At 46.6% G+C, this 57,671-nt stretch carries 49 protein-coding genes (1 of these 49 running past the window's edge); 32 read left to right on the top strand and 17 right to left on the bottom strand.

Features of this window, described 5'->3' with window-relative positions; genetic code table 11:
* From pepT to CA600_RS00230, 4 genes are all read right to left on the bottom strand, one after another.
* Window positions 1-922, bottom strand: the 5' portion of a protein-coding gene (pepT, locus tag CA600_RS00245) for a peptidase T (protein WP_094868357.1). It extends 311 nt beyond the left edge of the window; only the first 922 of its 1,233 coding nucleotides appear in the window; it begins with the start codon at window positions 920-922; its stop codon lies beyond the left edge, outside the window.
* A 95-nt stretch (window positions 923-1,017) separates the two neighbouring features.
* Complete coding sequence (locus CA600_RS00240) at window positions 1,018-1,671, bottom strand: sortase (protein WP_094868356.1); 654 nt, start codon at window positions 1,669-1,671, stop codon at window positions 1,018-1,020.
* A gap of 31 nt (window positions 1,672-1,702) precedes the next feature.
* Complete coding sequence (locus tag CA600_RS30770; RefSeq protein ID WP_143812078.1) at window positions 1,703-2,788, bottom strand: hypothetical protein; 1,086 nt, start codon at window positions 2,786-2,788, stop codon at window positions 1,703-1,705.
* Window positions 2,789-3,261: 473 nt separating this feature from the next.
* Window positions 3,262-4,275: an LLM class flavin-dependent oxidoreductase gene (locus tag CA600_RS00230; RefSeq protein ID WP_094868355.1), complete on the bottom strand. Its 1,014-nt coding sequence runs from the start codon at window positions 4,273-4,275 to the stop codon at window positions 3,262-3,264.
* 255 nt (window positions 4,276-4,530) lie between these two features.
* Here CA600_RS00230 and CA600_RS00225 point away from each other — a divergent pair, with 255 nt between their 5' ends.
* From CA600_RS00225 to pgmB, 5 genes are all read left to right on the top strand, one after another.
* On the top strand, window positions 4,531-5,535 hold the full coding sequence (locus CA600_RS00225; RefSeq protein WP_094868354.1) for a LacI family DNA-binding transcriptional regulator: 1,005 nt from the start codon (window positions 4,531-4,533) through the stop codon (window positions 5,533-5,535).
* A 332-nt stretch (window positions 5,536-5,867) separates the two neighbouring features.
* Window positions 5,868-7,292 carry an ABC transporter substrate-binding protein gene (locus CA600_RS00220; RefSeq protein ID WP_094868491.1) on the top strand — a complete coding sequence of 475 codons (1,425 nt, stop codon included), beginning with the start codon at window positions 5,868-5,870 and terminating at the stop codon, window positions 7,290-7,292.
* Between the two features lie 106 nt (window positions 7,293-7,398).
* A complete protein-coding gene (locus CA600_RS00215; RefSeq protein WP_094868353.1) occupies window positions 7,399-8,517 on the top strand; it encodes a carbohydrate ABC transporter permease in 1,119 nt (372 codons plus the stop codon).
* Window positions 8,517-9,608 (top strand): carbohydrate ABC transporter permease, encoded by a 1,092-nt coding sequence (locus CA600_RS00210; RefSeq protein WP_094868352.1) that lies wholly within the window; start codon window positions 8,517-8,519, stop codon window positions 9,606-9,608. The genes CA600_RS00215 and CA600_RS00210 overlap by 1 nt, the downstream gene beginning before the upstream one ends.
* Before the next feature lie 35 nt (window positions 9,609-9,643).
* A complete protein-coding gene (gene pgmB, locus CA600_RS00205) occupies window positions 9,644-12,649 on the top strand; it encodes a beta-phosphoglucomutase (RefSeq protein ID WP_094868351.1) in 3,006 nt (1,001 codons plus the stop codon).
* 60 nt (window positions 12,650-12,709) lie between these two features.
* On the opposite strand, the gene CA600_RS00200 is transcribed toward pgmB, so the two are convergent.
* The 3 genes from CA600_RS00200 to CA600_RS00190 are packed head-to-tail and all read right to left on the bottom strand — an operon-like array spanning window position 12,710 to window position 16,007.
* Window positions 12,710-14,101: an aldehyde dehydrogenase gene (locus tag CA600_RS00200; RefSeq protein WP_094868350.1), complete on the bottom strand. Its 1,392-nt coding sequence runs from the start codon at window positions 14,099-14,101 to the stop codon at window positions 12,710-12,712.
* 32 nt (window positions 14,102-14,133) lie between these two features.
* Window positions 14,134-15,108: an aldo/keto reductase gene (locus tag CA600_RS00195; protein WP_094868349.1), complete on the bottom strand. Its 975-nt coding sequence runs from the start codon at window positions 15,106-15,108 to the stop codon at window positions 14,134-14,136.
* Window positions 15,109-15,110: 2 nt separating this feature from the next.
* Complete coding sequence (locus tag CA600_RS00190; RefSeq protein WP_143812077.1) at window positions 15,111-16,007, bottom strand: LysR family transcriptional regulator; 897 nt, start codon at window positions 16,005-16,007, stop codon at window positions 15,111-15,113.
* 96 nt (window positions 16,008-16,103) lie between these two features.
* Here CA600_RS00190 and CA600_RS00185 point away from each other — a divergent pair, with 96 nt between their 5' ends.
* Window positions 16,104-16,991, top strand: a complete 888-nt coding sequence (locus CA600_RS00185; RefSeq protein ID WP_094868347.1) for a DMT family transporter — start codon at window positions 16,104-16,106, stop codon at window positions 16,989-16,991.
* A gap of 86 nt (window positions 16,992-17,077) precedes the next feature.
* On the opposite strand, the gene CA600_RS00180 is transcribed toward CA600_RS00185, so the two are convergent.
* Window positions 17,078-18,175 (bottom strand): FUSC family protein, encoded by a 1,098-nt coding sequence (locus tag CA600_RS00180; protein ID WP_179281467.1) that lies wholly within the window; start codon window positions 18,173-18,175, stop codon window positions 17,078-17,080.
* Between the two features lie 307 nt (window positions 18,176-18,482).
* Here CA600_RS00180 and CA600_RS00175 point away from each other — a divergent pair, with 307 nt between their 5' ends.
* The 7 genes from CA600_RS00175 (at window position 18,483) to CA600_RS00145 (ending at window position 25,825) form a co-directional block, all read left to right on the top strand.
* Window positions 18,483-19,592 carry an ABC transporter ATP-binding protein gene (locus CA600_RS00175; protein ID WP_094868490.1) on the top strand — a complete coding sequence of 370 codons (1,110 nt, stop codon included), beginning with the start codon at window positions 18,483-18,485 and terminating at the stop codon, window positions 19,590-19,592.
* On the top strand, window positions 19,582-20,394 hold the full coding sequence (locus tag CA600_RS00170; RefSeq protein ID WP_042192705.1) for an ABC transporter permease: 813 nt from the start codon (window positions 19,582-19,584) through the stop codon (window positions 20,392-20,394). The genes CA600_RS00175 and CA600_RS00170 overlap by 11 nt, the downstream gene beginning before the upstream one ends.
* On the top strand, window positions 20,384-21,217 hold the full coding sequence (locus CA600_RS00165) for an ABC transporter permease (protein ID WP_094868345.1): 834 nt from the start codon (window positions 20,384-20,386) through the stop codon (window positions 21,215-21,217). Before CA600_RS00170 ends, CA600_RS00165 begins: the two co-directional genes overlap by 11 nt.
* A complete protein-coding gene (locus CA600_RS00160) occupies window positions 21,214-22,287 on the top strand; it encodes an ABC transporter substrate-binding protein (RefSeq protein ID WP_094868344.1) in 1,074 nt (357 codons plus the stop codon). Before CA600_RS00165 ends, CA600_RS00160 begins: the two co-directional genes overlap by 4 nt.
* 297 nt (window positions 22,288-22,584) lie before the next feature.
* Entirely contained in the window at window positions 22,585-23,259 is a 675-nt protein-coding gene (locus CA600_RS00155) for a response regulator transcription factor (protein WP_094868343.1), read from the top strand.
* Window positions 23,256-24,623: a sensor histidine kinase gene (locus tag CA600_RS00150; RefSeq protein WP_094868342.1), complete on the top strand. Its 1,368-nt coding sequence runs from the start codon at window positions 23,256-23,258 to the stop codon at window positions 24,621-24,623. Before CA600_RS00155 ends, CA600_RS00150 begins: the two co-directional genes overlap by 4 nt.
* A 221-nt stretch (window positions 24,624-24,844) precedes the next feature.
* Window positions 24,845-25,825, top strand: coding sequence for an alpha/beta hydrolase (locus CA600_RS00145; protein ID WP_042192697.1), 981 nt, complete (start codon window positions 24,845-24,847; stop codon window positions 25,823-25,825).
* A 68-nt stretch (window positions 25,826-25,893) separates the two neighbouring features.
* Here the strand turns inward: CA600_RS00145 and CA600_RS00140 are convergent, their stop codons facing one another.
* From CA600_RS00140 to CA600_RS00130, 3 genes are all read right to left on the bottom strand, one after another.
* On the bottom strand, window positions 25,894-26,715 hold the full coding sequence (locus tag CA600_RS00140) for a class I SAM-dependent methyltransferase (RefSeq protein WP_094868341.1): 822 nt from the start codon (window positions 26,713-26,715) through the stop codon (window positions 25,894-25,896).
* 195 nt (window positions 26,716-26,910) lie between these two features.
* Entirely contained in the window at window positions 26,911-27,762 is an 852-nt protein-coding gene (locus tag CA600_RS00135; protein WP_094868340.1) for a 1,4-dihydroxy-6-naphthoate synthase, read from the bottom strand.
* Window positions 27,762-28,424 carry a futalosine hydrolase gene (locus CA600_RS00130; RefSeq protein WP_094868339.1) on the bottom strand — a complete coding sequence of 221 codons (663 nt, stop codon included), beginning with the start codon at window positions 28,422-28,424 and terminating at the stop codon, window positions 27,762-27,764. Before CA600_RS00130 ends, CA600_RS00135 begins: the two co-directional genes overlap by 1 nt.
* 290 nt (window positions 28,425-28,714) lie before the next feature.
* Between CA600_RS00130 and CA600_RS00125 the strand changes: the two genes are divergently transcribed.
* The 7 genes from CA600_RS00125 to mprF all read left to right on the top strand — a co-directional run bounded on the left by CA600_RS00125 (window position 28,715) and on the right by mprF (window position 36,188).
* Window positions 28,715-29,185 (top strand): MarR family winged helix-turn-helix transcriptional regulator, encoded by a 471-nt coding sequence (locus CA600_RS00125; RefSeq protein ID WP_280787328.1) that lies wholly within the window; start codon window positions 28,715-28,717, stop codon window positions 29,183-29,185.
* A 140-nt stretch (window positions 29,186-29,325) separates the two neighbouring features.
* Window positions 29,326-29,727, top strand: a complete 402-nt coding sequence (locus tag CA600_RS00120; RefSeq protein WP_094868338.1) for a DoxX family protein — start codon at window positions 29,326-29,328, stop codon at window positions 29,725-29,727.
* A gap of 17 nt (window positions 29,728-29,744) precedes the next feature.
* Window positions 29,745-30,695, top strand: coding sequence for a ring-cleaving dioxygenase (locus CA600_RS00115; protein WP_094868337.1), 951 nt, complete (start codon window positions 29,745-29,747; stop codon window positions 30,693-30,695).
* Window positions 30,692-31,312, top strand: a complete 621-nt coding sequence (locus CA600_RS00110; RefSeq protein WP_094868336.1) for an alpha/beta hydrolase — start codon at window positions 30,692-30,694, stop codon at window positions 31,310-31,312. The genes CA600_RS00115 and CA600_RS00110 overlap by 4 nt, the downstream gene beginning before the upstream one ends.
* A 163-nt stretch (window positions 31,313-31,475) precedes the next feature.
* Entirely contained in the window at window positions 31,476-32,699 is a 1,224-nt protein-coding gene (locus CA600_RS00105) for a multidrug effflux MFS transporter (protein WP_094868488.1), read from the top strand.
* A gap of 110 nt (window positions 32,700-32,809) precedes the next feature.
* Window positions 32,810-33,160: a FlxA-like family protein gene (locus CA600_RS00100; RefSeq protein ID WP_094868335.1), complete on the top strand. Its 351-nt coding sequence runs from the start codon at window positions 32,810-32,812 to the stop codon at window positions 33,158-33,160.
* 367 nt (window positions 33,161-33,527) lie between these two features.
* Window positions 33,528-36,188 (top strand): bifunctional lysylphosphatidylglycerol flippase/synthetase MprF, encoded by a 2,661-nt coding sequence (gene mprF, locus CA600_RS00095; RefSeq protein ID WP_094868334.1) that lies wholly within the window; start codon window positions 33,528-33,530, stop codon window positions 36,186-36,188.
* Between the two features lie 57 nt (window positions 36,189-36,245).
* On the opposite strand, the gene CA600_RS00090 is transcribed toward mprF, so the two are convergent.
* Entirely contained in the window at window positions 36,246-37,718 is a 1,473-nt protein-coding gene (locus tag CA600_RS00090; RefSeq protein ID WP_094868333.1) for an alpha-amylase, read from the bottom strand.
* A gap of 138 nt (window positions 37,719-37,856) precedes the next feature.
* Window positions 37,857-39,449, bottom strand: coding sequence for a histidine kinase N-terminal 7TM domain-containing diguanylate cyclase (locus tag CA600_RS00085; protein WP_094868332.1), 1,593 nt, complete (start codon window positions 39,447-39,449; stop codon window positions 37,857-37,859).
* Between the two features lie 282 nt (window positions 39,450-39,731).
* Here CA600_RS00085 and CA600_RS00080 point away from each other — a divergent pair, with 282 nt between their 5' ends.
* From CA600_RS00080 to CA600_RS00055, 6 genes are all read left to right on the top strand, one after another.
* A complete protein-coding gene (locus tag CA600_RS00080; protein WP_094868331.1) occupies window positions 39,732-40,514 on the top strand; it encodes an ABC transporter ATP-binding protein in 783 nt (260 codons plus the stop codon).
* Between the two features lie 2 nt (window positions 40,515-40,516).
* Window positions 40,517-41,329, top strand: coding sequence for an ABC transporter permease (locus CA600_RS00075; RefSeq protein ID WP_094868330.1), 813 nt, complete (start codon window positions 40,517-40,519; stop codon window positions 41,327-41,329).
* The gene (locus CA600_RS00070; RefSeq protein WP_094868329.1) at window positions 41,329-42,186 is read left to right on the top strand and encodes an ABC transporter permease; all 858 of its coding nucleotides are present in this window, start codon (window positions 41,329-41,331) and stop codon (window positions 42,184-42,186) included. Before CA600_RS00075 ends, CA600_RS00070 begins: the two co-directional genes overlap by 1 nt.
* Window positions 42,187-42,426: 240 nt before the next feature.
* Window positions 42,427-43,527 carry an ABC transporter substrate-binding protein gene (locus tag CA600_RS00065; protein ID WP_094868328.1) on the top strand — a complete coding sequence of 367 codons (1,101 nt, stop codon included), beginning with the start codon at window positions 42,427-42,429 and terminating at the stop codon, window positions 43,525-43,527.
* Window positions 43,528-43,631: 104 nt separating this feature from the next.
* Window positions 43,632-45,095 carry a CoA-acylating methylmalonate-semialdehyde dehydrogenase gene (locus tag CA600_RS00060; RefSeq protein WP_094868327.1) on the top strand — a complete coding sequence of 488 codons (1,464 nt, stop codon included), beginning with the start codon at window positions 43,632-43,634 and terminating at the stop codon, window positions 45,093-45,095.
* Window positions 45,096-45,127: 32 nt separating this feature from the next.
* Window positions 45,128-46,495 carry an aspartate aminotransferase family protein gene (locus tag CA600_RS00055; protein WP_094868326.1) on the top strand — a complete coding sequence of 456 codons (1,368 nt, stop codon included), beginning with the start codon at window positions 45,128-45,130 and terminating at the stop codon, window positions 46,493-46,495.
* Here CA600_RS00055 and CA600_RS00050 read toward each other — a convergent pair.
* A complete protein-coding gene (locus CA600_RS00050) occupies window positions 46,461-48,149 on the bottom strand; it encodes a PucR family transcriptional regulator (RefSeq protein WP_094868325.1) in 1,689 nt (562 codons plus the stop codon). The two genes, CA600_RS00055 and CA600_RS00050, sit on opposite strands and share 35 nt — an antisense overlap.
* Window positions 48,150-48,466: 317 nt before the next feature.
* Between CA600_RS00050 and CA600_RS00045 the strand changes: the two genes are divergently transcribed.
* The 4 genes from CA600_RS00045 to CA600_RS00030 are packed head-to-tail and all read left to right on the top strand — an operon-like array spanning window position 48,467 to window position 52,874.
* The gene (locus CA600_RS00045) at window positions 48,467-49,858 is read left to right on the top strand and encodes an NAD(P)-dependent oxidoreductase (RefSeq protein ID WP_094868324.1); all 1,392 of its coding nucleotides are present in this window, start codon (window positions 48,467-48,469) and stop codon (window positions 49,856-49,858) included.
* A gap of 45 nt (window positions 49,859-49,903) precedes the next feature.
* Entirely contained in the window at window positions 49,904-51,193 is a 1,290-nt protein-coding gene (gene preA / locus CA600_RS00040) for an NAD-dependent dihydropyrimidine dehydrogenase subunit PreA (protein WP_094868323.1), read from the top strand.
* 2 nt (window positions 51,194-51,195) lie between these two features.
* A complete protein-coding gene (gene hydA / locus CA600_RS00035) occupies window positions 51,196-52,623 on the top strand; it encodes a dihydropyrimidinase (protein ID WP_094868322.1) in 1,428 nt (475 codons plus the stop codon).
* Window positions 52,623-52,874: a hypothetical protein gene (locus CA600_RS00030; RefSeq protein WP_094868321.1), complete on the top strand. Its 252-nt coding sequence runs from the start codon at window positions 52,623-52,625 to the stop codon at window positions 52,872-52,874. Before hydA ends, CA600_RS00030 begins: the two co-directional genes overlap by 1 nt.
* Before the next feature lie 335 nt (window positions 52,875-53,209).
* On the opposite strand, the gene CA600_RS00025 is transcribed toward CA600_RS00030, so the two are convergent.
* Window positions 53,210-53,722, bottom strand: coding sequence for a GNAT family N-acetyltransferase (locus CA600_RS00025; RefSeq protein ID WP_094868320.1), 513 nt, complete (start codon window positions 53,720-53,722; stop codon window positions 53,210-53,212).
* A 149-nt stretch (window positions 53,723-53,871) separates the two neighbouring features.
* Here CA600_RS00025 and CA600_RS00020 point away from each other — a divergent pair, with 149 nt between their 5' ends.
* Entirely contained in the window at window positions 53,872-54,489 is a 618-nt protein-coding gene (locus CA600_RS00020) for a TVP38/TMEM64 family protein (RefSeq protein ID WP_094868319.1), read from the top strand.
* Between the two features lie 44 nt (window positions 54,490-54,533).
* A complete protein-coding gene (locus CA600_RS00015) occupies window positions 54,534-55,448 on the top strand; it encodes an aldo/keto reductase (RefSeq protein WP_094868318.1) in 915 nt (304 codons plus the stop codon).
* Between the two features lie 8 nt (window positions 55,449-55,456).
* Here CA600_RS00015 and CA600_RS00010 read toward each other — a convergent pair whose 3' ends face one another.
* Both CA600_RS00010 and CA600_RS00005 read right to left on the bottom strand, forming a co-directional pair.
* A complete protein-coding gene (locus CA600_RS00010) occupies window positions 55,457-56,968 on the bottom strand; it encodes an aminotransferase class V-fold PLP-dependent enzyme (RefSeq protein WP_094868317.1) in 1,512 nt (503 codons plus the stop codon).
* Window positions 56,969-57,093: 125 nt separating this feature from the next.
* Window positions 57,094-57,570: a DsrE/DsrF/DrsH-like family protein gene (locus CA600_RS00005; protein ID WP_094868316.1), complete on the bottom strand. Its 477-nt coding sequence runs from the start codon at window positions 57,568-57,570 to the stop codon at window positions 57,094-57,096.
* Between the last annotated feature and the right edge of the window lie 101 nt (window positions 57,571-57,671).

Raw genomic sequence — 57,671 nt, 5'->3', positions numbered from 1 at the left:
GGATGCTCTTGAATTCATCTACGATGGCAGAAACAAAGGCTTTACGTGCCTCGAATTTCTCGCGGTCGAAGTCACGAATGATATATTGAAGCTTGCTGAATTCCGGTGTGCCTTCTATGGAGCTAAGGTGGTAGAAGCCATCATAACCGTCTGTGAATTCTGGAGCTTCCTCAGCAGGGAGTCTAAGATGGAGCGCCATAGCGATTTTTGCGGAATGAATCATTTTTCCTTTGGCAGTACCAGGATGTACATTGACGCCGTAAACTGAGATTTTGGCAGATGCAGCATTAAAGCTTTCATACTCTAGTTCACCGAGTGGGCCTCCGTCCACAGTGTAAGCGTAAGAAGCATTAAAAGCAGCTACGTCAAATTTATGAGGTCCGCGGCCAATTTCTTCGTCCGGTGTGAAGGCGACTCTAATCTTCCCATGCTTGATTTCTGGATGTTGAATGAGATAATGCATGGCAGTCATAATCTCGGCAATACCGGCTTTATTGTCTGCGCCAAGCAGGGTGGTACCATCGGTTGTAATTAATGTATGGCCTTTATATTCTGCCAGCTCTGGGAAGCTCGTTGTAGACAATACAACATTTAATTCTTTGTTCAAAAGAATATCTTTGCCATCGTAGTTCTCCACGATCTGCGGCTTTACATTCGTTCCTGTGAAATCAGTTGCTGTATCGAGATGCGCCAAAAAACCAATGGTTGGAACATCCTTCTCCGTATTGGCTGGGAGTGTAGCCATGACATACCCATGCTCGTCCACCTGCACTTCATTCATGCCGATCTCCTTGAGCTCTTCGACCAGCTTGTGGGCCAGCACCATCTGCCCCGGAGTGGACGGACAAGTTTCATTATCCTCGTTCGATTGGGTATCCATTTGAGCATACGAAATAAACCGTTCTATAACCTCTTTTTTCACTGTGGGTCATCTCCTCATTACTGTTGTATCTATATAGTATCACTTTCCATATCCGGTCTCATCCCTGAGGAGGAAGATTAAGAGTAAGATTAACTTTAATGAGGTGATGTTTCTTGCTTCACTAGCTTTGCTGAAAGTAAATACCGGTCCGGTGCTGACCCTACGTATGAAAAAGGGTAACAGGTGATCAAGGTAAGAATAGCCTTATCGCTTGGTTTTATTGCACCGCGTTCATTCCCGTCTACAATCGTGCTGCCGGTCACTTCGTAGGTGAACGTACCGTCCATGCTTTCCAGTTCGATCAGATCTCCTGCGACAAGTTCTCCTATACTGCGAAATACGGTATCACGGTGTCCAGCAAGCACACTATTACCGATTGCACCGATAGTTGCGCTACCTATATAGTGTCCAGCTCCTTTTTTTAATTCTGGGCTTTCCGTACCCTCCAGAATAGCCACCTTCTTATTTAAGGTGGGGAAGCGGATTTCTCCAATCACCTCACCCTCTTTATAGGAGGGAGAAGAAGAGGGTTGTTCTTTTGGAGAACTGACCATTCCCTTGGGGAGAGGGTTCTCTTCATTTGGAAGGGGCAGGGCGAGGGCTTCCTCCCTCTTTTTTGCCCAATCAGTTAGGGCCTGCTTGGCCTCGATGGGCGCTTTGACGACTTGAACGATCGAATAAATCAGCACAACTAAAGAGAGTATGAAGATTAGCTTCACGGTTAATAAGACACCATTACGCTTCTTCATACTCTCTCCTCCAGACTTATATTACTAAACGTTATTCTTTCTTCGATTTCAATCTGCGCATGATGATCACGCTGAGTACCGCAATAGCTAAGCTGGCAAGAATTAAGTTATACCAAGGCTCGGCGGTATTTGGAAGCGCGTTGCCTGCCTCTGGTGCGCCCAAAGGAATGTCGCCGTCAGGTAAGGCTACCTCATCGCTTGGCCGAGGTGTTGCACTGGTGGTTTGACTACCAGCACCTGTTGAAGCTGCAGGTGTAGGCTCATTACTGCTTCCGCCCATTGGAATCGGTTCTTCAGTAACGCTTATTTCATCGACAGCAGGCGGTGAAGCTGTAGGTGTTGGCGATGGTGTTGGTGTAGCAGTTGGTGTAGCAGTTGGTGGCACCGATTGACCAGGTGTTACGACAGCTGTAGGTGAAGCAGTAGTCGTTGGTGAATCCGTAGGTGTAGTCGTTGGTGAATCCGTAGGTGTTGTAGTTGGTGCAACCGTAGGTGTTGGTGAAGCTTCAGGTGTAGCTGGTGGTGTTTCCGTAGGTGTTGTAGTCGGTTCAGTTGTAGCTGCCGGCGTTGCTGTAGGTGATGGATCAGGTGTAGGTGCAACCGTCGCTGTTGGCGTTGGCGTTGAAGTAGGCTCGGCGGATGGACCTGGTTCTCCGGAAGCAGAGAATTCAAAAGCTACGGTCGTGGCCTTTCCTTGATATTCGTTGCCGGCTTCCCATGGGAAGGTTACATCCATTTGAATTACACTCTTCTCTCCTCCAGCAAGTGAACCGATGGTTACTCTGCCGGCTGCCTCGCTCATCACTCCCGAATAGATGATTACTCCCTCTTTTTCGAGTGTCATTCGGAGAATATTGTACAGCTCTACGTCTCCAGAGATGAATTTAAAGTCCACAAAGTAATCGAAGCCTTCTGTGCCATCATTAATAATCGTGTACTCTGAGCTCATTTCGTCACCGGGCTTCATATTGTTCATGGTGGCTGTGCTCGTGGTATGAGAATTCACAGTAAGTTTAATGGTATCCTGAGCGCTTACCCCTCCAGCGTGCCATATTACTCCTACCAGAATAATCAGAACGTAAGCAGCTATGAAGACCGAATGGTATTTCTTCTTCACTTTCTTTGCTCCTTTCTCCTGAGCCGCTTGTAGCTGTTGAAAACAAAATCTGCGGGCTTCCGGCAAAATCCTCCGTTTTAAACACTTATTCCATAATACATTGTCGAAATAAGTGGTATTGTGAAGTACCACTCTTTCAATTATGGGTGGAATCTTTCCGAAAGAACGAAGGAGAGGGCGTATCTAAAATACAAATCGTTCGTTATAGCGAATACATAAAGTATAATCAAAATGATATACAAAGAAAAATGATGTATTACAACTAATTAGATCATATTTGCTTAAATAATAAGAGTATAGTCCGTTTATCTGTTGATTTCTCTCTATATCTCTTTATTTTTATGTTTTTTCATTTCTAAGTAGTATTTTATTAAGAACGGTTTCGAAAACAAAACAAAAAAGGCAAGACGGATATCTGAAACGGGAGAACTCCCGATACTCAGATAACGTCCTGCCTTGTTAGGACTGCAATCTTACAGTTCTTTCATAGCCTCAGCTACAATTTCATAGGAACGAAGACGAGCCTCATTATCATAAATCCCTGCGGAGATAATCAATTCATCAGCTTGTGTCTCTTTCAGAATGTCTTGAAGTCGTTCTTTAATCGCTGCTTTATCGCCAGAGAAGGAATAACGCTGCTTATCGAGCATGATTGCTTTTTCTTGTACCGTCCATAGCCCATCCATACTCTCAACGGGTGGTTGTAGCTTGCCTGTCCGCCCGCGGATGATATTGAGGAACTGCTGCTGCTGCGAGGTAGCCAGCTTTCTTGCCTCATCTACACTATCGGCTGCTGTAACCCCGAGTCCGATCATAACATAAGGTTTGTCTAGTACTTCTGATGGACGGAAATTACTGTGGTATATGTGCAGCGCCTGAAGTAAATACTCAGGTGCAAAATGGCTGGCAAAGGCAAAAGGCAACCCTAGCTTGGCTGCTAGCTCAGCACTAAAGCCGCTGGAGCCTAAGAGCCAGATGGGAACATTTAAGCCTTCCCCAGGAACCGCGCGTACTCCGGCTGGGCGCGATCCTGCTCCTGCAGGGTCGAAGTAAGCTCTTAACTCACTTAGCTGCTCAGGGAATTCACTACCGTCGCTTCCTAGGCCACGACGTAGCGCACGGGAAGCTGGTTGATCAGATCCGGGTGCTCTGCCCAGTCCAAGATCGATCCGTCCTGGATATAAAGATTCGAGAGTCCCGAACTGTTCGGCAATCACAAGTGGCGCGTGGTTGGAAAGCATGATGCCGCCAGAGCCAACACGTATACTTTGGGTGCCACCAGCAATATGTCCGATCAAGAGTGAGGTAGCAGAGCTGGCAACGCCGATCATATTATGATGTTCAGCGAACCAATACCGATGATAGCCCCACTTCTCAGCGTGCCGGGCTAAATCTAGAGAGTTATGAAAAGAGTCTGCCGCGGTCCCTCCTTCCACAATAGAAGCCAGGTCCAGTACGGAGAATCGAATGTCACGAGGTTGTTTCAATGTTATCCCTCCTATAATAAATGCTCTATGCTCATAGAGCAGTATTTGTAGCTACGAAAATCGCTACTCGATTAGTATACCATGTAATAAAACTATATACACACTTTAAGTAAGTTGTTTGTCTTCCAAGTAAGAAAGAGGAGGAAAAGATGAATTTTTTAAAATAATGTAAGCGCTTCAAAAAAACTATTGTTATTTCCAATCGGGCTTGCTATAATCACATCGAAAAGTTCCCTAAAAAAGGAAGTTATCATTATGAAGCCAACCATAAGAGATGTTGCCAGAATGGCCGAGGTGTCGATTAGCACAGTGTCACGTGTTATGAATGCACCGAATTCGGTAGTGGAGAGCAAACGGAATCGAGTGATGGAGGCTGTAGAACGATTGCGGTATCAACCTAATTCATTTGCACGTGGTTTGATTTACAAGAAGTCCTTTACACTGGGCCTGCTTATTCCGGATATTGAGAACCTGTATTTCGCAGGAGTGATTCGGGGAATGCAGGATGCTTGCATCAAGCTTGGGTATAGTCTGATGATCTGCAATACGGACCGCGACAAAGAACGACTACTGTCCTATATTGATAACTTCCACGAGAAACAGGTGGATGGAATTGTATTTGCCAGTGATGTCCTTTACCCTGAGTATCATGATAAATTGGTCGGTTGTAGAATTCCATTTGTGCTAGTGTCCTCGCATTCCGATGAGTTCGACATTCCGAGTGTGGAAGTGGATGATGAAGCGGCTGCCTATGATGCGGTAAAGTTCCTGATTGATTTAGGTCATAAAGACATTGGTATGATTGGTTTTAACCATGATAATTCCGTATCAGGACCACCGCGCTATGAGGGATTTGCAAGAGCGCTAACAGAGTCAGGGCTACAGCAGAATATTGTGAAGAGCAAATATGCCAGTCATCGGTTTGAACATGCTTATCAAGCTGCACATGAACTATTTACGGATTACCCTGAGCTAACTGCTATTTTCTGTGTTGCAGATGAATTCGCGATGGGGACGATTTCTTATCTGAAGGATCGCAATATTCTTGTTCCAGGTCAGGTATCCGTGATTGGGTTTGATAATCTAAGGATGTCGGGTATGTTCATCCCGAAGCTAACTACGATTGCACAGCCGATTTATGAGTTAGGGTATCGTGCGGCCGAGAAGCTGCATGAATTGCTTACAACAGGTGAAGTGCAGGTATTGAATGAGAAGATGGAGCATAAGCTGATTGTGCGGGAATCTACACGAGAAAAATAGGAGTAGTTCACTTTTGTACCACCCTCTGAAAAGCTTTTCAGAATTCGGCGCTCGTCTTAGGCAACATTTGAATAATTGCTTGGACAATCAAAATAATTTTTACCAAAACATTTCAAATACAGATTGGAAACGCTTACTTTATGTGATACTATAACAAATGTAAGCGCTACAATTAATTGGAATTGGTGATTCGATTCTTTTTTAGTATAAATCCTTAGATTCTGAAAAGCTTTGCAAGGGGGTGATCTGCTACAAGCTGCTTATACATGCCAGGGTACCGGATGATTGAGTCAGAAGCAATCTCTAAAACCATTAAAGGGGATGTACAAAAGATGAAGAAAACCTCAGGACGTAAACAGTCATTGGCATTAGTACTGTGTTTATCCTTCACTATGATGCTGAGCGCATGCGGCGGAGGCAATAACAACAACGCAGCGGCTACAGATCCGCCTGCGGCTACTTCCAGCCCAACAGCAGATAACACCGAAAAAGCAACAACAGCTCCTAGCACCGAACCTTCGGGATCGCCGTTAGAGTTAGCCATGAAAGGCGACTATAAAGGAACTAAAGTAACGATGTTCGGTCCTTTTGTAGATGCTGACCAAGTGAAATTTGAGAATAGTATTAAAGAGTTTGAAGAGAAGACAGGAATTGATATTCAATACGAGGGCTCAAAAGAGTTCGAAGCTACGATAAACATTCGAGTAGACGGTGGAAATGCTCCGGATATCGCTGATTTCCCGCAGCCGGGACTCCTAGCCTCAATTGCTAAGACTGGTAAGGTTATCGATTTAACTAACGTACTGGATCAAGCCAAATTGACGGCTAATTACAACAAGAGCTGGCTTGATATGTCTAATATGGACGGGAAAGACGGCAAGATCATGGCGGGCATTTGGAACCGCAGTAATGTAAAGAGCTTGGTCTGGTATCCAAAAAAGCAATTTGACGAAGCGGGCTACAAGGTTCCTGAGACATGGGATGAGATGATGGCTCTGACGGAACAAATTGCGAAAGACGGTGATCCTGCTTGGGCTATTGGTATCGAGAGTGGTGCTGCAACAGGCTGGCCAGCAACAGACTGGGTAGAAAATATAATGCTTCGTACGACCACACCTGAGAATTACGATAAATGGGTAAAGGGTGAGCTGCCATTTACCTCTCCAGAAGTGAAAAATGCAGTTGAAACCATGTCCAAAATATGGCTCAACAAGGATTATGTCTATGGTGGTGCAAAATCCATCGTGACGACATCGTTCGGGGATGCCCCAGCGCCAATGTTCAATAATCCTCCTAAAGCATGGTTTAATATGCTCGGCAACTTTATTACAAGCTTCTTCCCTGAAACGGCAAAGGTTGATGTAGATTATGATTGGTTCTACCTGCCGCCTATTGATCCTCAATATGGTAAACCAGTGCTAGTTGCTGGCGATATTTACGCGATGTTCAACGATCGTCCTGAAGTGCGTGCAGTTATGGAATTCTTTACTACAGGAGAATCCATTAAGAGCTGGGTACAATCGGGCGGCGTAATTGCTCCAATGAACGATGCTTCCCTGGATTGGTATACCTCAGAATCCGATCGCCGGATGGCGAAGCTGGTTCAGGATGCTTCCACGCTGCGCTTTGATGGCTCTGACCTGATGCCGGGCAAAGTGGGCGCAGGTACCTTCTGGAAGGGCATGACCGACTACGTAAGTGGTACTGCGACGCTGGATCAGGCGTTGGAACAAATCCAGTCTGGCTGGAACAACTAACCTAATATTGAAAGCACACAGTTAAAAGAGGGGCAGCGGGATTTGAAGGTTCTCTGCCCCTCTTTTTGTTTTCCAAAGCGCGAGTATAGGAGGAGCTGGAGCTAATATGGGTGGACAATCACAACTACAACCACAATTGAAGCCACAATTAAAAGCCAAGCAGACGGTAAGTCTTAGAGCGGTATTGCTGTCTCTTTTAGTATTAATAGCCAATGTTGTTGTTAATGGCTCGATCTTTTTATTCTTTCGGGATTCGACGCTAAATCCGCTACTAACGGCGGTTCTGGCTGTTCTATGGGGGGTTCTGGGTGTTTATCTGATCTATTACACACTTACCTGGGCAGTCGAACAATATCCTGATTACGTACGCAGGAAGGTATTGCCTTATATTTTTATTGGTCCGGCAGTGATTATATTGGGGTGGCTACTGGTGCTGCCTGCGCTGCGGACGCTGTATTTAAGCTTTTTTAATGCCTCTTCAGAGAAATTTGTGGGTCTCAGCAACTATGCAGCGATCTTTAGCGACCATCTAATGGCAACGGCACTGCGTAACAACTTACTTTGGGTATTCGTTGGTACATTGGCATGTGTAGCTTTTGGACTCTTGATCGCAATTCTTGCCGACAGAAGCAGCTATGAGAAGCTAGCCAAATCGATCATCTTTATGCCGATGGCTATTTCTTTTGTAGCTGCAGGCGTTATTTGGAAGTTTGTATATTACTATCAACCCGGCGATGAACAAATTGGACTTTTGAACGCCATCGTTACTTATTTCGGGGGAGAACCACAGGCGTGGACGAGTATGCTTCAGCCGTGGAATAACTTTTTCCTCATCATCATTCTGATCTGGATGCAGACTGGATTTGCGATGGTGATATTCTCAGCAGCTATTAAGGGAGTTCCTGATGACATATTGGAAGCTGCGCGAGTGGATGGTGCAAATGAGGTGAAGATTTTCTTTGGAATCATGATTCCCTACATTTCAGCAACCATTCTGACTGTGACAACAACCATTATCGTCTTTACGTTGAAAATATTTGACGTCGTCATGGTGATGACTGGGGGTCAATACGATACAGAGGTAGTGGCTACACAGTTTTACCGCCAGTTCTTTATGTACCGGAATTTCGGTTATGGCTCCACGCTGGCTATTGTTCTGCTGATCGCGGTGTTGCCTGTGATCATAATTAATCTACGTCAGTTCCGTAAGCAAGGGGGATTCTAATGGCCGGGAAAAAGAAGAGAAAAGGCAGCAAGACGATTGTTAATATCGTGCTGGGTGTGATTTGTTTCATTTGGTTGCTTCCGACCCTTGGGCTCTTCATTTCCTCCTTCCGTCCCGCTGCCGATATTCTGCAGACTGGATGGTGGAAAGCTTTTCCCCATCAGGAGTGGAAGGCTGGAGAGACCCTTCAGCTATCGAAGGATGTGGATTTGCGGGAGCCGATCGAGGTGAACGGTAAAACTTATACCGATGAGCAGCTGAAGGCGGGTGTGAAGGCCGATGGCAGCCGTTTGATGTGGGAGAACCGTAGAGCGCGTACCATAAATCAACAAGAACAAGGCTGGAAAATGACACCGGATCTTACATTGGATAACTATAATAACGTGCTTTCGGGCAAGGAATACAAGCTCAAGCAAGCTGATGGCAGTGAAACGGTGCAAAAGGGTACCGGATTGTCGCAGGCCTTCTGGAATACACTGACGATTGCTGTTCCGGCGACGGTAATTCCGGTGTTGATCGCTTCTTTTGCCGCCTATGCTTTTGCTTGGCTACGTTTTCCTGGGCGCCGCACACTTTTTGTCATCATTATTGCTATGCTCGTTATTCCGATACAAGTTGCACTTATTCCAGTGCTCAAAGATTATACGGCTCTTGGACTGAACGGAAGCTACTTGGGCATTTGGCTGGCGCATACGGCCTTTGGATTACCGCTAGTTACCTACTTTATGTATAACTTTATCAGTCAGCTTCCTAAGGATTTGTTTGAGTCGGCTTTTATGGATGGGGCGAGCCATTTCACTATTTTCAGTAGGCTGATTCTGCCGTTATCTGTGCCCGCACTGGCTTCTATCGGAATCTTTCAATTCCTATGGGTGTGGAATGACTATTTAGTCTCGCTGATTTTTATCGGCAATCAACCGTCAGTGCAGGTCATGTCGATGAAGATCGCCGACTTAGTAGGTTCACGAGGCAACGACTGGCATTTACTCACCTCGGCTGCATTTATCTCCATGCTGATGCCGCTCGCAATTTTTTTCCTGCTGCAAAAGTATTTCGTCAGAGGGCTTATGGGTGGATCAATAAAAGGTTGATTTGAACAAAACTGTGTCAGGAGGAGCATAGAGAGATGAAGATGAAACCATACGTACATCCGGCTGCGGTGTATCCTTACCGGGAGTGGAGTCTTGATGAGGAGACTTATGATGAAGAGAACAATCAGAGAAGCGAAAGTGTATTTTCTCTTGGTAATGGATACATTGGCATGCGCGGTAATTTCGAGGAAGGTTACCATGGCCACTCGGGCTCATCTGTAACAGGGAACTATTTGAATGGATTTTTTGATTCTGAGCCTATTGTTTATCCAGAGGGAGCTTATGGGTATCCTTCCCGCAACCAAGCCATGCTGAACGTAACGGACGCCAAGATTATTGAGCTCAGCATTGAGGGTCATACCTTTCAGTTGAACAGTGGGCAAGTGCACCGTTATGAACGGAAGCTGGATATGCGAAATGGGATCTTGCATCGGCAGGTAGAATGGGAATCTCCTGCCGGACACAGGGTACAGCTGAACATTCGTCGGATGGTGGCCATGCAGCATAAACATTTAGCGGCCATAGATTACGAGGTTGAGGCATTGAATTTTGAGGGAACCCTAACGTTTACTTCATCGATCGATGGTGAGATCCAAAGACCGGAGGTCACGGATGACCCCCGGCTGGGATCAGGGAGTAAGGAACCCAATTTGCTGCTAGTCGAAACCGGTCATGAGCTCGAGCAGTCCTTTTTGTGGATGAAGCAGAGGACGCGGCATACCGGGTTTGCTCTTTTAACAGGGATAAGTCACAGTCTGAATTGTAGCTCTGGATATGAAAGGCTCATGCAGCTAGAAGATCAGCGATTATCCATGCAATGGGTTGTACCAGTGGTGATGGGGGAAAGGATCTCCCTGACCAAGTACATTTCGTATCACACTTCTAAGGATTATATAGAAGACGAGCTGTTGAGCAGGTGCTTAGAAGTACAACGATTGGCGGAGAATTGTGGATTTGAAGCGCTTGTTCATGAACAACGGGCTTTTCTGGATCATTTCTGGGCACATACCGATGTGGAGATTCAGGGCGATCTTGCGCTTCAACAGGGTATCCGTTTTAATGCTTTTCAGTTGCTGCAATCCGTAGGACGTGACGGGGTTACGAATATTGGGGCCAAGGGCCTGACAGGTGAAGGATACGAAGGTCACTATTTCTGGGATACCGAGATGTATATGATACCCTTTTTTACATTTACACAGCCGGAGATTAGCCGGAAGCTACTCGAGTTTCGTTATGCTACGTTAGATAAGGCACGGGAACGGGCAGCAGTGATGTCTCAGAAGGGAGCACTATATCCTTGGCGCACCATAGATGGGGCTGAGAACTCTTCCTATTTTCCGGCAGGAACGGCACAAATGCATATTAACGCGGATATAGCCTATGCCATTAAACAGTATGTGCGGGCAACTGGCGATTATGAGTTTCTTGTCCTGGAGGGGGCGGAAATGATATTTGAGACCTCCCGCTTTTGGGTGGATCTGGGTCATTTTAATCCGGCCAGGGAGGGTGCGTTCTGTATTGACGCGGTGACGGGTCCCGATGAGTATACAGCTATCGTTAACAATAATGCATACACTAATCTTATGGTAAGGGATCAACTCTATTACGCATATGAGATAGCCAGACTGTTAGGAAAGCAGTATCCGGAGCCTTTTGAACGACTGAAGCGCAAGATTGGTCTGACTGAGGAAGAGCCTGGTGATTGGCTGGTCGCCGCAGAAAAAATGTATATCTCTTTTGATGAGGAGCTTGGCATCTATGCTCAGGATGATACGTTTCTGACTAAGAAGAAGTGGGACTTTGAACATACGCCAGCGGATAAATACCCACTTCTGCTTCATTACCATCCGCTGGTGATTTACCGCCATCAGGTGCTCAAACAGGCAGATCTGGTAATGGCCATGTTTCTGTTAGGTGATCAGTTCAGCTTGGCGGATAAGATCCGGAATTACAATTACTATGAGCCGCTAACGACACATGATTCTTCTTTGTCACCGTGCATTCACAGTATTATTTCTGCTGAGATTGGTGATTTAACGGGGGCATACGCTTACTTTGACCGCACAGTACGGATGGACTTAGATGATATCAACCGCAATGTGAAGGACGGACTGCATACTGCTGCTATGGCAGGATCTTGGCTGTCGATTGTAAATGGATTTGGTGGGATGCGCTTATGTGGCGGTATGCTATCCTTTAATCCTGCCTTGCCAGCACAATGGGACAGCTATCGGTTTAAAATAACAAGCGGTGGGCATTTATTGGATATTTATGTTGATAGTAAGGTAGTGATCTATACACTACTGACAGGTGAAGTGGTTGAAATTCTACATAAAGGGAGCCTGGTGCAGTTAACTGTAAAGAAGCCGGTGTCCCTTTCAAATGTGAAGCAGCTTGAAGCTGTTATTTTCGAGCTGGACGGGATTATTACCGATTCTAGTGAGTATCATTATCTGGCCTGGAAAGCCTTAGCCGATGAGCTGGCGATTTCTTTTGATAGAGAGAAGCATGTACGTCTGAAGGGCCATAGTCGAATGGAATGTTTAGAGATCCTACTGGAGGGAAGCGGCCTGAATTTACCCCAACCGGTAAAAGGAATGCTATGCAATAAGAAGAACGAAATGTACAAGCAGCTGATTCAACAAATGACAGCAGATGATTTGCACCCTGGTATCCATCATCTGCTAACTGATTTGAAAGATAAGCGAATCGCTGTCGGGCTGGCTTCAATCAATGAGAATGCGATGATGATTCTTGAACGCTTGGAGATCGGACACTTCTTTCAGGCGATTGCTGACCCTAAAAACATCCGTATGGGCAAGCCGGATCCGGAAATTTATTTACAAGTCACCGAGATGCTGGGCATATCACCTGACTGCTGCGTAGCTATCGAAGATACAGCGGAGGGGATAGCCGCCATCAAAGCCGCTGGTATGAGGTCCGTTGGAGCCGGAAGTCCATCCTTGAAAGAGATTGCTGAGCTATGGTTTCCTTCTACCGCGGAGTTACATGTAGAGGAATTGGTACAGCTGTACAAATAGTGAAAAGTCGTTCCCTGAAAAGCAGTAAACCTCCCAGTCATGGGAGGTCTACTGCTTTGTTTATTTCAATACTTTCCGGACTAGCTTGATCTTATTCCCATAGGGTGGGTACACAATTCCGAGATCGATTCGTGTGCCTCTCTTGACGATGCTTTTACGGTGGGAAAAGACTTCAAAGCTGTGCTTCCCGTGATAACCGCCGATTCCAGAGTTCCCTACCCCACCAAACGGCAAGCTAGCGTTCGCCACATGCGAGATCGTATCATTGATGCAGCCTCCTCCGAATGAGACTCGGGAAAGCACCTCTTGTTCAACATTTTTATCGGCTGTGAACAGATAAAGTGCAAGCGGTTTTGGATGCTCGTTAATACTCCGGATAGCTTCATCCAATTGATGATATTCCAATATGGGCAGGATCGGACCGAAGATCTCATCTTCCATAGAAGCGTCAGTCCAAGCCGCAGGATAGATTAGTGTAGGTTCAATATAACGTTCTTCTGAAATGACGGTTCCGCCCATAATCACCTTTTTCTGATCCCGTTCAATGAGACTGGTGAGTCTTTGCAGCTGGCGCTTATTTACGATCCGGCCATAATCTGTATTCGGCAACGCATTCTGACCATAGAATTCAGTAATTTGATGTTTGATTTTGGTGATCAATTCATTAGCAATGTCCTTATGAACGAGCAAATAATCGGGGGCGATACAGGTTTGACCGGTATTTAATAATTTTCCCCATACGATTCGCTTCGCTGCAACATCAAGATTGGCTGATGTGTCGACAATGACCGGACTTTTCCCGCCAAGCTCCAAGGTTACAGGCACTAGATTCTTCGCAGCGGCTTCCATCACGATTTTGCCGACCGGAACACTGCCCGTGAAGAAAATATAATCAAACTTGGCATGGATCAGCAGATTGGTGGTCTCTTTCTCCCCCTGAACTACGCGAATATACTGGGGTTCGAAGGTCTCCTGAATGAGCTGCTCTATAACAGCCGTGATAGATGGTGTGCTCTCTGATGGCTTGAGGACAGCGCAGTTTCCAGCGGCAATGGCGCCTATAAGCGGTTCGATCAGCAGCTGAAATGGATAATTAAAAGGACCTATAATGAGCGCGGTACCGTAAGGTTCACTTAAGATATAACTCTTCGCAGGAAATAAATGCAGTGGTGATCTAACCTTTACGGGCTTCGCCCAACGTCTGAGATGCTTCATCATGTAACCTAGGCTGTCCAAGGTGAAGCCAATTTCTGTGGCATAAGCCTCAAACTCACTTTTTCCTAAGTCCTGTTGTAAGGCAGTGATAATTCGACTCTCATATCGTTTAATACTGTCTTTAAGTTTTTGTAACTGACTAAGTCTAAAAGCAATCTCTTTAGTTACACCACGATTAAAAAAATCCTTATGTTCTTCAAGCATCACTTGAATGCTTGCTGTTGTATGTGATGTCATAATACTCCCCTCCTTCATTGTAATAGTTCAAATTATGGGAGCCGATAAAAGGCGAAAGGTTCGCCAAAGCGGAAGGAATCACTTGCCTCATCCAGCTTGCTCGTAGTTTCCTCATTAAGCTGAATGGAGGTACTATGCAAATTCTGCTCCAGCTGCTCTACGCGGGTAGCCCCAACAATAACTGTCGAGACGGCAGGACGATTCATGAGCCAAGCTAAGGAAAGTGCAGTAGAAGAGGTTCCCAGTTCTTCAGCGATCTGCCCCACTTTGTTCCCCAGTTCGATCCGTTCATGATTCAGGAATCTTTTGAAATTAGGATCGGTATCTGCTCTGGACCCTGAAGGTGCAGAACCGCTTGAATTATATTTGCCTGTGAGAATTCCGCCCGCCAGAGGAAAATAAGGAATAATCCCTACACCTTGATCAAGACAAAGGGAGAGAAGCTCATTCTCCGGGGTCCGATCCGCTAAGGAATAGCTGCACTGAATTGAAATATATTTGGCGAAGCTTCGTGCCTCACTAATTCCAATCGCCTTCATTAATTGCCATGCTGTATAGTTGGAAGCCCCGATATAGCGTACTTTGCCCGAAGATACCATATCGTCCAAGGTCCGTAACGTCTCTTCAAGTGGCGTATTGGGATCGAAGGTGTGGATCTGGTATAGATCGACATAGTCCGTTTTTAGGCGGCGAAGACTATCTTCTAGCTCCTGCATCAAATGGCGCCTCGAGGAGCCGCTTCCGTTAGGTCCGTCATTCTTAACTAAGCCTGCTTTAGTGGCGAGAACAGCCTCATGTCTTCTGCTTTCCAAGGCCAAACCGATGATCCGCTCAGATTCGGAGCCGGCGTAAATATTAGCGGTATCGATAAAGTTAATGCCATGATCCAGCGCAGCATGTACAATTTGAATGGAGGTTTCTTGATCCGCCCTTTTACCAAAAGCGTTTGTACCCAGTCCCAATGCGGATACTTGTAATCCGCTATTACCAAGTCTTTTAAAGTTCATTCTCAGCACTCCTCATCATCTATTTTTTTAGGCTTAGTAAAAAGATCCAGAGCTGTCTCTATGAACATCTTTACAGCTATGGAAGTATCGGTAAGCGAGCTGACTGCGATATGTATATCTCTGTAGGCGTCGGGCTGCAGTTCGCGGGTAACTACATTTGGAGGTAAAGCTAACAAAGACAACTCAGACATTACACCCACAGCCAGCCCCTCTTGAACCATATTAAGAGCTGTTGCATAGTTATTAACCACATATTTTACATTCAGATAGCTGCTGCTTCTGCGGAATAAATCTACTACCGGTGGTTCATAGCCTGCTTTACAGATCAGCATAGGCTCACCCGCTAATTCACTCACACCTATAACCGAACGCTCGTGCAAAGGATGATCATCTCTGATAACAGCGTACAGCTTTTCTCTATATAGTGGGATGGTTTCAAAGGCCTCGCTGGGAGCGAGCAATAAGCCAACATCAATTTCTTTGGATTCCAGCCATTCTCTAACTTCGGCGATAGAGCCTTCCTGCAGGCTGATCGTGATATTCGGATATCGTGCAGTGATAGAGCTAATAATCTTCGGCAAAAAATAGGCAGATGCTACAGGAAAAGCCCCAATCCGAATGCTTCCTTTCTCAAGTCCCCTCTCTGCGTAAATCTCCTGATTGACCTTATCGAAGCCCATTAGAATTTCACGAAAGATAACAAGGATGCGCTTGCCAATGTCAGTAAGCATTAGGCCGTTACGCCGATCCCGAAGTAATAGCTTTACATCCAGTTCAGCTTCTAAAGAGGAAATTGCTCGACTGACAGCAGGCTGAGTCATATTCAGTTCTACACCAGCTTTGGTAAAACTACCGCTTTCCGCGATTTTGACGAACAAACGAATTTGAGTATTGTTCATAACAAATATGATATGCCCCTTATGAGTATTATTCATTTCATTTATATTCTTAATTATTGTATCATTTGTGATGAATCTACACCAAGGAGTGAATACATGAATCAGCAGAAGAAAAGCATCATCCTTCTTATATTTTTGGTGATGGTATGGGGCATAAATTGGCCTATATCGAAAATCGCCTTAGACTACGCTCCGCCCTTATTATTTGCAGGTATCCGAACCGTCATCGGCGGATTCATTCTTATTCTAATTGCACTTCCTAAGATGAAGGAGCTCCGCTTCAAGCAGCTATGGCCGATCTATCTGACCTCGGCTATATTAAGTATCGTGTTTTACTATGGATTTCAGACGATTGGCTTGCAGTATGTACCCGCAGGATTATTCTCGTCTATTGTATTTCTGCAGCCGGTCTTGCTGGGCATTTTTTCATGGCTGTGGTTAGGAGAGAGCATGTACGGGCTCAAAATGGCCGGTCTGTTGCTAGGTTTCATCGGAGTAGGCTCCCTCAGTATTGGAGGACTTAACGGAAGCATCTCTATAGGGGGAATTGTGCTTGCTTTAGCCAGTGCTTTGAGCTGGGCATTAGGAACGGTGTATATGAAACGAAATGCTGTGCGCGTGGATATGCTATGGATGACCGCTATGCAAATAACGATCGGTGGTATCATTTTGCTACTCTCGGGATCTGCTACGGAGAAGTGGTCGGATATCACCTGGAGTGGAACGTTTATCGTGGATACCTTATTTATCGCTATTTTTGTGATTGCGCTAGGCTGGCTGATTTATTTCAAGCTGATTAACGAGGGAGAGGCAGGGAAGGTCGGATCATTTACTTTTTTAATTCCACTGATCTCGATAGGTACTAGCGTAGTCTTTTTAAATGAGCAGATTACTTTAAATCTTGTGATTGGTCTACTCCTTATTGTTAGCAGCATTGTTCTGGTGAATGTGAGGATAGGGCGTGCCGCGAAGCAGTCAGTTTAGTTAACTTGTGCAATGGTTGTAGTAATCAGGAACGTAAGAGGGCATTATGTCTAATAGAGCAATAACAAAAGGGACACTCCTGGAGCTTATAGCTTCTGGGAGAGTCCCTTTTTAATAAAACGTAAAGCGCGTGCGGCTTCAGCTGTTGAGGGCCGAGTGGCTACAGCATAAGTAGCAGATTTAGCACGCTCTACTTCCTCCAACACCCGGTTTAAGTGACTGAAGACCGCACCAAGATCACGAATGCTTGATAGCGAACAATTCCCTTGTAGTTCAGAGAAACTGGCCAATTGCAGGTCACGGGCACGCTCTATACAATCGGCAAGAGAACGTTGGCATTCGGCGTCTGATAAGGTTCTGGTTCCATAAAGAGCAATACAATCTGCGGTTGACTCCAGCACATCCTTCATCCAGTCCGAAGAGGCATGATGCGCTGGCAGAAGACGAATATCGTCGGCAATGTCTTTGACGTAGGAATGAATGCTTTTTAGGTGTGAGGTAGCCTGTATGAGCCCCTTCAGTTCACCCCGGCACTGATAATGTGTGAGGGTATAGAACATTTCTTTCTGTTCCCGGCTGCTATTCGACAGGAGTTTACCTGCTTCCTCCAGCAAATTGTCTTTCGGAGAATCGCGTCTTACGCCTACGAGATCTTTTAATGCATCCGCAAGTAGAAGACTTCCTTCGAATGCCAATGCTTTTACCTTGACGAACCTGTTCGGCGGCACGATAATCATATTGATGGCCAGGGCGATTAACACGCCGATAAATGTTTCCCCTATTCTCCAAAGCACGTAGTCATTCTGATAAAAAGTAAGTGCTAGAACGGAAGTAACACCCACCTGTGAAACAGCTTGAATGTTCATCTTACAGGCCGTAGCGATGCCAATCCCGATGAGTAGAATGAGCAGGATAGAAAGCCCGCCTACATCAAAAAACTGGCCAACAATTAGGCTAACGATCCCGCCAAGAATAATGCCGATCAGGCGGTAGATTCCTTTTTCTAGCGATGCTTTAACACTGGCTTGGGTGATGAGGATAGCCGCAAGGGGTGCAAAGTATAAATATTGGCTACCATATATGCTGTGTACGGCCACCCATGAGAGTGAAGCAGCCAGCGTAATTCGTATCATGTAAAGTGAGAAACCATATTTTTCAAGGCGGTCTTGTAACCCCTCGTTCATTATCATTCATCTTCTTTCGGAAAAAAATGAAAAAACTGTCTGGTCTTTCAGTTCGTTTTCATTATAACACCTTGAAAAAGGCTTGGAGGACTGGATATTTTACAAAGTTGTTAAGTTTACGCATTCCTTATCCATGTAAGCTATCGCATATAATGGTACAATCTAATATGCTATATCTATTGGAGTGTCGAATGAGAGGAGGAATTGTCGCTTATTAGCGCTGAGCATGCCCATTCGATTGTTCTCCGCGAGATGCGGGTAAAATAGTATTGTGATACTTTAGGCAGGGAGGTTGTTAGCTATAGCTATTCAGGAAGGCACCATTATTTCATTTGAAGAGGTTACCAAGCAATATGACGACGAAGATCCGGTGTTAAAAGGAGTAAGCTTTGAGATAGAGCGCGGCAAATTCTATACACTACTTGGTCCATCAGGCTGTGGTAAAACGACTATTCTACGATTGATCGCTGGGTTCGCAGAGCCAACAAGCGGGTCTATCTATTTAAACGGTAAAGTGATCAACCACATTCCAGCCAATGAGCGGCAGGTCAATACGGTCTTTCAGGATTACGCACTGTTTCCACACCTGAACGTATTCGAGAATGTGGCTTTCGGACTGCGCATTAAGAAGCTTAAGAAAGACGTCATCACGAAGAAGGTGCAGGAAGCGCTAAGTTTCGTTAACCTTGTGGGCTACGAGCAGCGTGCTATTAACGAAATGTCCGGTGGTCAACGGCAGCGCGTGGCCATTGCTCGTGCGATTGTGAACGAGCCGCAGGTTCTTTTGCTGGACGAGCCGCTATCTGCGCTCGATCTGAAGCTGCGAACAGAGATGCAGTACATACTGCGAGAAATGCAGCAACGGCTTGGCATTACCTTTATTTTTGTTACACATGACCAGGAAGAGGCACTCGCGATGTCCGACTGGATTTTTGTCATGAACAAAGGAAAAATCGAACAAAGCGGCACGCCTAACGATATCTATGATGAGCCAATTAACCGTTTCGTGGCTGATTTTATTGGCGAGTCCAACATTGTTCCGGGTGTAATGATTGAAGACTATCTGGTGGAGTTTAACGGGCGCCGCTTTGAATGTTTTGATGCCGGTCTTAAACCAAACGAATCTGTGGAGATTGTTATACGCCCCGAGGATTTGGAAATTTCAACATTGGAACAGGGTAAGCTACGTGTGCGAGTGGATTCCCAGTTGTTCCGGGGTGTCCATTATGAAATCAGTTGTTATGATGAATCCGGACATGAATGGCTTGTGCATTCTACACGTAAAGCGACTGTAGGCAGTGAAATTGGCCTTTATTTTGATCCGGAAGCGATTCATGTTATGCGTTTTGGTGAAACGGAGGAAGAGTTCGACAAACGTCTGGAAGCTTACGCCGAGGTGGAGAGTCATGAAGAATAAGGGCAGATCGTATTATCTCATCCCTTATTACCTCTGGATCGCCTTGTTTGTAATCGCACCCGTGCTGCTTGTCATCTATTATTCTCTATTTGATCTGGATGGGCATCTTACGCTAGATAACTACGTGAACTTCTTTACACCTGTGTACTTAAAAATGACGCTGACCTCATTCTGGTATGCGTTTTTGATTACAGCATTCTCTTTGCTGGTCGCCTACCCGGCAGCATATCTGTTGACGAGAACGAAGCATAAGCAGCTATGGTTATTGCTGATTATTTTACCAACATGGATTAATTTGCTGCTAAAAACTTACGCTTTTATCGGCATATTTGGTACGTTCGGACCAATCAACAATTTCTTTGATCTGCTTGGAATCGGAGAACAACAAATTTTGTTTACGGGCTTCAGCTTTGTATTTGTATCTGTGTATATCTTTATCCCATTCATGATCTTGCCGATTTACAGCGCTTTGGAGGATCTTAATTTATCCTTGCTGGATGCGGCACGTGATCTGGGTGCTTCAGGCTGGACGACGTTCCGGCGCGTTATTTTTCCATTGACCATTTCGGGTGTACGTTCCGGATGTATGGCGGTATTCATACCAGCGCTGTCCCTGTTTATGATTACTCGTCTGATTGCAGGCAACAGGGTCATTACACTCGGTACTGCGATTGAGCAGCATTTTCTGGTCACACAGGACTGGGGCATGGGCTCCACGGTTGCAGTGTTTCTGATTGCTATTATGGCGCTGTTCATGATTATTACCGGCGGATCGCGGAAAGGGGTGCGGAATGAGAAATAAAAACGGGTTCTCCAATCTGTACCTAGTGCTAGTGTTCGCTGTTCTGTATGCGCCAATCTTCTATTTGATGTACTATTCGTTCAACAGCGGGGGGACGATGCACAAGTTCGAGGGCTTTACGCTGGATTACTACCGTGAGGTCCTTCAGGATACACGTCTGATTATCATCATGATCAACACGCTTGTCATCGCGCTTCTGTCCTCGGCTATCGCCACGCTTATCGCTATTATTGGTGCACTGGCCATTAAGAGTGTACAAAACCGCCGTGCTAAAAATACCTTGTTATCTTTGAACAACGTATTGATCGTTAGTCCGGATGTCATTATCGGTGCATCGTTCCTGATCCTGTTCACCATTGCAGGCATCAAGCTTGGTTTCGTGTCCGTCCTGCTCTCGCATGTCGCGTTCAGTGTACCAATTGCCGTGTTGATGATTCTGCCGCATTTACAGGATATGAGTCCTTCACTAACGGATGCCGCACGTGACCTCGGCGCAAGCCGCAAGGATGTTCTGACTAAGGTTATTCTGCCGATTATCAAACCGGGGATCTTTAGTGGATTCTTCATGGCACTTACGTATTCACTGGATGACTTTGCAGTTACGTTCTTCGTAACGGGTAATGGTTATTCGACGCTATCAGTTGAGATTTATTCCAGAGCCCGGCAAGGGGTGTCACTATCCATTAATGCGTTGTCGACACTGATCTTCCTGTTCACGATATTGCTCGTTGTCGGTTATTACTTCCTGACTCTTAAGAAGAACCGATCCAATACCTCGGAGGCCGTGGCGGAGCCTGTAGCGGAAGCGGGGGTGCCTAGATGAAACAGTTGATTAATGCTTTTTTGGCGATTGTAATCACGGCATTTGCGCTAATGTACTTAGGCTCCTGGATGAACTCAAGGGAGGGCTATTCCGGAGGGAATACACTGACTATCTATAACTGGGGCGACTATGTCGATCCTGATCTGCTCAAGGAATTTGAAAAGGAGACCGGATTAACGGTCATTTATCAAACCTTTGACTCTAATGAAGCCATGCTAACAAAAGTGGAGCAGGGTGGAACTACTTTTGATGTCGTCATTCCTTCGGATTACGCCATCGCCAAGATGAAAGAAGAAAATTTGCTAATACCGCTGGATCATAGCAAGGTTCCGAATCTAAAGAATATTGATCCGCGGTTTATGGATCTTTCCTTCGATCCTGGTAACAAATATTCCGTGCCTTACTTCTGGGGAACTGTCGGGATTATCTTCAACCCTGAAATGACCAAGGGGATGGACTTCACCAGCTGGGATTCCCTCTGGGACAGCAGGCTGAAGAACAACATTTTCTTGGTGGATGGAGCACGCGAAGTAATGGGTATGGCTTTGAACAGCCTACACTATTCCGTTAATGACCGGGATGAAGCTCACCTGCAAGAAGCGCTGACCAAGCTGAATAAGCTATCTCCTAACGTTAAGGCGATTGTCGGAGATGAGATCAAGATGCTGCTTGCCAATGAAGAGGCTGCTGTCGGAATTGTATGGTCCGGCGATGCTTCAGAGATCATGGACGAGAATGATAAGCTTGATTATGTAGTGCCTGAGGAAGGCTCGAACAAGTGGTTCGATAACATGGTCATTCCAAAAACGGCGGATAATGTGGATGGAGCACATAAGTTCATTAACTTCATGCTTCGCCCAGATGTAGCAGCTAAGAATGCAGAATACGTAGGTTATTCCACACCTAACATTCCTGCGCTGGAGCTGCTTCCGAAGGAAACCTCCGAGGATACCCGGTTCTACCCGCCTGCCGAGATTACGGATCGGCTTGAGGTGTATGATAACCTTGGGAAACGGATGCTTGCTCATTACAATGAGCTCTTCCTGAAGTTTAAGATGAATAAGAAGTAAGCTATCTAGACTGAACTAATGTTAAAAACTTAAAGCTGAGTAGTCTCTGCGGAGAATCATTGGACTTCCGGCAGCTGTTGTTTGCAGATTTCTTGATTGGTATCGCTCTTCTCGGTGGAAATCCGCAAACAAAGGCTGTCGCTAACGCTCCTACAGTTCCAATATTCCCCTCCATTCCTAATCGCTTTTTGTTATGTTCGTTGTTCAGCCTATATAGGGGAGGAAAGTAAGTAGAAGAGCGTCTACATACGGATTACCGTGTTAGACGCTCTTTTAATATCTGAAAAGAGGGACGCAATGCCTACTATACTAGTTGCTGACGACGACGCGAACATTCGCGAACTCGTCTGTTTATTTCTACGTAACGACGGATTTGATACAGCCGAAGCTGCAGACGGCAAAGAAGCGTTAGCCGTTTATGCCTCAAAGCAGGTTGATCTTGTTGTACTCGATATCATGATGCCGGTTATGGATGGGTGGACGTTATGCAAAGAGCTACGAAAAGCCAATCCAGATCTTCCCTTACTTATGCTAACTGCCAGAGGTGAAACCTGGGAGAAGGTGAAGGGCTTCGAACTGGGAACAGACGATTATTTGACGAAGCCATTCGATCCGCTGGAGTTGACGGTTCGTGTTAGATCCTTATTGAAGCGATACAAGATTGGTTCCACCCAGACGATCCAGTTCGGCAACGTCGTCCTTGATCGGCAAACCTATAAGGTGATGAGAGGAACAGAGTCATTCACGTTGCCGCTTAAGGAGTTCGAATTGCTGTATAAGCTAGCTGGAACACCCGGGCAAGTCTATACGCGCGAGCAGTTAATCGATCAGATTTGGGGAATTGATTATGCTGGAGATGATCGAACGATAGACGTACATATTAAGCGTCTACGTGAACGATTTGCGTCTGCAACTGATTTTCGAATCGAAACGGTACGGGGGCTTGGCTATCGGTTTGAGGTCTACGAATGATCAAATCCTTATATACACGTGTTGTTCTGACCTTTCTGGTCTCCGTGATTGGAGGGACATTGATTTCTCTATTTGTGACAACTTGGGTATTCCAAGATAAATTAAACGAAAACCTGCGAATTCCTTTACTTCGCTTTGGTCAGGACATCGCCCGGATATACGAAACCTTACCGTTACATGAAGCGGATGCTCTTGTTAGTGGAATGAAGCAGCTGGATTCCTATCATATTCGAATTTACGATAAGAACGGCCATTACCGGTCCTACGGAGAGCTTAATGGAGAGAGCCCTGCTACCGTGACTAGGGAGCAACTAAAGAAAGTATTGGCTGGTGAAGCTGTTCAAGTAAAACCGAGTATAGGTTCTTCCAACCTCTTAGGACTACCTTTGAAAACTGAAATGGGAACGAAGGCGATGTTTGTGGAGCCGCTTGTGCCTCCTACTTTGTCTTCTACGAGGAATCTGCTATTTAATTTTTTGGCGTATTCGTTAATAACGGGAAGCGTATTAATTTTGGTCGCTTCTATGTTCTTAGTGAGACCGATCAAAAGGCTTACAAAGGCAACTAGGCGTATAGCAACTGGGGATTTTAATGTCGAATTGAATATTAAGCAGATGGGTGAGCTAGGTACCTTGGCTAATAGCTTCGAGGAAATGATGCACGATCTTCAGCACCTTGAGCAAATGCGCAGGGAGTTCGTAACGAATGTGTCACATGAGGTTCAGTCTCCGCTCACCTCCATATCTGGTTATGCTATTGCGCTCAAGAAAGTTGCCCTCACAGAGGATGAACGGAATCGTTATCTCGATATTATTATTGCTGAAGCGGAGCGGATGTCCAAGATGAGCGATAGTCTGTTAAAGCTGAGTGTGCTTGAATCACAATCCCAACAACTGCGACTTATCACGTTCAGTCTTGACGAACAGATCAGACGAGTAATTGTGGCGATACAGCCCCAATGGTCGGCGCGCAACATCAGTTTTGAGCTTGATTTGAAACCAGTAGTCGTATGGGCTGACCATGATTTGTTAAGTCAGGTGTGGACGAATCTCCTTGGAAATAGTATCAAATTCTCCAAGGATGACAGTGTGATTAACGTCAGCATCAAACAAGATTTGAACAATGTATCCGTCCGAATATCCGACACTGGCATTGGTATTTCTCCCGAGGACCAAGAGCGTATATTTGAACGCTTCTTTAAGGCTGATCGTTCCCACAGTCGCAAGTATGGTGGTAGCGGGATGGGACTAGCCATTGTTAAACAGATCGTATCGCTTCATAAAGGGGATATCCGAGTGGAAAGCGAACCTGGCCAAGGAACGACCTTCATCGTCACCTTACCAATTATAGCGCCCACAGAATAATTAGCGTTCAAGGATATTTTGCGAGGGGGTGAACGCCCGCCTCATTGTTCATACTACGGTAGCACAGGTAAGATTTCTTGCTTGCGCTGCCGTAGTATTTTTTTGCCTATTCATATTTAGTTCATATTGTGGTCATGAGGAGTACATCATTGTTGGTTAAGATCTCATTAGCGAAACGTTAAGGCGACATAATAAATAGAATAGGACAGGAGAAGATGAGGGTGACACAAACAGAAGTAATAAAAACGGGGAATGAAAAGAAAAAGCATAAAGTACGTAACTTGTTGCTAAAAATATTAGGAGCAATCGTGATTTTGATCGTGCTTTTTCTAGCTGTTGTTTATACAGTTAATGTGATTAGCAACAAATCTGATCAGAAAAAAATACATCAATATGGTCAGTTAGTTCCTGTTGACGGAAAAAGTATGAATGTTTTGATCCAAGGACAAGGGAAGCAGACTATTGTACTTATCCCGGGCTTTGGAACTGGAGCGCCAGCACTTGATTTTAAGCCGTTGATTGATGAGTTATCACCATTTTACAAAGTGGTCGCGGTTGAGCCGTTTGGTTATGGATTAAGTGATGAGACCGATAAGGAACGAACTACAGCGAATATCATAAGTGAGGTTCATGAAGCCGTACAGAATCTAAACATTGACCAATATATTCTAATGGGTCACTCCATTGGAGGTATTTACGGATTGGAATATGCGAAGAAATATCCAAACGAAGTGAGTGCATTTGTAGGGGTTGATAGTAGTGTTCCTGAGCAAGGCGGTATGGATGTTAAATTCCCGATAAAAAAATTAAAGCTGCTCAAAGACTCAGGTATCATTAGATTGGGATTGCAATTAAGCGGTGACCCTTATGATGGACTGCCATTTGATGATGAGACCAAAAAACAAATGAAATTGATATCGCTCAAAAATATGAATAATTCCACTACCTTAAATGAAATGGAACATATATATCCTAACTTTGTCGCAGCCAGAGGGTTGAAATTCGACAAGAATCTTCCCATTATATTCTTTATACAAGCGAATAATACAACCGTGAAAGATTGGATTCCTCTGCATGAAGGGCAAGTTAAGGAATCTGTGCATGGAAAAGTGATGACATTTGAGGGCGGACATTATTTACACCATTCCAGATCTAAGGAAATCGTTGAGAACCTAAATTTGTTCATGGAAGAAGTCAAATAAATAAAAAAACGCTCCGACTTTCCTCCTATAAGGAAAATCGGGGCGTTCTTTGCGCTTAAGTGCTGAGATTATTTGATGCCGATTCTCATCCGATAGCTGACCAGAACCTCTAGGGTGCGTCCTTGAAAATGTTGTTCAACCGCAGCTGTGAAGTCTGCAATGTCCTGATCGAGCAAGGTAGCGTCCTGTTTCAACACGGTTCGTATTCCGCCTTGACTTAGAGCGAGTCCTACATAGCGCTGCGCATCGCAGGATTCAAGATTATGAAATACGATCTCTCTTGCAAAAGAGAAAGCTCCACTAGCCTGAATCCGTGACAAATGCCCTTCTTTGTCCCATTTATGTGCTCTCTCAGCATCAGGTAAGAGTGAGGCGAGCAGTTCCTCGGATTTGGAGATCAGTTGGTTGTAACGTTCTTCTACCTTCTGTTGAAGGGGGAGAGGCCAGTCGCAATCGTAGGCAGCGAAGACACCACCTGTTCTCAAGACCCGGGAGATTTCTCGAAGTGTGCTTTCAGGATCCATCCAGTGGAATGACTGTGAGCAGGTCACTATGTCTACGCTGTCCACTGCAAGTGGAAGCTGGTTAGAATAACCTTGTACAAAAGTGATGGATTGAGGATCTTCTATCCGGCTTAATTTATCGATTGCTTTTCCCAGCATATCTGGATTCGGTTCAATGCCTATTACGTGGTCCGCGACATCCTTCCACAGAAAAGTAGACAAGCCCGTGCCGCAGCCTATATCTGCGACGACTGAAGGTGTGCTGCCTAAGTAGTCGGTCAGCAGCTTGATGATCAGGGGAGGAGCTTCAGGACGGTAGCGGTCATAGTCCGCTTGAAAGCCGAGAAATCGATCGATGTTTTGCTTGCTATTGTTTTCAGGTATCATGTGATCCTCCTTCATAGAATCTATTTATAGGTCTATTGTATAGCCATCGCTCCGCTATGCCAAATAATGGATTGAAGGCAATCGCAACAACTGCTGCTTAGAATAAACAAAATCCCCGGAGGACACCTTATGTGTGTAACCGGGGATTTTAGGCTATGTCTAGTTTTAGAGTGTGTTAAGAATACCTAGTGCATGCTACCGAAGTAATTCTGGGTCGATGGCAGGTACAAGTCCTTCTGCTGCAGCACGATTTAGTAAGGCAGAGATTGCAGCGTAGCCGTCATCGCCTAAGTTCATCGAGAACTCATTCACATAGAGATCAATATGAGATTTTGCCACTTCTGGAGCTAACTCTTGTGCGTGGCTAAGCACATAGTCTCTAGAGTCAGTAGGATGATCCCATGCATATTGAAGAGAGCTGCGAATCGAGCCAGTGATTGCATCGGTATCCAGATCGCGGCGAGCAATGATCGCGCCGAGTGGAATCGGCAGGCCAGTATCGCTTTCCCACCAGCTGCCTAGGTCAGTCAGCATATTAAGACCATAAGATGCGTAAGTAAAGCGGGCTTCGTGAATTACAAGTCCGGCATCGATATGGCCATCACGTACAGCGGGCATGATCTCATCGAAAGGCATGACGACGATTTCACCGATGCCTCCCGTTATATGCTGTGCTGCCCATAATCTGAAAAGTAGATAAGCCGTAGAGCGTTCGCTAGGCACTGCAATCCGGCGTCCAGCTAGCTTTTCGGGACGTTTGATCGCTGTTGGGCCACTTGCGGTAAGGAGCAACGGCCCGCAGCCGCGACCCAGTGCGCCGCCGCATGGCAGCAGTTTGTAACGCTCAAGAACCCATGGTAAGGCGGCATAGGAGATTTTAAGGACTTCAGGGCCTTCTCCATTAGCAGCAAGTGTGTTGGTAATATCAATGTCGGCATAGGTTACATTCAGTTGTGGTGCATTCGGGACAAGCCCGTGTGCCCAGGCATGGAATACAAAGGTATCGTTAGGGCAAGGGGAAAAAGCGATATTAAGCTCAGTTGTCATTACAGCACCTCCAATAGTATAGCGGCTGCCGCCGTTAATGCTTCCATTGCATCGCCGATCTTCCAGGCGGACCGGTCGCGGGGACCGACCGGGTTCGAAATGGCGCGGAGCTCCAGTACCGGGAGCCCCAGCGCCTCAGCGGCCACGGCAACCCCGTGGCCTTCCATCGCCTCCGCGACGGCACCAGGATGCCGCGCGATGAGGGCGGCGGCCGTCTCCGCGGTGCCGGTCGCCGTCGAGACCGTAAGCACGGTCCCCGTGCTTACGGTCAGTCCGGCCGCTGCCAGCGCGGCCGAAACCGCCTGTACCGTGCCGCGGTCAGCCGGCACGGACACGCTGCCGAAGCCAAGCTCGGCAGCGCTGCGGAAGCCCTCCGGCGTCTCGGCCCCGAGGTCGGCGGCTATCATCTCGCTGGCAACGACCAGCGAGCCTAAAGGTGCCACCCCCGGGAACCCGCCGCCGATCCCGGCGCTGATTACGCAGCCGTAAGATCCGGCTGCGAGTGCTGCGGCGGTTCCCGCCGCCGCTGCTGCCGTACCTGCGCCGGCAGCAATCACATGGAACCTGTCGCTGCCTTGCAGGCCGCGCAGGACCGCGTCTCGCTCTGCGGCTACGGCTGTTACGATCAGCACGCGCCGCGCACCAGCATGTTCCTCCACCATCAGGTTGCCTCCTTTGAGAGAAGTGAAATCGCTTACTAAATAGTCATTCGTAAAGACAAGAATACGCCGTTTTAAGGGTCAGGTCAAACTTAGAGTGATTTTCATCACGCTCTTAAAAATTCGTAGAAAGAACATTAATAGCTCGTTAAGCACCTTATGTTATCTTTTTTAAGTGGCGAGGTTGACAAAGGTAGTGTGAGGAAGTATAGTTATCTTAACTTAAAGATATTTAACATAAAGACATTTACTTTAGATTGTACAACATCGCTGTCAAACTGGAGGTGGAATTGATGAGTAATACCGAAGAGAATGTTCGTAATACAGAGAATACTACGGAGATGGATCAGGCGTCTTCTTTAAAGTTATTTGTTGTATTATCTAAGGCTTACAGAAGCTTGATGGATCAAGCTGTGAAGGATATGAAGAGTTACGGGCTGGCGTCTGCCGAATTCATGGTGCTTGAGGTGCTGTATCACCGGACCCGTATTCCACTGCAACAGATCGGGGAGAAGATTCTCGTTACGAGTGGAAGCATCACCTATAATATCGACAAGCTGGAGAAGAAAGGTCTGCTGAAACGTGTGCCGTGTAGCGAGGACAGACGCGTGACCTATGCGGAGATTACGGATGCAGGGCGTGAGCTGTTCGATAAGATTTTCCCGCGTCATGTGGCTTCGATTCATGATCTAATGCATGGACTGGATAAGGAAGAGAAGGGCCAGGCTATCGATTTACTGAAGAAGTTAGGTAAAGGTGTATAGAGCGCTGAAATATCATTAGGAAGAGCGCCTCTATAAGGTTAGAAGCAGTTCGCTGCTTCTTGCCGCTGGTAGACAAAAAAATTTACCATATATCTTAATGTTAAGATAATTAAATCAAAGAAAATTGGAGTGGATTAACAATGATAAGTGTAGGAATATTATTGATGAGATTAGTGATCGGGATTGCGTTTATCGGACATGGCGCACAAAAGCTATTTGGATGGTTTGGCGGATATGGCCCGAAGGGTACAGGCGGCTGGATGGAGTCCATAGGCATTAAACCAGGCGTTACGATGGCGGTATTAGCAGGTATTCTAGAGCTGGCGGGTGGATTTATGTTCGCGGCAGGGCTACTAACTCCTGTTGCAGCAGTGTTAATCGCTGCTACGATGCTTGGAGCCATCATTAAGGTTCATGCGCCAAATGGCTTCTGGTCTACTGCAAACGGTATTGAGTTTCCACTCACAGTACTTGTGGTTGCGGTAGGTATAGCACTTACGGGGCCGGGTTCGATTTCTCTGGATGCCTTGATTTTTAACTAAGAAGGGGGTTTATAATAATGACACTTCAAACTGCAGGAATCCACCATATTACAGCTTTTGTTGGCGATGCTCAGCGTAATGTTGATTTTTACGCCGGTATTCTAGGACTACGGCTGGTGAAGAAAACGATTAATTTTGACGCTCCGGAAGTTTATCATTTATATTTTGGGAACGAACAGGGTGCACCGGGGACGATAATTACATTCTTTCCATCTTCCATGGGGCGTAAAGGTAGAATCGGCGCTGGACAGGTCGGTGTAACCACTTATGCAATACCTGTGGGCTCATTGGCATTCTGGAAACAACGTCTTGCTGCATATCAAATTTCGGTCACCCTCAGCAATAGAATCTCGGAAACCTATCTATCCTTCACTGATTATGACGGTTTACGTATTGACCTTGTGGAACGTGAGGAAGGAGCGCTTAGTAAGTGGTCTTTCGGAGGGGTTCCTACCGAGCATGCGATCAAAGGGTTCGGTGGCGCTGTGCTCTACAGCAATAATCCGCTGCAAACGGCAGAGACGCTTGTCCATACGATGGGAATGGAGCATATCGCGGATGGAGACGGATATAGTCGTTACAGAACCACTGGCGATTTGGGTAATATTATTGATCTGAAGACAACGCCAATCCCGCTAGGTGCAGGAGGTACAGGTACGGTTCACCATATTGCATGGCGTGCAAAAGATGATGCTGAGCAGCTGGAATGGGGGCAACATGTACAGAGCCATGGACATCATCCAACACCGGTTCAAGACCGCCAATACTTCAATGCGATCTATTTCCGTGAAAGAGGGGGGATCCTCTTCGAGATTGCTACAGACCCTCCAGGCTTTGCTCGAGATGAGGCACCGGATGCTCTGGGCGAGAAACTGATGCTGCCTTCTTGGTATGAACCGCATCGTACGGCTATCGAAGAAAATTTAAGTCCTATTCAAATAAGAGAAATTGAGGTGAAGCAGGGATGATTCATGTATTTCATAAAGGTAAGGATATAACGAAGCCCACGCTTGTATTATTCCACGGTACGGGGGGCAATGAGCAAGATTTACTACCGCTTGCGGGGTTATTATCTCCAGATTCATCAGTTCTGGGTATCAGAGGGAATGTTCTAGAGAATGGTATGCCGAGGTTCTTCCGGCGGCTGGCTGAAGGGGTGTTCGATGAAGCCGATCTAATCTTCCGTACTCACGAGATTAAGCAGTTTCTGGACGATGCCGCAGCGCAGTACGGATTTGATGCCAACAATCTGGTAGCCGTGGGTTACTCTAACGGTGCAAACATTGCCGGCAGCTTGCTGTTCCACTATAAGGAGGTTTTCCGCGCCGCAATTCTACTGCATCCGATGGTGCCGCTGCGGAATGTAGAGCTTCCTTCTCTTGAAGGGGTGTCTATCTTCATTGGAGCAGGTACAAATGATCCGCTTATCGCTTCTTCGGAGACTGAGGATTTGGAGATTATTTTACAGAAGGCAGGCGCAGAGGTGACAACACACTGGGGCAACCAAGGTCATCGCCTGAGTGTTGCTGAGGCTGAAGCCGCTAGAGATTGGTTGCAAATGCGCAGCACATCTACAAATGCATAAAACAATCAGAATAACCGCCGGAAGGCGGTTATTTTTGTTACACAGGCGCTAGCAGCCCTCCATAAAAGGATTGATCAATTCACTTCCTTTACGTTAGTATGAAGAATACAAAAAAAGGCCTATGGGTTGCTTTAGAAAGGTTGAAGTAAGGATTATGATTGGAATGCAAAATGGTAATAAGCTTGCCGCAGGTGGACCCTCACGGAAGCAGAGATTACAGCTGGCTGTGATTCTCGGTTCCATTACAACGATCGGCCCGTTGTCGATTGATATGTATTTGCCTGCACTGCCTACGCTTGTCGCGGATTTCGGTACGACTGCTGCTTTAGTACAGCTTAGTCTGACCTTCTTTTTGCTTGGACTAGCTTCAGGACAGTTGGTCGCTGGACCGCTGAGTGATGTGTATGGCCGTCGCCGTCCGCTGCTTATAGGAATGTTCATCTATGCCATATCATCAGTGCTGTGTGCTTTTAGTCCGTCGATTGGACTGCTGGTTGCTTTACGGTTTATTCAGGGGCTTGCTGGTTCAGTAGGCGTGGTTGTCTCTAGAGCGGCTGTTCGTGATTTATATAGTGGCTCTGAACTCACGAAGTTCTTCTCACTATTGATGATTGTGAATGGTCTCGGACCGATTTTGGCTCCGGTTATTGGGGGCCAACTGTTAAGAGTAACTACATGGCAGGGGATATTCTTAGTTTTATTTGCTGCCGGAATTATTTTTTGTCTAACCATTTTATTGCGCTTGCCAGAGACACTGCCGAAGGAGCGACGCTCTAAGAGTGGACTGAAGGGGACACTGCTTACCTTCCGGGTATTGCTTGGCAATCGTAAGTTTATGGGCTATGCCTTGTCGCAAGGTTTTGTTACGGCATCCATGTTTGCTTATATCTCAGGTTCTTCTTTTGTATTGCAAAATATTTTTGCGGTTACACCGCAGGTATACAGTCTGATCTTTGCTGTGAATGGGATTGGAATTATTATTACAGGCCAAATTGCCGGCAGACTTGCTGGCAAGGTAAGTGAGACTAAATTGCTATTTAGCGGACTATTGCTCTGTACGACGGGAGGCCTCTTACTACTGCTGACGATTCTGGTAGGAGGAGGGCTGATCCCTATTCTGATCTGTTTATTTGCAGTTGTCTCCAGTGTGGGGATTGTCGGAGCGACCAGCTTCTCATTGGCGATGCAAGATCAAGGAGAAGCGGCAGGCAGTGCCTCGGCGTTAATCGGATTAATTCCTCTGCTGCTAGGTAGCTGTGTGGCGCCACTTGTTGGTCTTGGGGGAGTTGAATCAGCACTTCCGATGGCGATTGTAATAGCAGGGACCGGACTTCTCTCGATTCTTTCTTATATGCTGCTTGTTAGACGAGGAAAAGCAAGCGCCTAGCAGCCCATCCTTACAACCAGCAAGTAGTATTTTCAGCAAACTTTCAGCGGGTCTTAACGTTCCTTACTTGCAAAAGGATTATATTGGAGGTAAGGAAGGGAGGGATAACCATGAGTATATCAGCAGTCTCAGGTTCCACATCGTATACTACCTCGACATCTAGCACTACAGATACCAGTACGCTTGAGAAACAAAAAGCGAAGCTAGAAGCTGAACTGGACAAGATTAATACCAGCGCAGACGATGACAAGACCAAGGAAACGAAAACGAAGCAAATTGAACAACAGATTAAGACCATCGAGGCACAAATCTCGCAGAAGTCTCAGAGCAGTGCTTCCTCCGCTAACAGTGTTGTAGAGGCACCTGCCAAACCTGCGAACAATAAGCCTGCTGCAGCAAGTCCGCAAGAGATAGCTACCGCAACAACGGATAGCAAAGGCAGATTTGATATCCGTGTATAACCTATTGTAAACCGCATTACATAATAAAAAGGGCATCCTTTGCCGTGAGGGATGTCCTTTTTGTTATGTATTTTTAGGTTTAAACTTTAATTTACATGTTCTTTTAACGCATTGTTTGCCAATACTGACAAAGCACCCTTAAGTAAAGTTCCGTCATAATAACCTGTCCATCTTCGTAATATATTTATTATGATTACTCCACTTTTCCCATAAATTCTTTAATTATTGCAGGGGTAAAGGCACTGTTGGCAGTCTAATGGATTAGGTGTTGATTATCACGGGTCTTCTATTCCAAGTATTGCTATAATGAATTAGTTGTAAAAATTGTCTAGCACAACATGTGTCAGCGGTAAAGGCAGGTGGGCTCATGCATTCTAAGCAACAGACATTAGAAAGATTCAAAATTGTAAGGCTAATCCTATCTATCTATCGGATCAGGGCGGTCAGAGCTCTTTTTCCAGTCGCTATTATTGCGTTCGTATACTGGGAGGGGCAACATGAGCTGAAGCAGGTTCACTTAGGGCTTATTATGCGTGAACTTAGGCGCGTGCCCACGTCCGCTATTTTTCAAATGGTCGGTTTTGCCCTTCTGGCAGTAGCTGTAATGAGTGCCTATGACTATTTGATTCGGGCACATTTCCGTTTAAAAGTAGGGCTATGGAGTACGTTTCGGTATGCATGGATTGCTAATACATTTAATAATTTGATTGGCTTTGCGGGTCTGGCTGGAGTGGGTTTAAGGACGCTGCTGTATAAAAAAAGTGGAGTGCCAACCTCTGTGCTAACCCCGGCCATCGTATTTCTATCCCCACTTATGATTACTGGGTTATCCTTGCTTTCATGGGCTAATATCTTTGGCTTACTCCCGGCAACGGCTTTGCTGGAAGAACATCGCTGGCTCGTATTCGCAGTATGGGGGATGGCGCTTTATTTGCCGATATTTGTGTTTGTACAGCGCTCAGCACTTTATGCAAAGTGGATTAACCGTGGAGAAGGCAGAACACCATGGTTTACAGTCGTGGCTTCTGTGGGTGCTTCCTTTTTGGAATGGAGCTTTGCAGGCGTGACTTTCTGGACCATCAGCAGCCATCTTTTGGACGAGGTCCATTTCATAGCTATCTTTGGTGTGTTTACGATTGCCGCCATTGCAGGCATATTGAGTATGGCCCCCGGCGGTATCGGTGCATTTGATCTTATCGCCTTGCTTGGACTTACACAGCTTGGATACCAGAGCGATAAGGCGATGGCGGTACTTGTTATCTTTAGATTGTTTTATTATGTCATTCCTTGGTTGATTGGATTGGTGCTGGCTGCACTGGAAATTGGTTTGCAAGGAAAAAAGGGTCTAGATCGTTCAGCTCCAGGGTTCGAACCCTCTCTTAATCTATGGCAAAAGATTTGGGGGTGGCCGGGTCAGTATTCCTTTCTGAGCGATCTAGGGGTGTGGGCTCTCGGTAAATTAGTATTAGCAAGCGGTCTGATTCTCTTGTTATCTACTGCAACGCCGGGGTTGTTGTATAGGTTGAAGATTACAGAGGAGATATTGTCCTTTCCAGTGATGCAATTGTCGCATCATCTGTCTGTACTTATTGGTTTCATGCTAATTATATTGTCACGGGGGATTACGTTGCGAGTGCATAATGCATATGTATGGACTAGCATACTTCTGTTCACTGGATCGGTGTTTGCTGTGGCTAAGGGGTTTGATTATGAAGAGGCACTTTTTCTGCTTCTGGTAGCTCTCATCCTGTGGGTATCCAGATCTCGGTTTTATCGAATCAGTGCCCAAGTCAGTAAACAGAGCACGATCTGGTGGTTTGCCCTAACGTCTGTTATCGCGCTTACTTATTATTTGATGGGCAGTTATGTACATCGTGGATTTCTGAAGCATCTGCCTCCCGGAGTGCAGCCTGAATGGCTTCAGCGGCATAGTCATGTCGCCTTTACGGCAATCGGAGGGCTAGCCTTCTCCTGGATCATTCTCACTATGCTGGTAACCCTTCGGCCGCATCATAAGGCGGAGGAGCTTTTCGGTGCTTTTGATATAGCCAAGCTGAAGCGCTTTTTAGAGGGCGTTCAAGGCAATGCCTTGACCCATATGCTGTTTTTAGGGGATAAAAGCTTCTTCTGGGCGCAGAATGACAAGGTGCTTCTTGCGTTTTCCAGAGTCAGAGACAAGCTCGTTGTCCTAGGTGATCCGCTAGGTGAGAAAAGCTTAATGAACGAAGCTATCAATGAATTCAGACAAGCTGCGGATAAATTTGGGCTGGTTGTCGTTTTCTATCAAGCTACGCCTGCCTTCTTATCCATCTATCATGAGCAGGGCTATCGCTTCTTCAAGCTGGGTGAAGAGGCATTGGTAACGCTCAATACCTTTACGCTAAGTGGCAAAAAGAATAGTGATTTGCGCAGTGTAAGCAATCGTTTTGAACGGGAAGGTTATGCTTTTGAAATTGCAACTGCACCACATGCTGAAAATTTACTGCGAGAGCTGCGGTCGGTTTCGGATGAATGGTTGAGCAGGCGAGTCGAAAAAGGATATTCGCTGGGATGGTTCAAGGAAGATTATCTACAGCTAGCGCCCATTGCGATCCTGCGGAACAGCGAAGGGTTGGTACTGGCTTTTGCTTCGATTGCACCGGGGTATGACCGGGGAGAGACCCTGTCTATTGATTTAATGCGCCATCGAAAGGGCGCACCGAATGGTACGATGGATTATTTATTCATTCGTTTGCTGGAATGGGCGAAGTCGGAGGGGTATCACCGCTTTAATCTTGGCAATGCTCCACTATCCAGTGTGGGTCAGAATGCCGGAGCACTACGAGAGGAAAAACTGGCTCATCTCGTGTTTAAAAGAGGTGGACACTGGTACGGCTTTGCCGGACTGCGTCGCTATAAAGAAAAGTTCAGCCCGGAGTGGGAGCCGCGTTACTTGGCCTATCCAGCTTCCGTAACGTTGCCCATCCTTACACTGGATCTGGTAAGGCTAGTATCCCGTCATCCAGAAAATACTCCAAACAACAACTAAAATAGGGTGTTCATCGCTGAAAAATGGCGATGAGCACCCTATTTATATACAACATAATTACTTTTTGTCAGTCCCTGCATCGGGTAGCGCCCAAACAGATACGCTGCCGCCGTTGACCGGGAAGGTCGCCCAGCCATCTTTTTCAATCGTTATAGTCGCCTTGTGATTATGGGTGAAATCCACCCATGCTTCACCAGCGCGTTTTTCCCCTACGAACATTCTTTTTTGGCCGTTTTCACCATTACTAATCACAACCGCACAACCGGAGCGCTCGATGTCTTTCACGCCGAGCCGCGTCCAGCCAATCGTGTTGGGATGATCGAAATAATCCTTCTGTTCACCATAAGCCTTGTGATAGCGGGTGTATAATAGCGGATCAATGGCATCTTTTTTACCTGGTACAGGTGTAGGACCTTCAATTCCATAATAATCGCCATAAAACACAACCGGATATCCATCGCGTCGCAGTAGGATAAGTGCATAAGCACTTTGCTTAAACCAATCATCTACCCAAGATTCCAGAGCTTCATGGGGTTGAGAATCATGATTATCAACGAACGTTACAGCATTGGTAGGATGGGTCTGCACCAGTGTGTCGTCGAGGATTTTAGTTAAATCAAAGTTTCTACCCCCCAAGGAAGCTGAATGCAGCTTGTAGTGAAGGGAGACATCGAAGAGGTCGATCTTATAATCCACGGTATTTAGAAATTGTCGGCAGGATTCTAAATCCGAATTCCAGAACTCACCCACGATATAGAAATCCTTCTCACATTTATTAAACATTTCTACCGCGAATTCTTTTACAAACTCATGGTTAATATGCTTGATGGCATCTAAGCGAAAGCCGCTGCAGTGGAGCGTGTCCACCAGCCATTTTCCCCATTGGATCATTTCCTTTTTGACCTCTGGATGACTGTAATCAATATTTGCAAACATTAGATAATCGTAGTTGCCGAACTCGTCGTCCACATTCTGGTTCCATGTTTTGTTCTCGCCTACGATACGAAATACTCCTGTTCGCCCCGATTTAGCATCAAAGTCAGTGCCGTTGAAATGATTGTGATTCCACTTAAAGGAAGAGTGTTCATTCCCGCGGCCGGGGAAAGTAAACTTAGTCCAGCCCTCAATCTCGAAAGGCTTGGAGATTTCTTTCATCCGGTCATTAGGGTCGACCTCGATAACCTGAAAGATTTCCTTTTCATCCGCGCCTGCCTTATGATTCATGACTAAATCAACGTACACCGCGATGCCATTTTTTTGACATTCCGAAATGGCGTCGATCAGTGCTTGCTTGGTGCCATATTTGGTGCGTACCGTACCTTTTTGGTCATATTCGCCCAGATCGTATAGATCATACACGCCATAGCCTGTATCGTCAGCGGAGACGGCCTTTGTCGCAGGAGGTACCCAAACAGAATCAATGCCTACGGCCTTTAGCGCGGGAGCTGTTTCTTTTAAGCGATCCCAGTGTTTGCCGTCCGCAGCAACATGCCATTCAAAAAATTGCATCATTGTATGGTTCCTCATTATTTCTTGCGCCTCCCATATCCATAAAGCGAATTTTTCCTACACTCTGATTAAATTTTCAGATAACTCCTATTAAACCTAAAAACAGACTATGAAAAATAAGGACGGTTGAGGAATGCGCTATTAGGGACAAGAATGCATTTATATAGGTTTGAAAAGGGTGATTTCTGACCTCTGGGAGAGGTGAACAGCGTTTCGTCCGTTTCTTTTCGAACTGTACAGGGCATGATCAGCCTCTGAGAGCAGCTCTTCTAGAGTGGCTTCAAGACTTAGGGCTTCTACTACTCCGAAGCTGGCGGTCACGTTAATGGGCCCGATAAGCGTATACAAGACGCTTTGTTCAATATCGGCACGGATAGTTTCACAGAGCCCTGCAGCTTGCTTCAACGACGTATCTGGTAGACAGATCACGAATTCCTCGCCGCCATAACGACCGAAGAGATCTCCTTCTCGTAAATGTCTGCTGCACACCTGAACAATATGCTGGAGAGCTTGATCTCCATATTGATGCCCGTAGCGGTCATTAATGCTCTTGAAGAAGTCTACATCCAGTAAAATCATGGAGAATGAACTGCGCAGGCTGGCGGACTGTGTAAGCAGCGCTCGACTGAGCTCCAAAAAATAGGTGCGGTTATATATCCCCGTTAAGCTGTCCATCGTAGCCAATTGACGCAGTTTGTCCCGAAGCAGTATTTGTTCAGTCACGTCGATCAGCATAATCATCTGGCCCGCGATGTTTCCCCCTTGTTTTTGTACTGGAGAGGAGCGGATTTGATAATAACAGATTTCACCAGCTTTGTTCCAAGCCACTTCCCGTTCTTCGCGCAACAGCGGCTCGGCATCCATTACATAGGACAAGGCGTCTTTGCCTGCGTTAAGAAACAGCTGCGCTAAGGGTCTGCCAATCGATGAGGAGTTCAGCCCCTCTATCATATCCGCGGCTGCACGATTGTAATCGACTAGCATGTCCGAGCGGTCGGTGACAAGTACGCCTTCTCGCATGCTTTCGAACAGATTCTCACGAGCAATAGGTGCGGCAGTTAACATTCCCCGGGATAAAATAGCCCAAATATATAGACATGAAGTCAAGCTCATAATGATGGGGACCGGGTCCATACCGTAAGGCGTTAAGCCCATTAGATATAAAAATGAGCCAAGGGTGGGAAGGCTTAGTCCGATGATGATCGTGATGATTTGCCTGCGGTATACTCGCTTCATTCGGTTCCACTGCCAGATCATAAGGCAAATGGCTGCCAGCAGACAGCCAAAAGTAAAGCTGCCGTGAACAATATACCAAGGTCCCATCACTACATCAACAAGTGGGGACGGGGTATTGTCTCGTAAATAAATGGATTTATAGAAGAGATGATGATAATCGTTAGTCCATACCAACAGTGTTGAAATGAACGGAATGATAAATAATGCCACCCGCATGCCTTTTTTAAACAAACCCTCCAGCCCAACGAAATGTATCACCATAATTAGGCTTGCCGGTGCAATAAAGGGCATCCCCAGATACTCTAGCTTAATCCAGAGACTGATTTCCTCCAGTGTTTTTCCTGATAGCTCTAAAGCAAAACCGAAGGTGTAAATAGCAGATGCAAAGGAACTTATAACAAAAGCTCTGATGCCTAAGAAATCGGTTTTTTTATAATAGGCGAAAAGGGCTAGTAGTACGCTCAGCACACCTGATATAGCAACAATAACAATATAATTCGAAATTACAGATCCCATGGGTCTATTGTCACCTACTAAGGAGAGATATTGGATAAATATTACCACATATTTACGGATATAAAAAAATTAGTTCTGATTCGCAACTCGAAAAATGTCTCATAGACAAAATGACGCAAATTCACAGGAGCTATTTTACTAATTGTCTAATGAGAGTGTAGCGAGCAGGGTGTAACATGTTAGTTAATACTACACGACAGAAGAATTAACTCAATTCACTCAATTATGAGTTAGATTAACTAACATTAAATGCAGAGCTTATTTTGATAAGGGGGGCTGAGGATGTCATTACTCGCGACCAATATTCCGGAAATTCAGCTGAAAAATGTTGAAATGCGCTATCGTACAGAAGCTGCAGAAGTGCTTGCGCTGCATCAGGTGAGTCTTGATATTGCCAAGGGGGAGTTCGTCTCACTGCTCGGGCCTTCAGGATGTGGCAAAACAACGCTTTTGAGACTGATGGCAGATCTCATCGTGCCAACGGGCGGGAATATTGTAGTCGCTGGAAAAAGTGCCAGAGAAGCAAGGCTGGCCCAGAAATATGGCATTGTTTTTCAAAGTCCAGTGCTGTATGACTGGCGGAAGGTGAAGCATAACATTACCTTGCCACTGGAACTGATGGGCGTCAAGAAGTCGATCCGAGAGGAAAAGGCGATGGAGCTGCTTGATCTAGTGGGGCTGCAGAGCTTTGCAGATAAATATCCATGGCAGCTAAGTGGAGGGATGCAGCAACGTGTGGCGATTGCCAGGGCGTTGTCGATGGAGCCGGAAATTCTGCTGATGGATGAGCCGTTCTCTGCGCTGGATGAATTTACGCGTGAGCGTCTAAATGAAGAGCTGCTGTCCGTCTGGAGTAAGGTGCAGAACACCATTGTCTTTGTAACGCATAGTATTCCTGAATCTATATTCCTTTCTGACCGGGTGTTTGTTCTTTCCCCGCATCCAGGTCGCTTGTCCGCTGTGGTTGATATTCCTCTGCCACGTCCACGAACGGCGGAAATGAGAAACAGCCCAGCGTTTTTCGAACTGATCGCAAATATTCGCGACAGCTTCGAAGGGGTGTGAGGATGAGAGGGGGCAGTATCTTCATACGAGGTCGCCTGCTGCCGTTGTTTGTCTGGATTGTGGGTCTGCTGCTGCTCTGGGAAGGAACCTCCTGGATGCTGCTCCATGTGGTGGAGACGCCGCTAGCACAGTCCAAACTGCCTTATGTGCATGAGGTGTTAGCCACCTTGTGGCAGTATGGAGGCACACTCTTGAAGGAAGGAGCCGCGACCTTCGGCAATGCGGGTGTTGGTTTCCTGATTGGGGCTGTGGCTGGTGCCTCATTAGCAGTGCTGATGAGCTTATCGAAGACAATAGAGCAGTTAACCTTTCCTTATGCGATTGCCTCACAAATGATTCCGATTCTAGGGCTGGCGCCAATCATCTATGGGATTGTGCGCGATGAACAGACCTCACGGATTATTATTTCGGGCTATATCACCTTTTTCCCGGTGGCATTAAACATGCTACGCGGTTTGCGAAGTGTAGATCCTTCAGCGCTTGAATTAATGCATTCTTACGCAGCGAAGCCGTGGGCAGTCTATTGGAAACTGAGATTTCCAGCAGCTCTGCCTGGTTTGTTCGGGGGACTTAAAATAGCTGCTCCGCTTGCTGTCACTGGTGCTATCCTGGTAGAGCTGATGGGTGCACAGCACGGGATTGGTGTAATCATGCTGCGCAATCTCTACTATGGCAGCTCTCATACCTATATGTTCTGGTCTACGGTGATTGTTGGCGCTTTGTTGGGAATTGCAAGCTATTGGTTGATTAGTCTAATCGAACGTCTGGTAGCGCCGTGGCAGCCTGAATATCGTCCGAAAGGAGGCGGTGGCTAATGGAGACCAACTCTGTTCGGGAGATCCCGTTTATTGGCCCTGTAAGTAATGAAACGGCTGAACCAGCGCGTTGGGGCGGTTCACGAATGCTGAAGAGAATCTTTAACACAAGGGTGTTACTGCCTATGTTAGCGGGTGTGTTGTTCCTTGCCCTATGGGAATTTCAATTTTTTCATAAGATCTTTGATTTGAAAAAATATCAGCTGCCGCTGCCTACAGCCATTGCTGTGACCATGAGAGATAATTTCAGCTTGTTGTTGTCCTATACCGGATACACCCTTACTGAGGCTGTGTTAGGAATGTTGGTTGGTTCTGCGATTGGATTTCTGATTGCCTTAGCCGCTACTGCGTGGCCGCGTTGGGGGAGCGGAAGCTTAACGCTGGTTGCTGCTCTAAATGCTGTGCCCATCGTCGCCCTCGCGCCCATTATGAATCTGTGGTTCGGGGATGGAATAGGCTCGCGAATTGCCATAGTAACGGCGACTACGATGGCGACAATGGCGATCAATGCCTATAAAGGCATGGCGGCGATCGATCCATTGGCTTTGGATCTGATGCATTCCTACGCGGCGGGTAAGCCGGCAGTATTTCGTTATTTGCGAATTCAGAGCAGTCTGCCTTATATATTTACGGCGCTGAAGATTAACGCCACTGCCAGCATGATCGGGGCCATTGTTGGGGAATTCTTTTTCTCCTCCAAAGGGCTTGGGTATCTGCTCTCCAATTCCATAAAGGTCGCCAAAATGCCGCTAGGCTGGTCCTGCATTGTTCTGGCTGCCATTGCAGGTGTACTTTTCTACCTGGTGGTTGAGCGACTGGAGAAAGTATTCATCAAGTGGCATCCTTCGCAGCGTTAACCTAATGATCATTACATCCAGTGATGTGGGAATGGAATAGAGAAACCGCCCGCGGCTGTCTGCATAGCGCGTACCACGATGATTGTCCATACTGTGCTGTCTTACAATATAAGGATCTATAAGTTTCACACTATACATCATTCCTTATATTTCTCGCTTAAGCGCTTATCGTCCTTATAAGGACGCGGAAGGCGTTTATGCTTGGTACAAACTTAAATTACGGTAGGGGGAGTTTCATTGATGAACGGCAAAAAACACAAATTTCGTGGTGGTTTGTTGGCGATCGTGATGATGTTGAGTGTTTCTTTAATGGCGGGTTGCGGGGGCAATAATAATAACCCGGCAGCTGAAGCTACGACTGCTCCTGAAACTTCAGCAGCTCCTGAGGCAAGTGCTGCGGCTGAACCAGCGGCTGATCCGGTAACCGTGAAGCTGCAGCTGAAATGGGTGCCGCAGGCGCAATTCGCCGGGTATTTTGTGGCGCAGGATAAAGGTTATTACAAGGAAGAGGGACTAAATGTAGAGATTTTGCCGGGTGGGCCGGATATTGTTCCAGAACAGCAAGTGGCAGGTGGTTCTGCGGATATTGGTGTTGGTTGGGTAGCCAGTCTACTGCCGAGTCTGGAAGAGGGTATGCCGCTGGTGCAAATCGCGCAAATCTATCAAAAGAGCGGATTGGTCCTAGTCTCCAAAAAATCGGCAGGCATCAATTCCGCAGCCGATCTAAAAGGTAAAAAGGTTGGGAACTGGATGGGTGGCAATGAATTTGAGCTATTAGCCCTGTTTGATAAATATAAATTCGATCCGAACAAGGATCTAAGCTTTACGAAGCAAGGTTTTACGATGGATCAGTTCTTAGGGGATCAGATTGATGCGGCTTCGGCGATGACATATAACGAATATCAGGTTGTACTTGAGTCGGGCATCAAGGCAGAGGATCTGAATGTGATCGATATGAATACAGAAGGTGTAGCGATGCTGGAGGATAACTTGTTTGCCAATAAGGAATGGCTTGCGGAGAACAAGGAGACTGCGGCCAAGTTTGTTCGCGCTTCTTTGAAGGGCTGGAAAGACGCCATTGCCGATCCTGCGGCTGCGGTGGACAGTGTAATGAAGCAAGCGGAAGATGGCAGTACGACTAAAGAGCATCAACTAACGATGATGACCGAGGTTGCCAAGCTGATTCTGCCTGAGGGCTTTGATAGTGCCAAAATGGGATTCACCGATGCAGCAGCGTTCCAGCAAACGGCTGATATTTCGCAAAAGTTCGGTGTTATTAAAGAACCGGCTAAGGTAGATGCAGCTTACACGAACGAAATCGTAGAAATGGCGGCAAAGTAAGAAGTCGAACTTATAGTTATAATAGATGACCGCCCGTTCTGGCGGTCATCTATTATAATCAGCAGTCTATCTGTGCATCTGAAATAGAGAAAGAGGTGCGAGTTATGTCTCTCCTAGTGACACAAGTCGGAAAGGTTAAGAATTATGTGAATGGCGCTTGGGTAGCGTCGTCATCTGGGCAGGAAGAAGAGGTATATAATCCGGCGACTGGTGAAGTAATTGCCTACGTGCCCCTATCAAGCAAAGAAGAATTGGGTAGGGCGGTCGATGCGGCTGCTGTAGCATTTCAATTGTGGAAAAAAGTCGCCGTGCCCCGTCGCGCACGTTATTTCTTTCAATATCAACAGCTGCTGGTAGAGCATTGGCATGAGCTGGCTGAGCTGATTACGCTGGAGAATGGGAAGAGTCTGGAAGAGGCGCAGGGGGAGGTGCAGCGTGGTATTGAGTGTGTGGAATTTGCCGCAGGCATCCCCACATTAATGATGGGCAGCCAGCTTCCTGATATCGCTACCGGAATTGAATCCGGGATGTACCGTTATCCGTTGGGGGTTATTGGGGGGATTGCCCCGTTTAATTTTCCGATGATGGTCCCTTGCTGGATGTTTCCACTCGCCATTGCTTGTGGGAATTCCTTTGTGCTGAAGCCTTCTGAGCGTACGCCACTGCTCGTTAATCGGTTGGCTGAGCTATTTGCCGAAGCGGGTTTTCCGCCAGGTGTGCTGAATGTTGTTCATGGAGCACATGAGGTGGTGAACGGGCTGCTGGAACATGAGGAAGTGAAGGCGATTTCGTTCGTGGGCTCGCAGCCGGTAGCGGAATATGTATACAAGACAGGGACGGCGCAGGGCAAGCGGGTGCAGGCTTTAGCAGGAGCTAAGAATCATTCCATTGTTCTGCCTGACGCGGAGCTGGACAATGCGGTGAAAAATATTATTGCGGCGGCCTTTGGCTCTGCGGGTGAGCGGTGTATGGCTTGCTCGGTTGTGGTAGTCCATGAGGCCATCGCTGACGAGCTAGTTGATCGCCTGATAGCTGGTGCGGATGAGCTTAAGATTGGTAATGGTGCCGCTGACGGGGTATTTCTGGGTCCGGTCATCCGTCAATCGAATAAGGAGCGTACGCTCGATTACATTGAGACTGGAAAGGCTGAACAAGCCGAGCTTGTGAGAGACGGACGGAAAGATCCGGCTGCGGGCGGTGTGGGTTATTTTATCGGGCCGACGATCTTTGATTATGTACAGCCGGGAATGACCATCTGGAACGATGAAATTTTTGCGCCAGTATTGTCTGTGATTCGTGTGAAAAGTCTGAGTGAAGCGATTGCGGTAACGAATCAGTCCCGATTCGCGAATGGGGCGTGCATTTATACAGATAGCGCAAAGGCGATCCGTGAATTCCGGGAAGAAATTGATGCAGGGATGCTGGGTGTGAATCTGGGCGTGCCTGCACCCATGGCCTTTTTTCCCTTCTCGGGTTATAAGAAATCATTCTATGGAGATCTGCATGCCAATGGGCGAGATGGGGTGGAATTCTATACACGTAAAAAGATGATCACGGCCCGCTATTAGAGAAACTGAGCTACTAGAGAGGAGAAAAACTTATGCAGCGTCTTGGGAATGATAGCGAGCTTGCGTTGAAGAAGGATCAGCAATATTTATGGCACAACATTACGCCTTACAGTGAAAAAAATCCGCCTATGATTGCCGCCTCGGCAAGTGGATCGTGGATTACGGATATACAGGGTAATCGCTTTTTGGATGGAATGTCTGGGTTATGGTGTGTAAACGTGGGATACGGCCGCAAGGAGCTGGCGGAAGCAGCCTACAACCAATTGCTGACGTTGCCTTATTTTCCGCTGACGCAAAGTCACCTCCCGGCGATTGCGCTGGCGGAGAAGCTGAATGAGTGGCTTGGAGACGAATACGTGATTTTCTTTTCCAACAGTGGGTCAGAGGCCAACGAAGCTGCGTTTAAAATAGCCCGCCAGTACCAGCAGCAAATCGGCCAGCATTATCGCCATAAATTTATTGCCCGTTACCGTGGATATCACGGCAGCACGCTTGGTGCGTTATCTGCGACGGGTCAGGCTCAGCGCAAATATAAGTATGAACCGCTGACGGGTGGGTTTCTGCATGTAGCTCCCCCGGACAGCTATCGCCGCCCGGCAGGGATTTCTGTGGAAGAATTCAACCTCCAATGTGCACAGTCAATAGAGGATATGATCCTTTGGGAAGGCGTAGAGACGGTAGCTGCGGTGATTATGGAACCTGTGATTACGGGCGGTGGCGTCATCGTGCCGCATCAAGTCTATCTGAATCGGGTGCAGGAAATCTGCCGCAAACACGGCGTGCTGCTTATTATAGATGAGGTGATTTGTGGATTTGGACGCTCTGGACGTAAGTTTGGTCATCACAACTATCATGTGAAGCCGGACATCGTGACAATGGCTAAAGGATTGACCAGTGCTTATCTTCCCCTGTCCGCCACAGCTGTTCGTAAGGATATCTATGAGGTATTTAAGGACAATAGTGATGATTACGGTCATTTCCGTCATGTGAACACGTTTGGTGGTAATCCAGCTTCGTGTGCACTAGCGTTACGCAATCTGGAAATTATCGAGCAGGAGAAGCTGGTGGAACGTGCAGAGCTTTTGGGCAAAAGACTGAACACTGCATTCACCGAGTTACTGGATCACAAGCTTGTAGGTGATGTCCGCAGCTTTGGCTTGGTGACAGGGATTGAGCTGGTTGAAGACAAGGCCAGTAAGAAACCGGTTGATCTGAGTATTGTGAAAGGCATTATTGCTGAATGCAAATCCAAAGGACTTATTATCGGCAAGAATGGCGATACGGTAGCTGGGTTCAACAATGTGCTTACCTTCGCTCCGCCCTTATCCTCCACAGATGAAGATATAGAGTTTATTATTAATACGTTTAAATCTGTACTGAGCGGGGGCTGGGCAAAGTGATTTTGTCCGGGTATAGGAATTGGTAGGCACGCAGGGCAACCTGAATGGAGATCCGGTTCTCCGGCTGCATGAAGTCTTCGCCCAGCAGTTCTGTTATTTTGTCCAGACGATAATACAGTGACTGTCTAACGATGAACAAATTTCGCGCGGCAATCTGTTTGGAACCATCATGGTCAAGGTAGACTCGCAGTGTGAGAAGCAGCTCGGAGCCCTTAGTTTGATCGTGGTCGATTAATGGACCAAGATAGCTGCGAATGAAGTTCTGCAACGTTTTCCCGTCATTTAAGCTAAGTAGTAATTGAAAAACGCCAAGCTCATCGTAAAACAGCAGTGACTTCTGATAACAGGAGTATAACGATAAGGCTTGCAGGGCTTCTTGATAACCAGAATTGGCCCGTTTTAGACGCTTATGCGATTTACTGACTCCGATAACCAGCTGCAAATCTTTGAGCTTCTCATCAGAGCGGATATGCTGAAGGGCCTCGAGTGCTTGCTGAAGCCGCATTTTGCCGGGCATTTTTGATTGAATGTCGAGTGCGATGACGGTGAGGCGATTGTTCTTGAGTGTGATCAGCGGACGTAGGGAATGTTTCTCGAAGATGGAACGCAGGGTGAGCGAAAGATGGAAGGTGATAGATTCCCATTCGTTCTCCGAGCTGTTCCATTTTACATCTCTGGGGTTCTTGATCTCTATAAGGCATACACGGTAAGGGAGTTCGTTGACCACGTTGAAATTGGAACCAATCAGACCTTTTAAGCGGTTGTCATCCTCCATGCGACCATTGATCAGCTCATCGACCCAAAGATTTTCTGAAAAAAGCTTGCGCTCTTCCATATAACGGGTTCGTAGTAGCTCCTGAGCAATGGACAGTGAGGCAGAATCCAGCAGCAGACAGTCGAATTCTTGTGGCTTATGATTGCAGACCATCAAGATATAAGCCCAGGTCTGATCCAATGCGCCTACAGGTTTTATTGCAATAGTCTTTTGTCCATATTCTCGGATATATGGCGCAGCGTCAGGCTGAACACCTTCCATTTCGTCGCCGAAAGCGGTGAAGAAATTCAGCAGGGGTGTTTGCTCCTCCGGCGAAAGTGCGGGGAAGAACAATGGCTTACCCTGCAGCTGCATATAGATAATTTGTGTGCGTGTGCTTTTACACAATAATTGTAGTACCTTCAAGGTTCCTTGTGAGGTTAAAGTTAGGCGGTGAAATTCACGCGAGATGCTTTCGAGTTCTTGCAGCATCCGGTGATGCCGATTGATGATGATGGAATGAAGGTCTAGGGTGATATCCACGAAGCGAACCGTGCGGGTGAAGATGATCAGCGGGAAGTCATTTGCGTTAGCTAAGTCGATCATCTCTTGTGGGATGGTGCTGAAATACGTACCTAACTCAATACATAAACAAGCGGCATTTTTATCGATTAGGTTCTGCATGAATTCCAAGGAGGCGGGCAGATCGACGCTTGCGCCAATTCCCGTAGTCAGAATCATTTCTTCCCCGTGAATCAGTGTATCGAAAATGGCACTTTCCAGTACATGTACCCAGCGAATGGCACGGCTCAAGCCGCTTTTGCCGCCGATGACTTCGGCCTCTGCGAATAGTGGTCTTGTTAAAGCGTCGCGAATGGTTAATACAAGCTCCCAATCCATAGTTATTCCCCCTCGATCGTCTGTACTCAACCCAGCCATTAACGTCCTGTTATTCTCAGCCTATTCTCACATGTAAAAAATACAGTTTTGAAATTAGACAAAGTGTCTAATGCAACGAAAATTCGAAATGACTATAGTTTGATTAAAGAATGTCAGTATATATAACCTAATCAGGCAGGAAATTGAGAGATAATTTCTATTAATGCTTATATTACTACAATAATCCGAAGATGTAAGCAAAATATTCAGAATAAAATGGAAAATATGTTATGTTATATAACATAAAGATGAGAATTATCCATAAGGAGGAACTAGTGATGGAGCATTCTTCTCCGTTAACAGCATTTACACCAGAGATGTTCATGCGTAACTTTGCCGAGGCTGAGCCGCCTCTGACCTATAAGGGTGCTATGGATGAGGCTAATCGCTGTCTATATTGCTACGATGCCCCTTGCATACAAGCTTGTCCGACCAGCATTAATATCCCCTCCTTTATCAAACGGATTGCGACTGACAATTTGAAGGGCTCGGCACAGACGATTATGGATTCCAATCCTGTGGGTGCCAGCTGTGCCCGCGTTTGTCCTACAGATGAACTATGCGAAGGAGCTTGTGTGTTAAATGATGCCTCGGCGCCGATCCAAATCGGATTGTTACAGCGTTATGCAACAGATTGGGCGATGAACAGCGGAGTTCAATTATTTAAAGCAGGCATTCCTAATGGGAAAAAGGTAGCTGTAATCGGCGGCGGTCCTGCGGGGTTGTCTGCGGCTAGGGAGCTTGCCCGTGAGGGCTTTGCTGTTGTAATTTACGAAGCCAAGGAACTGGCTGGTGGACTGGATACACATGGGATTGTGTCGTTTCGGCTTCCACAGTCAATCTCTCTTTGGGAAGTAGAGCAGGTAGAGAAGCTGGGTGTGGAAATACGTACAGGTGTAAAAGTCGGAGCAGATGTCTCTGTAGAAGAGTTGAAATCGGGCTATGATGCCATCGTCTTGGCAGCAGGCATGGGTTATGTACCTCCGTTAGGAATTGAAGGTGAAAAATTGGCTGGCGTCTATGATGCCATTGCCCTCGTGGAATCCACAAAGACCGCCATTCCTCTGCTAGAGCTGATGGGCCAGCGGGTCGCAGTTATTGGTGCGGGCAATACAGCTATTGATGCGGCTACATGCTCAGTGCGTCTGGGAGCCACAAATGTAAAAATGATCTATAGGCGGACCCGCGAAGAGATGACGGCTTACGATTTTGAATATGAATTTGCGAAGCAGGAGGGTGTGGAGTTTAACTGGCTTACTTTGCCGAAGCGTATCGTGGGTGATGAGCTTGGGAATGTAACCGCACTGGAATGTGTGCAGATGAAGCTGACAGAGGAGCCGGGCAAGGATGGACGCCCAGTGTCTATGCCGATAGAGGGTTCGGAGTTCTTGATTCCGGTAGATGCGGTTGTAATAGCTATTGGTCAAAAGCGTCGCCTAGATCTGATCGATTCTTTAGGTCTTGCGCATGATCGCGGGGTTGTGAGGGTGGAGGAGGCCACCTGTAGAACCTCTGATCCGCAAATTTATGCTGCTGGCGATATCATATTTGGTTCAGGCAAAGGGGAGGCCATGGTAGTATCAGCAGCCCAGCAGGGAAAAGACGCAGCCTATGCAATTGTAAAACAGTTCTTAGGCCTGCAGGAGCCTGCCGTTAAATCTGTGGGCTGAGCTTTGGAATTAAATTGGATTTTATAAGACAGGGAGGGAACATCAATGGCAGATTTAAGTATTGATCTCGCAGGAATCAAATCACCGAATCCATTCTGGCTGGCTTCCGCGCCGCCTACGAATACAGGCTATCAAGTGCAACGGGCCTTTGAAGCAGGATGGGGCGGGGCGGTGTGGAAGACGCTCGGTGATCCGATTATTAATACTTCATCGCGGTTTGCGGCAGTGAACTTCAATGGGCAGCGGGTTGCGGGCTTTAACAATATCGAATTGATCACCGACCGTCCGCTTGAGGTCAATCTGAAGGAAATCTACGAAACGAAGAAAAGATTCCCGAATCATGCGATTATCGCCTCCCTGATGGTAGAACCTTCACAGTATAAATGGCATGAGATTGTTAAGCGGGTAGAAGATGTGGGCGTAGATGGCCTAGAGCTTAACTTTGGCTGTCCGCATGGTATGGCTGAGCGGGGAATGGGCGCTGCTTCGGGGCAGCAACCAGATCTGGTGCAGGCGCAGACCACTTGGGTAAAAGAAGTGGCGACCACCCCGGTGATAGTAAAACTGACACCCAACATTACCGATATCACCGTCGTTGCCCGTCATGCCGTTAAGGGTGGAGCGGATGCGATTAGTATGATCAACACTATCAACAGTCTTGCAGGCGTAGATATTCATAGCTGGAATACGATTCCGAATGTTGGGGGTCAGGGCGCTCATGGCGGTTATTGCGGCCCGGCTGTGAAGCCTATTGCGCTTAGCATGGTGGCTGAGTGTGCTCGTGACCGGGGAGTAGGTATTCCAATCTCCGGCATTGGAGGAATTTCTACCTGGCAGGATGTTGTGGAGTTCATGCTTATGGGCGCTACGGGCATTCAAGTATGTACCGCGGTCATGCATCATGGCTTCCGGATTGTGGAGGAAATGATCGATGGGCTGAATAACTATTTGGATGACAAAGGGCTGGCTTCCGTAACTGAACTAATCGGCAAATCGGTAACCCGATACTCCAATTGGGGCGATCTGGATCTCAACTATAAGGTCGTTGCCCGCATTCATGAGGAGAACTGTATCAACTGCAATAAATGCCATATTGCTTGCGAAGATGCTTCACATCAATGTATTGATATGTTAACTAATGCAGATGGGAAAGCTATTTTACAGGTTCGTGAGGAGGACTGTGTAGGTTGTAATCTTTGTTCTATTGTCTGTCCAGCAGACGGCGCGATCGATATGGTTCCAGTAGACACTGGGGTTGCCCCTCTGACTTGGAATGAGCGTCAGAAGGTGATCGGTAGCTTAAATGGCTCTTATTCAGAAGTGGAGGTGGGATAAGGATGAAGAAGATTATTAAAAATGGCATCATCGTTACCGCAGCAGATACGTATACAGGCGATGTGGCGATTGAAAACGGGGTTATTACAGCGATTGGCCTTCATCTAGAGGTCCCGGGTGCGGAGATTATAGATGCCTCTGGGTGTTATGTTTTTCCTGGAGGCATCGATCCTCATACGCATCTGGATATGCCTTTTGGCGGCACAGTTACAGCCGATGATTTCGAGACGGGAACTATTGCGGCTGCATATGGCGGAACGACCACAGTCATTGATTTTTGCTTAACCACCAAAGGACAACCGCTACAGCAAGCCGTAGATACATGGCATCATAAGTCGCAGGATAAAGCGGTGATTGATTACAGCTTCCACCTGATGGTCTCAGAATTAAACGATAAAGTACTGGGCGAGCTTCCGAAGATTATTGAGAATGAAGGCATTACCTCACTTAAGGTATTTATGGCCTATAAGAACACTTTTCAGGCGGATGACGGTACACTTTTTAAGACACTGCAAGCCGCGAAAAAAGAAGGCGCGCTCGTAATGGTGCATGCGGAGAATGGGGATGTCATTGAATATTTGGTGGAGCAGGCTTTGGCTGCAGGCAACACCGATCCGATCTTTCATGCGCTGACTCGTCCGCCAGAGCTGGAGGGTGAAGCTACGGGGCGTGCGGCTTATTTGACCGAGCTGACGGATTCACAGCTGTATGTTGTACATGTGACCTGTGCAGAAGCTGCTTGGAAGATCGCTGAAGCACGTAAAAAAGGACTGCGTGTTTACGGCGAGACTTGTCCGCAGTATTTAGTTCTGGATCAGACGGCGCTAGAGAAGCCGAATTTCGAAGGTGCCAAATACGTATGGTCTCCGCCGCTGCGTGAGCAGTGGAATCAGGATGTGTTATGGGATGCGCTGTGGAGCGGCAGCTTGCAGACGATTGGCTCGGATCAGTGCTCCTTTGATTTCAAAGGGCAAAAGGATCTGGGACTTGGCGACTTCTCCAAAATCCCGAACGGTGGACCGACCATCGAGGATCGGTTTACGATTCTTTATTCGGAAGGTGTGCAGAAGGGGCGGATCTCGTTAAATAAATTCGTGGATATTATTTCGACCTCCAGTGCCAAGCTGTTTGGATTGTACCCGCAAAAAGGCACAGTAGCAGTAGGCAGCGACGCTGACTTGGTTATTTTTGATCCAGCTGTAGAACGAACACTCTCTGCGGACACGCATCATATGAACGTCGATTATAATGCGTTTGAAGGCTTTGAAGTAAAGGGAGAGCCCGTTTCTGTCCTCAGTAGAGGTGAGTTTGTGATTCGCGACAAGCAATTTGTTGGCAAGGCGGGCTCGGGAAAATATTTAAAACGCAAGCGTTTTGCAGCGGAGGCTCCCCTTCCGTCCAAGGCAGAAATTAGCGGAGGTGTAGTCTAGTGTCTGCTTATGCGGAATATGTCAAAGAACAGCAAGAGATCGACGGGCTGCTCTTTAAAGGATATACCATTGCCAGTATCCAAGAGGACTTGGACGGTGCCCGAATAAAGTTTGTTAGAGGAGAACCTGCCAAAAGCACAATAGAGTTATTGTTGCTGACAGCGGATGCCCGTAAGTACGTGACCACTCTTGTGGTTGCAGGGCAGATGGAGGCAGGTGAGCAGACCGGTTGTTACAGTGGAGAGGTTTGAGGTGTATGAGTTGAAAACCGAGTAGTAAGCTTCTGGATTAGGGAGCTTGGTGCTCGGCTTTTTGTTGTGTCATTGTAAAGCGGGTGCTGAAAAAGTGTTCGTTATTTTGCGTAATTGCTCTGGGAGGACGATTATAGGGAAAATCTCCGTATATTTAGCCGATTACGGTTATGAAATAGATATTAAAGGGAATACCTCCCTATAAATCACTATGATATCCCTGATATTGAACGATTCCGGTAAATAAAAGGGAGCTATTCCCTTTATATTGGTTTTTATCTCTTGTAAGACCTAGATATAGGGAGACTTTCCCTATATCTACTCCTTTATCTAATTTACAGCTTCTGTTCATGCTCCATATACTCATGCCGTAATATGGACATGATATGCAGAGATTCAAAGTGTTCCCCTACTTTTATACAGTCACGTAGAGTACCTTCCAGTGTAAAGCCACAGCTTTCATAGACATGGCGTGCTCTGTGGTTGTGGTCTCTAACATCTAACCATAGGCGATGTGATTCAGTGTGGCGAAAGATCCAGTCGGTCACGAGACAAAGCGACAGCTTACCATACCCAAACCCCTTGGAATGGATGACGATTCTTTTAATACAAACGGTAAGATGAGTGTCTTGAAGTCCTGTAATGATGATATAACCGACTCTTTTTCCTGAACTGTCCCAAACTGTAAGATGTAGAATATTTGGGTCTTGGAGGGCTGCAGCGTGTTCCGCTTTAGTCCATTGACCAATATAGATGCGGTTTAGTTCACTTTGTTCAATGGCTAGAACGAACGCTAAATCCTGCACAGTGGTACGTTGTAAAACCATGGCTTCTGAATGGATGATCATAACCATACGCCCCTGTCTCATATGTACTTTTTATCTATGGTAACTGACGATTTACTCACTGTCATTCATGTAGTAGGAATGCTCGCAACTTCGTGTATAATTGAGACCAGGTGTTAAGAATTCCAATCGGATGAGGAGATCAGCTGGTTATGTACTTTCTTGATATTATGTCTTGGCTGACAGAGGATAATCTGCGGCATCTGCTTGAACAATATCGTTCGTTTGGGCCCTTTCCGGGCATTGCATTGACGTTTATGAAATCATTTATACCACCACTACCAACGATTGCGATAGTAGGGTTAAATGGAGCAGTATATGGGTTATGGTTAGGTTTTTTGTATTCTTGGATCGGCCTGGTTGCGGGCTGTGTGACTACATTTTGGATTATTCGCAAAGTGGCGTCCCATCGTTATCTGCGAAAATGGGCTGAGCGCCCCAAAGTAGCCAAAAGCATGACATGGGTGCGGCAAAGTGGATTCAGCTATGTTTTTCTGCTTAGTATATTTCCGGTAGGGCCCTTCGTTGTAATTAATATGGCTGCTGGTCTGGCTGGTATGAGGTTTCGGTCGTATCTCCTAGCGCTCACTGTAGGGAAAGCGATCATGGTATTTGCGGTTTCATATATTGGAAATGATCTGGAACGGTTCATCCGCCAGCCGTGGGAGATCCTCTATGTGTTGGCATTTATTGGACTGTCACTATGGGGTGTTAAAGCCATCGAGGCGCGATTCGCTAGAACCGTACAGGATGGAAACAAGAGCGCTTAGTATTGCGAATCAACTATTTAAATAGAACGAAGGAGGAAATGAGGATGAAATATCGTAAGCTTGGCAGTACAGGAATGAATGTATCAGTGATCGGCTTGGGCACTTGGCAGTTCGGTGGAGAGTGGGGCAAGGATTTCACTCAGGTTGAAGTTGATGCCATGCTGGATAAGGCAGGAGAGCTGGGTATTAATTTGATTGATACGGCTGAATGTTATGGAGACCACTTATCAGAGAAGTTCATCGGGGGCTATCTGGCTCGCCGGAAACGAGAAGACTGGATTGTGGCTACGAAATTCGGACATCATTTTCAGGGACATTTGCAGAGGGAACAGTTATGGCGTGCTGAGGATGTACTTAAGCAGCTAGATGATTCATTGCGTGCACTCCAGACAGAATACATTGACCTTTATCAATTCCACTCGGGCACAGATGAACAATTCGATAATGACAAGCTGTGGAGTATGCTCGACAGACAGAAGCAGGCAGGAAAAATCCGTCATTTAGGTGTCTCGATAAGTGCATCAGGCTCGGGTGTACATCAGACCTCTGCAGCAGCGGATGTTCAAGCAGAGGCCATACAAGTAGTATATAATCGGCTGGACCGTCAACCTGAGGAAGAGATTCTTCCGCTCTGCATCGAGCATAAATTGGGTGTGTTGGCGCGTGTTCCGTTGGCGAGTGGTTATTTAAGCGGCAAGTATAAGCCGGATGCGGTGTTTGGTCAGGGTGATGTGCGAGCTAATCATAAAGAAGATGTAAGACAAAAACAGCTACGCGCTGTAGCTGAGATTGCAGCGAACGAAGTGCCTTCTGGTCTCGATATGGCGCAGTGGGCTCTGGCGTGGTGCCTTCAGCATTCCGCGGTAACCAGTGTAATTCCAGGTTGTAAAAATGTAGAGCAAGTCATCTCCAACGCCAGTGCTGCTGATCTGGATATGGTGAAGGGTTCCACACAATAAGTTGGGGCCTACACAGAAAAAAGCTCCTTAACCTTCGCCTCGGCTGGATTCTCCTCGTAGATATGGGTCCAACTGTTCGTGGAAGCGTCATAAAAATAGTCCTGTTTCCATTGCTGGAAATGGATTGCGATATTTCGTACAGCGGATACAATTCTCTCTACCTCCTGATTCGTCATAATAGGGTGTAGAGAGATGCGGATCCAACCTGGTCTAAGCGACTGGTCTCCTACAGTAATTGCCTCAGCGATCTGAGAAGATTGCGCCCATCCTAATCCGAGCAGGTAATGCCCATATGGACCCGCACAAGAGCAACCCCCCCGGGCTTGTATACCAAAGCGGTCATTCAATAGTTGAACTGCAAGATTATAATGAATATCACGTAGTGTAAAAGAGACAATGCCATGTCGTTCTGTATGATCTCCAGCTAGCAGCGAGCATTCGGGTATGCTACGGAGCCCGTTCATTAATTGCTGGCATAGCTCATGCTCTCTAATCACCATATATTGACCGTTTCCATTCATCTGGTCCTTTAGCTTCACGCAAAGTGCTGTCCGAAAAGCTTGCAGAAACCCCGGCGTTCCCCCGTCTTCCCGCATCTCTATTTCATTGGTGTAGCGGCGTCCTCCCCAAGGATTGACCCAAGCCACTGTACCTCCACCCGGTTCGTCAGGAATACGTCCATTACTTAGAGCCTTATCAAAAATTAGAACGCCATTCGTGCCCGGTCCACCCAGAAATTTATGCGGAGAAAAAAAGATTGCATCCAGCTTCCCCAGTGGTGAGACAGGATGCATATCGATAGGCTCATAAGGAGCACTGGCGGCAAAATCTACAAAACAAAGGCCTCCGTGACGGTGCATAATCGCGGCAAGCTTCTGGTAGGGAGTCTGAATTCCGGTTACATTGGAGCAAGCCGTAAATGAACCGATTTTCCAGCGGCGATGCTGATACAATTTCAACTGGGCTTCAAGCTGCTGAAGATCTATATTTCCATTTTCTCCGGGAGGAACAGTCACGACGTCACCAATTCCCTCCTGCCAGGGAAGGATATTGGAATGATGCTCCATATGGCTGGTGAAGATCACAGGACGCTCCTCCATCGAATGGGAGCTATAGTCCTGAAGCCATTCAGGGAGCCTTAAGCCCATGATACGCTGGAGCTTGTTTACGGCTCCCGTTGTTCCATTTCCGCAGTAGAGCAGGATGTCCTGGGGGCCAGCATTTACATGCTTTTTAATAATTTGTCGTGCTTCATTATAAGCCAGTGTCATGGTTAATCCGGTCATGTTGGAGTCTGTATGTGGATTACTAACATATGGACCGAAGGCTTCCTGAAGCTTCCGCTCAATCGATTCATATAAGCGTCCGCTTGCAGTCCAATCGGCATACAGCAGTGGCTGTCTACCATAGGGAGTGGTGATCTGATGCCGAATACCAATGGTGTGCTCACGAAAAGTCTCGAAATGGTTTTGTAGTGAAGCGGGCGTCTCTGCAGAAGAGGCGTGGATGATGTTTAGCACGGATTTCCCTCCAGCCCGTACACCGTCTATTCTAAGGTTATAAGTGTGTTATCGGCGTACCAGTAGTTTCTATGCCACCAGTATATGCTTGCTTGGGGAATTGGGTTAAAGCCTAGTTGATTCATTTAAATAAATAATTGAACATCGCTTTCTAGTGCATCTTTTAAATACGACGCAGCATCTATAATCTCGACCTCTGGCAGTAGCTCCTCTGTTTTAAAGCCCATAATCTCGACGGAGAGCTTGCAGGCATAGAACTTGATGTTTTTCTTACGAGCCCCTTTTAGAAAATGGATCAGCTTCGGGGCACCTTGCTCCTCCATCATTTCTTCTAACATCATCCGGCCCAGCCCGCTGAAATTCAAATGGGAGAGTGGCAGCTGGTTAGGACCTTTTGGCGTAATGACATCCATCAGCTTCTCATAAATACTCTTATCCTCTAGCGTCATCTTCTCCGGATCACGTACTAGAAACAAACCCCAGAAAGAGAAAAACATCGTAACCTCTACATCAATATCTCTCGCAGCATTCGCTAGAATCAGTCCTGCCATAGCTTTGTCGTATTCTCCGCTGAACATCAGAAGATTTATTTTTTTACTCACCTGCATAGGCCTCCCGTTACATATTTTGAATTATAAGAAAGTATAAGTTTCACGAAATACGTTATCCTTATAATTCTCGCATAAACGCTTACCGTCCTTAA

Source organism: Paenibacillus sp. VTT E-133280 (genome assembly GCF_002264385.1).
GTDB classification, from domain to species: domain Bacteria; phylum Bacillota; class Bacilli; order Paenibacillales; family Paenibacillaceae; genus Paenibacillus_AQ; species Paenibacillus_AQ nitricinens.
Note: the sequence above shows the minus strand (reverse complement) of the source record. Positions and strands in the feature narration are given on the sequence as shown.

Coding starts and splice junctions, on each gene's coding strand:
- CA600_RS00240 (WP_094868356.1), bottom strand. CDS start 1,671: ATGAAGAAGCGTAATGGTGTCTTATTAACCGTGAAGCTAATCTTCATA.
- CA600_RS00225 (WP_094868354.1), top strand. CDS start 4,531: ATGAAGCCAACCATAAGAGATGTTGCCAGAATGGCCGAGGTGTCGATT.
- CA600_RS00220 (WP_094868491.1), top strand. CDS start 5,868: ATGAAGAAAACCTCAGGACGTAAACAGTCATTGGCATTAGTACTGTGT.
- CA600_RS00215 (WP_094868353.1), top strand. CDS start 7,399: ATGGGTGGACAATCACAACTACAACCACAATTGAAGCCACAATTAAAA.
- CA600_RS00210 (WP_094868352.1), top strand. CDS start 8,517: ATGGCCGGGAAAAAGAAGAGAAAAGGCAGCAAGACGATTGTTAATATC.
- pgmB (WP_094868351.1), top strand. CDS start 9,644: ATGAAGATGAAACCATACGTACATCCGGCTGCGGTGTATCCTTACCGG.
- CA600_RS00200 (WP_094868350.1), bottom strand. CDS start 14,101: ATGACATCACATACAACAGCAAGCATTCAAGTGATGCTTGAAGAACAT.
- CA600_RS00195 (WP_094868349.1), bottom strand. CDS start 15,108: ATGAACTTTAAAAGACTTGGTAATAGCGGATTACAAGTATCCGCATTG.
- CA600_RS00190 (WP_143812077.1), bottom strand. CDS start 16,007: ATGAACAATACTCAAATTCGTTTGTTCGTCAAAATCGCGGAAAGCGGT.
- CA600_RS00185 (WP_094868347.1), top strand. CDS start 16,104: ATGAATCAGCAGAAGAAAAGCATCATCCTTCTTATATTTTTGGTGATG.
- CA600_RS00180 (WP_179281467.1), bottom strand. CDS start 18,175: ATGAACGAGGGGTTACAAGACCGCCTTGAAAAATATGGTTTCTCACTT.
- CA600_RS00170 (WP_042192705.1), top strand. CDS start 19,582: ATGAAGAATAAGGGCAGATCGTATTATCTCATCCCTTATTACCTCTGG.
- CA600_RS00165 (WP_094868345.1), top strand. CDS start 20,384: ATGAGAAATAAAAACGGGTTCTCCAATCTGTACCTAGTGCTAGTGTTC.
- CA600_RS00160 (WP_094868344.1), top strand. CDS start 21,214: ATGAAACAGTTGATTAATGCTTTTTTGGCGATTGTAATCACGGCATTT.
- CA600_RS00155 (WP_094868343.1), top strand. CDS start 22,585: ATGCCTACTATACTAGTTGCTGACGACGACGCGAACATTCGCGAACTC.
- CA600_RS00150 (WP_094868342.1), top strand. CDS start 23,256: ATGATCAAATCCTTATATACACGTGTTGTTCTGACCTTTCTGGTCTCC.
- CA600_RS00140 (WP_094868341.1), bottom strand. CDS start 26,715: ATGATACCTGAAAACAATAGCAAGCAAAACATCGATCGATTTCTCGGC.
- CA600_RS00135 (WP_094868340.1), bottom strand. CDS start 27,762: ATGACAACTGAGCTTAATATCGCTTTTTCCCCTTGCCCTAACGATACC.
- CA600_RS00130 (WP_094868339.1), bottom strand. CDS start 28,424: ATGGTGGAGGAACATGCTGGTGCGCGGCGCGTGCTGATCGTAACAGCC.
- CA600_RS00125 (WP_280787328.1), top strand. CDS start 28,715: ATGAGTAATACCGAAGAGAATGTTCGTAATACAGAGAATACTACGGAG.
- CA600_RS00120 (WP_094868338.1), top strand. CDS start 29,326: ATGATAAGTGTAGGAATATTATTGATGAGATTAGTGATCGGGATTGCG.
- CA600_RS00115 (WP_094868337.1), top strand. CDS start 29,745: ATGACACTTCAAACTGCAGGAATCCACCATATTACAGCTTTTGTTGGC.
- CA600_RS00110 (WP_094868336.1), top strand. CDS start 30,692: ATGATTCATGTATTTCATAAAGGTAAGGATATAACGAAGCCCACGCTT.
- CA600_RS00105 (WP_094868488.1), top strand. CDS start 31,476: ATGCAAAATGGTAATAAGCTTGCCGCAGGTGGACCCTCACGGAAGCAG.
- CA600_RS00100 (WP_094868335.1), top strand. CDS start 32,810: ATGAGTATATCAGCAGTCTCAGGTTCCACATCGTATACTACCTCGACA.
- mprF (WP_094868334.1), top strand. CDS start 33,528: ATGCATTCTAAGCAACAGACATTAGAAAGATTCAAAATTGTAAGGCTA.
- CA600_RS00085 (WP_094868332.1), bottom strand. CDS start 39,449: ATGGGATCTGTAATTTCGAATTATATTGTTATTGTTGCTATATCAGGT.
- CA600_RS00080 (WP_094868331.1), top strand. CDS start 39,732: ATGTCATTACTCGCGACCAATATTCCGGAAATTCAGCTGAAAAATGTT.
- CA600_RS00075 (WP_094868330.1), top strand. CDS start 40,517: ATGAGAGGGGGCAGTATCTTCATACGAGGTCGCCTGCTGCCGTTGTTT.
- CA600_RS00070 (WP_094868329.1), top strand. CDS start 41,329: ATGGAGACCAACTCTGTTCGGGAGATCCCGTTTATTGGCCCTGTAAGT.
- CA600_RS00065 (WP_094868328.1), top strand. CDS start 42,427: ATGAACGGCAAAAAACACAAATTTCGTGGTGGTTTGTTGGCGATCGTG.
- CA600_RS00060 (WP_094868327.1), top strand. CDS start 43,632: ATGTCTCTCCTAGTGACACAAGTCGGAAAGGTTAAGAATTATGTGAAT.
- CA600_RS00055 (WP_094868326.1), top strand. CDS start 45,128: ATGCAGCGTCTTGGGAATGATAGCGAGCTTGCGTTGAAGAAGGATCAG.
- CA600_RS00050 (WP_094868325.1), bottom strand. CDS start 48,149: ATGGATTGGGAGCTTGTATTAACCATTCGCGACGCTTTAACAAGACCA.
- CA600_RS00045 (WP_094868324.1), top strand. CDS start 48,467: ATGGAGCATTCTTCTCCGTTAACAGCATTTACACCAGAGATGTTCATG.
- preA (WP_094868323.1), top strand. CDS start 49,904: ATGGCAGATTTAAGTATTGATCTCGCAGGAATCAAATCACCGAATCCA.
- hydA (WP_094868322.1), top strand. CDS start 51,196: ATGAAGAAGATTATTAAAAATGGCATCATCGTTACCGCAGCAGATACG.
- CA600_RS00025 (WP_094868320.1), bottom strand. CDS start 53,722: ATGATCATCCATTCAGAAGCCATGGTTTTACAACGTACCACTGTGCAG.
- CA600_RS00020 (WP_094868319.1), top strand. CDS start 53,872: ATGTACTTTCTTGATATTATGTCTTGGCTGACAGAGGATAATCTGCGG.
- CA600_RS00015 (WP_094868318.1), top strand. CDS start 54,534: ATGAAATATCGTAAGCTTGGCAGTACAGGAATGAATGTATCAGTGATC.